General features: G+C 59.6%; 56 protein-coding genes (2 of these 56 only partly in view). 29 read left to right on the top strand and 27 right to left on the bottom strand.

Annotated features, from left to right (window positions below; all coding sequences use genetic code 11):
- Positions 1-86, bottom strand: the start of a protein-coding gene (locus tag J2X71_RS18755; RefSeq protein WP_310383773.1) for an N-acetyltransferase. The gene continues 505 nt to the left of window position 1, outside the view; 86 of the gene's 591 nt are visible here — the first part of the coding sequence; it begins with the start codon at positions 84-86; its stop codon lies beyond the left edge, outside the window.
- Positions 87-182: 96 nt separating this feature from the next.
- The gene (odc2, locus tag J2X71_RS18760; protein ID WP_113321906.1) at positions 183-1,316 is read right to left on the bottom strand and encodes an ornithine/lysine decarboxylase; all 1,134 of its coding nucleotides are present in this window, start codon (positions 1,314-1,316) and stop codon (positions 183-185) included.
- Between the two features lie 525 nt (positions 1,317-1,841).
- On the opposite strand from odc2, the gene J2X71_RS18765 reads away from it, so the two are divergent.
- The 3 genes from J2X71_RS18765 (at position 1,842) to J2X71_RS18775 (ending at position 4,540) form a co-directional block, all read left to right on the top strand.
- Positions 1,842-2,735, top strand: a complete 894-nt coding sequence (locus tag J2X71_RS18765; RefSeq protein WP_310383776.1) for a LysR family transcriptional regulator — start codon at positions 1,842-1,844, stop codon at positions 2,733-2,735.
- Positions 2,736-2,834: 99 nt separating this feature from the next.
- Positions 2,835-3,476 carry a DUF1007 family protein gene (locus J2X71_RS18770; RefSeq protein ID WP_310383778.1) on the top strand — a complete coding sequence of 214 codons (642 nt, stop codon included), beginning with the start codon at positions 2,835-2,837 and terminating at the stop codon, positions 3,474-3,476.
- Positions 3,470-4,540, top strand: coding sequence for a nickel/cobalt transporter (locus J2X71_RS18775; protein ID WP_310383780.1), 1,071 nt, complete (start codon positions 3,470-3,472; stop codon positions 4,538-4,540). Before J2X71_RS18770 ends, J2X71_RS18775 begins: the two co-directional genes overlap by 7 nt.
- 3 nt (positions 4,541-4,543) lie before the next feature.
- Here the strand turns inward: J2X71_RS18775 and J2X71_RS18780 are convergent, their stop codons facing one another.
- The 3 genes from J2X71_RS18780 to J2X71_RS18790 all read right to left on the bottom strand — a co-directional run bounded on the left by J2X71_RS18780 (position 4,544) and on the right by J2X71_RS18790 (position 6,309).
- Positions 4,544-4,750 carry a hypothetical protein gene (locus J2X71_RS18780; RefSeq protein WP_310383990.1) on the bottom strand — a complete coding sequence of 69 codons (207 nt, stop codon included), beginning with the start codon at positions 4,748-4,750 and terminating at the stop codon, positions 4,544-4,546.
- 69 nt (positions 4,751-4,819) lie between these two features.
- Positions 4,820-5,539: a tellurite resistance TerB family protein gene (locus J2X71_RS18785; protein ID WP_310383782.1), complete on the bottom strand. Its 720-nt coding sequence runs from the start codon at positions 5,537-5,539 to the stop codon at positions 4,820-4,822.
- 131 nt (positions 5,540-5,670) lie between these two features.
- Positions 5,671-6,309: a 2-dehydro-3-deoxy-phosphogluconate aldolase gene (locus J2X71_RS18790; protein WP_310383784.1), complete on the bottom strand. Its 639-nt coding sequence runs from the start codon at positions 6,307-6,309 to the stop codon at positions 5,671-5,673.
- A 151-nt stretch (positions 6,310-6,460) separates the two neighbouring features.
- Here J2X71_RS18790 and J2X71_RS18795 point away from each other — a divergent pair, with 151 nt between their 5' ends.
- From J2X71_RS18795 to J2X71_RS18810, 4 genes are all read left to right on the top strand, one after another.
- Entirely contained in the window at positions 6,461-6,949 is a 489-nt protein-coding gene (locus tag J2X71_RS18795) for a CYTH domain-containing protein (RefSeq protein WP_113321912.1), read from the top strand.
- Positions 6,927-7,835 (top strand): CHAD domain-containing protein, encoded by a 909-nt coding sequence (locus J2X71_RS18800; protein ID WP_310383786.1) that lies wholly within the window; start codon positions 6,927-6,929, stop codon positions 7,833-7,835. The genes J2X71_RS18795 and J2X71_RS18800 overlap by 23 nt, the downstream gene beginning before the upstream one ends.
- Before the next feature lie 75 nt (positions 7,836-7,910).
- Positions 7,911-8,387 carry a VOC family protein gene (locus J2X71_RS18805; protein ID WP_310383789.1) on the top strand — a complete coding sequence of 159 codons (477 nt, stop codon included), beginning with the start codon at positions 7,911-7,913 and terminating at the stop codon, positions 8,385-8,387.
- Positions 8,388-8,458: 71 nt separating this feature from the next.
- A complete protein-coding gene (locus J2X71_RS18810) occupies positions 8,459-9,388 on the top strand; it encodes a rhodanese-related sulfurtransferase (RefSeq protein WP_310383791.1) in 930 nt (309 codons plus the stop codon).
- 72 nt (positions 9,389-9,460) lie between these two features.
- Here the strand turns inward: J2X71_RS18810 and J2X71_RS18815 are convergent, their stop codons facing one another.
- Positions 9,461-11,665, bottom strand: coding sequence for an EAL domain-containing protein (locus J2X71_RS18815; protein WP_310383793.1), 2,205 nt, complete (start codon positions 11,663-11,665; stop codon positions 9,461-9,463).
- A 181-nt stretch (positions 11,666-11,846) separates the two neighbouring features.
- On the opposite strand from J2X71_RS18815, the gene J2X71_RS18820 reads away from it, so the two are divergent.
- Together J2X71_RS18820 and J2X71_RS18825 are read left to right on the top strand one after the other, a co-directional pair.
- Positions 11,847-12,317, top strand: a complete 471-nt coding sequence (locus tag J2X71_RS18820; protein WP_310383795.1) for a MarR family transcriptional regulator — start codon at positions 11,847-11,849, stop codon at positions 12,315-12,317.
- Positions 12,314-12,778, top strand: coding sequence for a hypothetical protein (locus tag J2X71_RS18825; RefSeq protein WP_310383797.1), 465 nt, complete (start codon positions 12,314-12,316; stop codon positions 12,776-12,778). Before J2X71_RS18820 ends, J2X71_RS18825 begins: the two co-directional genes overlap by 4 nt.
- 39 nt (positions 12,779-12,817) lie before the next feature.
- Here the strand turns inward: J2X71_RS18825 and J2X71_RS18830 are convergent, their stop codons facing one another.
- A complete protein-coding gene (locus J2X71_RS18830) occupies positions 12,818-14,191 on the bottom strand; it encodes a GH1 family beta-glucosidase (RefSeq protein ID WP_310383799.1) in 1,374 nt (457 codons plus the stop codon).
- Positions 14,192-14,429: 238 nt separating this feature from the next.
- Between J2X71_RS18830 and J2X71_RS18835 the strand changes: the two genes are divergently transcribed.
- A complete protein-coding gene (locus J2X71_RS18835) occupies positions 14,430-14,837 on the top strand; it encodes a DoxX family protein (RefSeq protein ID WP_310383801.1) in 408 nt (135 codons plus the stop codon).
- 80 nt (positions 14,838-14,917) lie between these two features.
- Here J2X71_RS18835 and J2X71_RS18840 read toward each other — a convergent pair whose 3' ends face one another.
- The 5 genes from J2X71_RS18840 to J2X71_RS18860 all read right to left on the bottom strand — a co-directional run bounded on the left by J2X71_RS18840 (position 14,918) and on the right by J2X71_RS18860 (position 21,083).
- Positions 14,918-16,105 carry a Gfo/Idh/MocA family protein gene (locus J2X71_RS18840; RefSeq protein WP_007817496.1) on the bottom strand — a complete coding sequence of 396 codons (1,188 nt, stop codon included), beginning with the start codon at positions 16,103-16,105 and terminating at the stop codon, positions 14,918-14,920.
- Positions 16,106-16,132: 27 nt separating this feature from the next.
- Positions 16,133-17,188, bottom strand: coding sequence for a sugar phosphate isomerase/epimerase (locus tag J2X71_RS18845; RefSeq protein WP_007817498.1), 1,056 nt, complete (start codon positions 17,186-17,188; stop codon positions 16,133-16,135).
- A 247-nt stretch (positions 17,189-17,435) separates the two neighbouring features.
- Positions 17,436-18,383, bottom strand: coding sequence for a substrate-binding domain-containing protein (locus J2X71_RS18850; RefSeq protein ID WP_007817501.1), 948 nt, complete (start codon positions 18,381-18,383; stop codon positions 17,436-17,438).
- An 85-nt stretch (positions 18,384-18,468) separates the two neighbouring features.
- Positions 18,469-19,473, bottom strand: coding sequence for an ABC transporter permease (locus J2X71_RS18855; RefSeq protein ID WP_310383805.1), 1,005 nt, complete (start codon positions 19,471-19,473; stop codon positions 18,469-18,471).
- An 83-nt stretch (positions 19,474-19,556) separates the two neighbouring features.
- Positions 19,557-21,083: a sugar ABC transporter ATP-binding protein gene (locus J2X71_RS18860; RefSeq protein ID WP_310383806.1), complete on the bottom strand. Its 1,527-nt coding sequence runs from the start codon at positions 21,081-21,083 to the stop codon at positions 19,557-19,559.
- A 167-nt stretch (positions 21,084-21,250) separates the two neighbouring features.
- Here J2X71_RS18860 and J2X71_RS18865 point away from each other — a divergent pair, with 167 nt between their 5' ends.
- Positions 21,251-22,282 (top strand): LacI family DNA-binding transcriptional regulator, encoded by a 1,032-nt coding sequence (locus J2X71_RS18865; RefSeq protein ID WP_113321922.1) that lies wholly within the window; start codon positions 21,251-21,253, stop codon positions 22,280-22,282.
- A gap of 92 nt (positions 22,283-22,374) precedes the next feature.
- On the top strand, positions 22,375-22,755 hold the full coding sequence (locus J2X71_RS18870) for an ester cyclase (protein ID WP_310383808.1): 381 nt from the start codon (positions 22,375-22,377) through the stop codon (positions 22,753-22,755).
- Between the two features lie 21 nt (positions 22,756-22,776).
- Here J2X71_RS18870 and J2X71_RS18875 read toward each other — a convergent pair whose 3' ends face one another.
- From J2X71_RS18875 to J2X71_RS18900, 6 genes are all read right to left on the bottom strand, one after another.
- Entirely contained in the window at positions 22,777-23,397 is a 621-nt protein-coding gene (locus J2X71_RS18875; RefSeq protein ID WP_310383810.1) for a class I SAM-dependent methyltransferase, read from the bottom strand.
- 150 nt (positions 23,398-23,547) lie between these two features.
- Positions 23,548-24,858 carry a xylose isomerase gene (xylA, locus tag J2X71_RS18880; RefSeq protein ID WP_310383812.1) on the bottom strand — a complete coding sequence of 437 codons (1,311 nt, stop codon included), beginning with the start codon at positions 24,856-24,858 and terminating at the stop codon, positions 23,548-23,550.
- Between the two features lie 35 nt (positions 24,859-24,893).
- The gene (xylB, locus tag J2X71_RS18885) at positions 24,894-26,348 is read right to left on the bottom strand and encodes a xylulokinase (protein WP_310383814.1); all 1,455 of its coding nucleotides are present in this window, start codon (positions 26,346-26,348) and stop codon (positions 24,894-24,896) included.
- A gap of 21 nt (positions 26,349-26,369) precedes the next feature.
- Entirely contained in the window at positions 26,370-27,395 is a 1,026-nt protein-coding gene (locus tag J2X71_RS18890) for a LacI family DNA-binding transcriptional regulator (RefSeq protein ID WP_310383816.1), read from the bottom strand.
- A gap of 159 nt (positions 27,396-27,554) precedes the next feature.
- Positions 27,555-29,156, bottom strand: a complete 1,602-nt coding sequence (locus tag J2X71_RS18895) for a DHA2 family efflux MFS transporter permease subunit (protein ID WP_113321927.1) — start codon at positions 29,154-29,156, stop codon at positions 27,555-27,557.
- Between the two features lie 22 nt (positions 29,157-29,178).
- Complete coding sequence (locus J2X71_RS18900) at positions 29,179-30,387, bottom strand: HlyD family secretion protein (protein ID WP_113321928.1); 1,209 nt, start codon at positions 30,385-30,387, stop codon at positions 29,179-29,181.
- Between the two features lie 152 nt (positions 30,388-30,539).
- On the opposite strand from J2X71_RS18900, the gene J2X71_RS18905 reads away from it, so the two are divergent.
- The 5 genes from J2X71_RS18905 (at position 30,540) to lysS (ending at position 36,353) form a co-directional block, all read left to right on the top strand.
- The gene (locus tag J2X71_RS18905; RefSeq protein ID WP_310383818.1) at positions 30,540-31,220 is read left to right on the top strand and encodes a TetR/AcrR family transcriptional regulator; all 681 of its coding nucleotides are present in this window, start codon (positions 30,540-30,542) and stop codon (positions 31,218-31,220) included.
- A gap of 105 nt (positions 31,221-31,325) precedes the next feature.
- Positions 31,326-32,165 carry an AraC family transcriptional regulator gene (locus J2X71_RS18910; RefSeq protein ID WP_310383820.1) on the top strand — a complete coding sequence of 280 codons (840 nt, stop codon included), beginning with the start codon at positions 31,326-31,328 and terminating at the stop codon, positions 32,163-32,165.
- A gap of 101 nt (positions 32,166-32,266) precedes the next feature.
- Positions 32,267-33,016 carry a TerC family protein gene (locus tag J2X71_RS18915; RefSeq protein WP_113321931.1) on the top strand — a complete coding sequence of 250 codons (750 nt, stop codon included), beginning with the start codon at positions 32,267-32,269 and terminating at the stop codon, positions 33,014-33,016.
- Between the two features lie 363 nt (positions 33,017-33,379).
- Positions 33,380-34,834 (top strand): glutamate--tRNA ligase, encoded by a 1,455-nt coding sequence (gltX, locus tag J2X71_RS18920; protein WP_310383823.1) that lies wholly within the window; start codon positions 33,380-33,382, stop codon positions 34,832-34,834.
- 22 nt (positions 34,835-34,856) lie between these two features.
- Positions 34,857-36,353, top strand: coding sequence for a lysine--tRNA ligase (gene lysS / locus J2X71_RS18925; RefSeq protein ID WP_310383825.1), 1,497 nt, complete (start codon positions 34,857-34,859; stop codon positions 36,351-36,353).
- Between the two features lie 74 nt (positions 36,354-36,427).
- Here lysS and J2X71_RS18930 read toward each other — a convergent pair whose 3' ends face one another.
- Positions 36,428-37,180, bottom strand: coding sequence for an SDR family oxidoreductase (locus J2X71_RS18930; RefSeq protein WP_310383827.1), 753 nt, complete (start codon positions 37,178-37,180; stop codon positions 36,428-36,430).
- Between the two features lie 132 nt (positions 37,181-37,312).
- Between J2X71_RS18930 and J2X71_RS18935 the strand changes: the two genes are divergently transcribed.
- Positions 37,313-38,203 carry an AraC family transcriptional regulator gene (locus tag J2X71_RS18935; protein ID WP_310383830.1) on the top strand — a complete coding sequence of 297 codons (891 nt, stop codon included), beginning with the start codon at positions 37,313-37,315 and terminating at the stop codon, positions 38,201-38,203.
- Positions 38,204-38,215: 12 nt separating this feature from the next.
- On the opposite strand, the gene J2X71_RS18940 is transcribed toward J2X71_RS18935, so the two are convergent.
- Positions 38,216-38,947 carry a hypothetical protein gene (locus tag J2X71_RS18940; RefSeq protein ID WP_310383832.1) on the bottom strand — a complete coding sequence of 244 codons (732 nt, stop codon included), beginning with the start codon at positions 38,945-38,947 and terminating at the stop codon, positions 38,216-38,218.
- A gap of 179 nt (positions 38,948-39,126) precedes the next feature.
- Between J2X71_RS18940 and J2X71_RS18945 the strand changes: the two genes are divergently transcribed.
- The 7 genes from J2X71_RS18945 (at position 39,127) to J2X71_RS18975 (ending at position 47,055) form a co-directional block, all read left to right on the top strand.
- Positions 39,127-40,035 carry a LysR family transcriptional regulator gene (locus J2X71_RS18945; RefSeq protein ID WP_310383834.1) on the top strand — a complete coding sequence of 303 codons (909 nt, stop codon included), beginning with the start codon at positions 39,127-39,129 and terminating at the stop codon, positions 40,033-40,035.
- Between the two features lie 120 nt (positions 40,036-40,155).
- Positions 40,156-41,313, top strand: coding sequence for an ABC transporter substrate-binding protein (locus J2X71_RS18950; protein WP_310383836.1), 1,158 nt, complete (start codon positions 40,156-40,158; stop codon positions 41,311-41,313).
- Positions 41,314-41,523: 210 nt separating this feature from the next.
- A complete protein-coding gene (locus tag J2X71_RS18955) occupies positions 41,524-42,510 on the top strand; it encodes an ABC transporter ATP-binding protein (RefSeq protein ID WP_310383838.1) in 987 nt (328 codons plus the stop codon).
- The gene (locus J2X71_RS18960) at positions 42,507-43,469 is read left to right on the top strand and encodes an ABC transporter permease (protein WP_113324696.1); all 963 of its coding nucleotides are present in this window, start codon (positions 42,507-42,509) and stop codon (positions 43,467-43,469) included. The genes J2X71_RS18955 and J2X71_RS18960 overlap by 4 nt, the downstream gene beginning before the upstream one ends.
- A complete protein-coding gene (locus J2X71_RS18965; protein ID WP_310383841.1) occupies positions 43,459-44,274 on the top strand; it encodes an ABC transporter permease in 816 nt (271 codons plus the stop codon). Before J2X71_RS18960 ends, J2X71_RS18965 begins: the two co-directional genes overlap by 11 nt.
- A gap of 61 nt (positions 44,275-44,335) precedes the next feature.
- Positions 44,336-45,763 carry a gamma-aminobutyraldehyde dehydrogenase gene (locus tag J2X71_RS18970; protein WP_310383843.1) on the top strand — a complete coding sequence of 476 codons (1,428 nt, stop codon included), beginning with the start codon at positions 44,336-44,338 and terminating at the stop codon, positions 45,761-45,763.
- Between the two features lie 185 nt (positions 45,764-45,948).
- Complete coding sequence (locus J2X71_RS18975) at positions 45,949-47,055, top strand: LuxR C-terminal-related transcriptional regulator (protein ID WP_310383845.1); 1,107 nt, start codon at positions 45,949-45,951, stop codon at positions 47,053-47,055.
- A 9-nt stretch (positions 47,056-47,064) separates the two neighbouring features.
- Here J2X71_RS18975 and J2X71_RS18980 read toward each other — a convergent pair whose 3' ends face one another.
- Complete coding sequence (locus J2X71_RS18980) at positions 47,065-47,685, bottom strand: TerC family protein (RefSeq protein ID WP_310383847.1); 621 nt, start codon at positions 47,683-47,685, stop codon at positions 47,065-47,067.
- A gap of 184 nt (positions 47,686-47,869) precedes the next feature.
- Between J2X71_RS18980 and J2X71_RS18985 the strand changes: the two genes are divergently transcribed.
- Entirely contained in the window at positions 47,870-48,043 is a 174-nt protein-coding gene (locus J2X71_RS18985; RefSeq protein ID WP_007817547.1) for a DUF1328 domain-containing protein, read from the top strand.
- Between the two features lie 52 nt (positions 48,044-48,095).
- Here the strand turns inward: J2X71_RS18985 and J2X71_RS18990 are convergent, their stop codons facing one another.
- The 3 genes from J2X71_RS18990 to J2X71_RS19000 are packed head-to-tail and all read right to left on the bottom strand — an operon-like array spanning position 48,096 to position 50,060.
- Entirely contained in the window at positions 48,096-48,542 is a 447-nt protein-coding gene (locus J2X71_RS18990) for a DoxX family protein (protein WP_310383992.1), read from the bottom strand.
- A 59-nt stretch (positions 48,543-48,601) separates the two neighbouring features.
- A complete protein-coding gene (locus J2X71_RS18995) occupies positions 48,602-49,066 on the bottom strand; it encodes a tetratricopeptide repeat protein (RefSeq protein WP_310383850.1) in 465 nt (154 codons plus the stop codon).
- Between the two features lie 19 nt (positions 49,067-49,085).
- Positions 49,086-50,060: an MBL fold metallo-hydrolase gene (locus J2X71_RS19000; RefSeq protein ID WP_310383852.1), complete on the bottom strand. Its 975-nt coding sequence runs from the start codon at positions 50,058-50,060 to the stop codon at positions 49,086-49,088.
- 298 nt (positions 50,061-50,358) lie between these two features.
- Between J2X71_RS19000 and J2X71_RS19005 the strand changes: the two genes are divergently transcribed.
- Together J2X71_RS19005 and J2X71_RS19010 are read left to right on the top strand one after the other, a co-directional pair.
- Positions 50,359-51,108, top strand: a complete 750-nt coding sequence (locus tag J2X71_RS19005) for a sigma-70 family RNA polymerase sigma factor (RefSeq protein WP_310383854.1) — start codon at positions 50,359-50,361, stop codon at positions 51,106-51,108.
- Positions 51,105-51,905 carry an anti-sigma factor gene (locus J2X71_RS19010; protein WP_310383856.1) on the top strand — a complete coding sequence of 267 codons (801 nt, stop codon included), beginning with the start codon at positions 51,105-51,107 and terminating at the stop codon, positions 51,903-51,905. The genes J2X71_RS19005 and J2X71_RS19010 overlap by 4 nt, the downstream gene beginning before the upstream one ends.
- Here the strand turns inward: J2X71_RS19010 and J2X71_RS19015 are convergent.
- Both J2X71_RS19015 and tal read right to left on the bottom strand, forming a co-directional pair.
- On the bottom strand, positions 51,902-52,570 hold the full coding sequence (locus tag J2X71_RS19015; protein WP_113325734.1) for a DUF1345 domain-containing protein: 669 nt from the start codon (positions 52,568-52,570) through the stop codon (positions 51,902-51,904). The two genes, J2X71_RS19010 and J2X71_RS19015, sit on opposite strands and share 4 nt — an antisense overlap.
- A 97-nt stretch (positions 52,571-52,667) precedes the next feature.
- The gene (gene tal, locus J2X71_RS19020; RefSeq protein ID WP_113325733.1) at positions 52,668-53,633 is read right to left on the bottom strand and encodes a transaldolase; all 966 of its coding nucleotides are present in this window, start codon (positions 53,631-53,633) and stop codon (positions 52,668-52,670) included.
- A gap of 446 nt (positions 53,634-54,079) precedes the next feature.
- Here tal and J2X71_RS19025 point away from each other — a divergent pair, with 446 nt between their 5' ends.
- The gene (locus J2X71_RS19025) at positions 54,080-55,063 is read left to right on the top strand and encodes a sugar-binding transcriptional regulator (protein ID WP_037103335.1); all 984 of its coding nucleotides are present in this window, start codon (positions 54,080-54,082) and stop codon (positions 55,061-55,063) included.
- A 24-nt stretch (positions 55,064-55,087) separates the two neighbouring features.
- Here the strand turns inward: J2X71_RS19025 and J2X71_RS19030 are convergent, their stop codons facing one another.
- On the bottom strand, positions 55,088-55,954 hold the 3' portion of the coding sequence (locus J2X71_RS19030; protein ID WP_310383860.1) for a bifunctional helix-turn-helix domain-containing protein/methylated-DNA--[protein]-cysteine S-methyltransferase. Its footprint extends 6 nt past the window's final position; only the last 867 of its 873 coding nucleotides appear in the window; its start codon lies beyond the right edge, outside the window; its stop codon occupies positions 55,088-55,090.

Genomic DNA, 55,954 nt, shown 5'->3' on the forward strand with positions numbered 1-55,954 from the left:
GCGACGACGTCGGACGGATTTTCCGCATCGATAGTGAAAGTAACAGGCGCAAAGAATGCGCGGACAGAATCAAGAACAGCGGCCATCTTGGCCTCCCGTACCCAATACCGTTATCAGCGGTGATGACTGGAAATTGTGAAGTTGCCGCCCCGGCTGGTTACGGGGCTGGCAGAAACAAGACCTTAGATGACGTAGGCCTTCAGCGGCTCGAAGCCATTGAAAGCGACTGCCGAGTAGGTCGTCGTGTAGGCGCCTGTACCTTCGATCAGAACCTCGTCGCCGATCGTCAGAGACATCGGCAGCGGATAGAGGTTCTTTTCGTACAGCACGTCGGCCGAGTCACAGGTCGGGCCGGCGATCACGCAGGGCTCCATCTCGTCGCCGTCGCGTTCGGTGCGGATCGGGTAGCGAATGGCTTCGTCCATCGTCTCGGCGAGACCGCCGAACTTGCCGATGTCGAGGAAGACCCAGCGGGCGTCGTCATTGTCCGACTTCTTGGAAATCAGCACGACTTCAGCCTTGATGACACCTGCATTGCCAACCATGCCGCGACCTGGCTCGATGATCGTCTGCGGGATCTGGTTGCCGAAATGCGTACGCAGCGCCTGGTAGATCGACTTGCCGTAAGCTTCTGCGGACGGAACATCGCGCAGATACTTGGTCGGGAAGCCGCCGCCCATATTGACCATCTGCAGGTGGATGCCCTGCTTGGCAAGCTGGACGAAGACGCGCTTGGCATCTGCAAGAGCCGAATCCCAGGCATCGACCTTGGTCATCTGCGAGCCGACATGGAACGAGACGCCATAGGACTGCAGGCCGAGCTGATGAGCATAGACGAGAACGTCGACGGCCATCTGCGGAACGCAGCCGAACTTGCGCGACAGCGGCCATTCGGCGCCTTCACCATCGGTCAGGACGCGGCAGAAAACGCGCGCACCCGGAGCTGCACGGGAAATCTTCTCGACTTCTTCGTGGCTGTCGACTGCAAAGAGGCTGACGCCGAGTGCATGCGCACGGGCGACGTCGCGTTCCTTCTTGATCGTGTTGCCGTAGGAGATACGGGCTGCGGTCGCACCGGCTTCCAGCGCCATTTCGATTTCTGCGACGGACGCGCAATCGAAGTTGGAACCGAGGCTGGCGAGCAGCTTCAGGACTTCCGGAGCTGGGTTGGCCTTGACGGCGTAATAGATCGCGCTGTCCGGCATCGCGTGACGGAAGGCGTGGAAATTGTCTCTGATGACATCGAGGTCAACCACGAGGCAGGGACCGTCGGGACGTCGGGTTGCGAGAAAGTCGCGGATGCGCTGGGTGGTCATATCGATTCCCTCTTCCAATTCCAGAGCTCCGGCACGAACCGGAGGACAAAGGGCATACAAGAACCGCTCAGGAACCAGCCGGTGGAGACCCCGGATCCTTGACGGCGCTTGATGCGCGAATAGTGAACCAACGCCGCGAATGCGGTATGGGTTCGGCTTTGTCTGCCATGGATTGGAGGGAGTATCCCTGCCGCACTTCCGGCAATGAAGGTGTGCCTCTTCAGTAACCCCCGCTGATGGAAAGCAGGGAGAGAACAAAAAGGCCCGCACCGTCGTTGCTTCAGGCGTCCTCGCATTTTCCGGTTGGCCGGAATAGCGACTGGAGGGGTTAATTCCAGGTACCTTACCGATTTCCTCACCAATTCGAGGGTTCGGCGGACACCCATGGGCACGTGCGACTTTGGGCTGGGTGGGAAATAAGAATATTCGCCGACATAATCAAGAGAATTTTTGATCGCGCCCCAAAAAATAAATTGAACAAAGCAGCCAGATTTGTTCAATATTCTGAAACAGATCGGAGGAATCATGGACACGCTGACCCGCATACGCGCCTTCATCGATGTGGTCGAAGCGGAAGGTTTTTCTGCTGCTGCGCGGCGCACCGGCCGCTCCAAGGCCCTGCTCTCGAAATACGTGCGCGAACTGGAAGACGAACTCGGCGCCTTGCTGCTCAATCGCACCACCCGTCAGTTCTCGATGACCGAGGCCGGACACACCTATTATCGCACGGCATCCGACATCCTGAAGGAGATCGATAACCTCGCCGACCTCGTGCGGGAGAACAATGCGCAACTGAAGGGCCGCCTGAAGGTTTCTGTGCCGCGCACCTTCGTCGATGCCGATGTCGGCCAGTCGTTGATCGACTTCGCCAAGGAAAATCCAAACCTGCAGCTGGAGATTGCCGCCGACGACCGATTCGTCGACCTGATCGAGGAAGGCTTCGACGTCGCGGTCCGCGTCACCAAACTCGAAGATTCCGGTATGATCGCCCGCAAGATCTCCGATTTCCGCGTCCATATCTGTGCCACGCCGGAATTCCTCGAACGCTACCCCAACATCGAGCACCCGAGCGATATCTCCAACGTGCCCTTCATCGTCGATACCAATTCCCGCAACCAGGCGAGCATCCGCTTCTACAATCCCGACAGCACCTCCTTTGCGGTCGCCGTTTCCGGCCCGATGGAAGTCAACAGCCCGCACGCGACACTGCGCGCCGCGCTCTCAGGGGTCGGGATTGCGCTGATTCCAGACTTTATCGCTCGCAAACCGATCGAAGACGGTCGGCTGGTGACGTTGTTCAACGACTATATTCCGACTGACCGCGGCATCTATGCCGTCTATCCGCACCGCCGCTATCTGCCGGCAAAGGTCAGGATCTTCGTGGACTACCTTTACAACTGGTTTAAGAAACATCCCTGAAGCGAGCGGGATGCGCGCCCAAGCGTCGCAGGGGCGGTCCCAATTCCGTCCCATTTTCTGGTGAGAAATCACCCCAACCGAACAGGGCAGCGGGTAAGCATGAAAAGTTCGACACTTCTGACGGCTGGGCTTCTTTCGCTCGCCCCCGCCACGGCCTTCGCCCATCCGCATATCTTCGTGGAAGCGCGGCTGGAAGTTGTCGCAGCACCCGACGGCAGCATTCAGGAACTGCGAAATGTCTGGCGCTTCGATGAGGTCTTCTCCTCTTCGGTCGTCATGGATTTCGACAAGAACACCGATCTGAAGTTGGAGCCGAACGAACTTGCCGAGGTCGGCAAGACGGTCCGAGATTCGCTTGCCGACTACGATTACTACATGAACTTGACGATCAACGGGAAGAACATCACCGTCCAGAAGCCCGACATCATCCACGTCGACTACAAGGAAGGTCAGCTTCTGATGTTTTTTGCGGTCAAACCGGTCGAAAAGATGCCGCTGAAGGGCAAGCTGACCTTCGGCGTCTATGATCCGACGCTCTACACCTCGATCGACTTCCCGACCGACAACGAACTCGCCACGGTCGGCGACGGCTTCAAGGCTTGCAAGCACGCAGTCGTGCGCCCAGACGCAGACGAGGTAATCTCGGAAAACAAGCAGTCGCTGACCGACGCTTTCTTCAACGATCCGACCGGCACCAATATGTCGAAGCTCTTTGCCACGCGGCTGGAGGTCACATGCTGATAAAGCGCCTGCCCCTCGCCCTGCTTGCGATCGCTGTCATGACCGTCGCTGCCCATGCGCAATCGCCGCTCGGCATCGGTACGGCCGAGCCGAGCTTCCAGCCGACGGGCGGGCCGCTGGCGCCACTCTTTCTCTACGTGAATTACGAGCAGCAGGCCTTCTATCGTGCGCTGACTGGCGCGCTGAAGGAGATGCGCCAGGATCCCTGGCAGCTTTCCTCGCTGATCGGCCTTTCCTTTGCCTATGGCGTCTTTCATGCCGCCGGCCCCGGCCACGGTAAGGCCGTCATCTCGTCCTACATGATCGCCAACGAAGTCGAGCTTCGACGTGGCATCGTCATCTCCTTCATCTCAGCCTTCGTCCAGGGCGCTATGGCCGTCGTGCTTGTCGGCGGCGCGTGGCTGGTGCTGCGCGGCACCGGTATCACGCTGACCATGGCAACACAGGCCATGGAAATCGCAAGCTTCGTGATGGTCATCCTCTTCGGTGGCTGGCTGCTCTTCCGAAAGCTGCGCTCGATGGCCGGCAGCCTGCCACGCCGTCGGCTCATGGCAACGCCGGCCGGGCCGGTCAGCATGATGCTGGACTGGAAGGAGAATGCCGCCGAACGCCAGCGCGCCAATTTCAGCTTCAACGGCAAGGCGCAGGCCGTGGACCCCGGCCATACCTATGTGCCCGGCATGGTCTGCGAGACCTGCGGCAATTCACACCTGCCCGATCCCTCGCTGGTCAGTGGCGACAAGTTTAACGCGCGTGAGGCATGGTCTGCAGTGATCGCTGTGGGCTTGCGCCCCTGCTCCGGCGCATTGCTGGTCATGACCTTCTCACTGCTGAACGGGCTTTATCTCGGCGGCGTGCTCTCGGTCGTCGCCATGTCGCTCGGCACCGCCATTACCGTTGCAATTCTTGCCACGCTCGCCGTCACGGCCAAGAGCACGGCGGTGCGCCTCTCCGGCCGCGGTTCGTCTGCCTCCGTCTGGATCGGCAATGCGATCGAGATATCAGGTGCAATTCTTGTAATATTGATGGGTGTATTGCTGCTCGGAGCCTCCCTGCAGGGATAGTCTTCAGGGCTTTCTGCTACGCTGATAGCGCGCTCGCAGCCAGAATATGCCGAAGAAACACATCAGCAGGCAGACGCCGACGATGACCGCCAATGTCGGCGAGAAACTGCCGATCCACAGCACGATGGTCGGCAGGAAGTAGATCACCAGCCCGGCAGAAAACAGAATGATTGCGGCGGCGGTCGCCTGCGAACGGCTTTCCGGGCTCATGGACATGCTCACTCCTCTTGTCCGGGAGTGGATAGGCCAGCCGCTTCGCAAAGGCAACTGGCCCTGATGCTACTGAGACAGAGTGACCTTGGCGGAGGAAACCGTTGCCTCGATATGATCGACAAGCTGATCGGGAAGACCGAGCCTGCCGGCGAGCAGATCGAGATAGCCGCGTTCGGCACGCGAATCCGGCTCGATCGTCAGGCGCGAGGCTGTGTAGAGCTCGACCTTCTGTTCCTCGGTAACGGCTGCGGCGATAAGTGCATCGATATCCGTCGGCTCCGAAAGCTCGCGTTCGATGAAGCTCGCTGCCTCGCCGCTGACATCGGCAGCCTTGACCTTGTCCATGATGAGGGCGCGCTCTGCATCGTCGATATGACCGTCGGCCTTGGCGGCAGCGATCATGGCACGGATGAGGATGAGCACGAATTCATTGCTGGTCGCCGGCGAGGCCGGACCGAAGCCGGATTCCGCGGGCGGAGGCAGGAGAACGGGATTGTTCGCCGTCGGCGCATCAGAGGGTGCCGCAGGCGCTTGCCCGGCCTGATAATTCTTCCAGGCCTGATATCCGAGACCTGCGATTGCTGCGAGACCGCCGATGGCGACGGCATTGCCGGCAATGTCGCGGCCGGTCTTGGTGCCGAGAAGGACGGCGGCAAGACCGGCGGTCTTCAACGGATTGTCCTTCGCCATCTGGATCGCGTCGCCCGCCCGGTCGCGCACGCTGCCGCCCACACCCGGCACTTGTGATCCCAGAAACTGGTCGAGTAGTTTCTTCGCGTCGAACATGTCCTCATCTTCTCCCTGTTTCAAAGGCTGGAGGAGAACATAGGTTTGCGACTGCCGAAATACAAACGAGGGCGGCACGGCCACCCTCGTTCAAAACCTGTCAGCTTTCAAAACCCGGCGGCTTCGACAGATCAGGCCTTCAGCGCGAAAGCTTCGGAGGCGAGCTTGGTGATACCTGCCCAGTCGCCCGCAGCCACCAGCTCCTTCGGTGCGACCCACGAACCGCCGACGCAGATGACGTTCGGCAGCGAGAGATAGTCGTTGGCATTCTTCAGCGAGATGCCGCCCGTCGGGCAGAAGAGCGTGCCAGCAAGCGGGGAGGAAAGCGCCTTGAGATAGGCGGCACCGCCGGCCTGCTCGGCCGGGAAGAACTTCAGCACCTGGTAGCCTTCTTCGCGTAGCGCCATGACTTCGCTTGCGGTGGCGGCGCCCGGAAGCAGCGGCACCGGAGAATCGGCGGCGGCATCCAGAAGCTCCTGGGTTGTGCCGGGGCTGACGATGAACTTGGAGCCTGCCTGCACGGCGGCTTCCCAGTGGGCTGCGTTGAGGATCGTGCCGGCGCCGACTTCAGCACCCTCTACCTCAGCAGCAACCGCGCGCACAGCCTCGAGAGCTGCCGGGGTGCGCATCGTGATCTCGATGGCCTTCAGACCGCCGGCAACGAGCGCTCGAGCGAGAGATACGGCCGACTTCGCGTCCTCGACGATCAGGACCGGAACGACGGGCTGGAGTTTCAGGATGGAAAGGAGTTTTTCTGTCTTCTCGCCCATGGCCACGGTTCCCTTAAACGATTGAAATCGGCTTTCGAATAGCGCCCCCACAGAGGCTTGTCGAGATAAAACCAGCCCGTGCGACAAGCCGGGTATTAAATCATTATAAATTGGGGTACCGTGCGACGATCGTCACAAAAGGTTCATTCGTATGGCGAAAGAGATCGAACGAAAGTTCCTCGTACGCGGCGAAGCATGGCGCTCTGCCGTAGAGTCCAAGTCGGTCCTGAAACAGGGCTATGTCGCCTCGATGGATGATCGCTCTGTGCGGATTCGCATCCTTGATGAAAAGACCGCGCGGCTGACGATGAAAATCGGCCGCGGCACCCTCACCCGCGATGAATTCGAATACGAGATCCCTGTCTCCGACGCCGAAGAACTGCTGGAAAACGCCATCGGTATCGTCATCGAAAAGACGCGTTACCGCGTCCCCTATGAAGGTTTCGTCTGGGAAGTTGATGTCTTTGCCGGCGCCCATCGCGGCCTCGTCATAGCCGAAGTCGAGATGCAAGCCGAAACTGACAATCCTCCCTTGCCCGCCTGGCTCGGCCGCGAGGTCACGGGCGATTTCCGCTATTCCAATCAGGCGCTGGCCACAGAATTTGAGCACGACAGGCATGGGCTATCGCATACGGCCTGAGGCCGACTTTACCGACGAGTTCCGAAGCGCCGCTGAGGAGCAGTTGAAGCGCGCCATCACCGTTCTCGACAAGCGGCCGGAAGGCGCCCATGAGGCGATCCACGCCTTCCGCAAGAACATCAAGCGGCTGCGTTCACTTTATCGTCTTGTGTCTCGCGAAGTGCCGGAATTCCAGAAGCGGGAAAATGCCCGGCTGAGAGAAACGGCACGGTCGCTGTCTGCCATCCGCGATGCCGCGGCAATCGTTGGTACTGCCCGCTACCTGCAGGACAATGCTCGCAATCTGGAAGAGGCCGAGGCGCTCGGCCGTATCGTTTCCATTCTGGAAGCCCGGCGCGACTGGATGGCGGAAGCCGAAAGCGGCCTTGAGGAAAGGCTGCATTATGCTGCCGGCAAGTTGCGGGAAGCGATCGCGGCACTTGACGATGTCGCCTTCGACAAGAGCCACCGCAAGAATGCCCGTATGCTGGCAAAAAGCTGGCGCAGGACAGCATCGCGCGCCAGGGAAGCGCTCGATGCCTGCCAAGAGGACACAGCGGCCGGAGATTTCCACGAGCTGCGCAAGCGCACCTACGATTATCGCCTTTATCACGCGCTTCTGCGCGATCTCTGGCCAAGCGCCATGAAGGCCAAGCGCGACTTCGCCAAGGATCTTGTTGAACGTCTCGGCCATATCAACGATCTCGCCGTGCTTTCAGGCCTCGTGGAGGCAGAACCACAACTCTTCACCCGCAACGACGATCTCGCCCATCTGCTGGATGCCATCATCTTCCGCCAACAGGAGGATCGGCGCGAAGCGTTACGCGACGCCGAAACGCTCTATGGCGATGATCCTGACGATGAAGCGCAGCGTCTGGAATTGCTTTGGGTGTCTATCGGCAATTGACGTATTTGATCTGTTGACCTCAACTTTACTTGAGGTCTTAGCCTCGGCCCGGTCAATGAACCGATCGAGGAAAATATGTCTGCAGATAATGCCACGACGCCCCAGATCCTGGGCATCTACGAAACCCATCTCACCGTCGCCGATCTGAAGACCTCCATTCCTTTCTACCGCGATATTCTCGGCCTGGAGCTCGCCGCCGAATTTCCCGAGCGCCGCATTGCCTTCTTCTGGGTGAACGGCAAGAAGAACGCCATGCTCGGCCTTTGGGAAACCGGCACCGGCCCCTTGAAGATGCGCCTGCACATGGCCTTCCGCCTGTCGCAGGAAGAAATGATGAGGGCACCGGCGCTGCTGATCCACAAGGGCCTGAAGCTGCATGGCTTTCACGGCGAGCCGATCACCGAACCGATCGTCATCGGCTGGGTGCCGGCACTGTCGCTCTATTTCAACGATCCCGACGGACATTCGATCGAATTCCTGAGCGTGCTCGACGAAGAGCCGGATGCTGCGTTTGGCATGCGGTCCTACGCCGAATGGAAGGCGCGCGGATAGGCACAATCCCACAATGCCGTCCTTGCGTAATGTCATTGCGCAGGGACGGCATATTCTGTATTTCCACGCGCATGACCGACAATGCGACCCAAACAAGCCCCTTCCTGGTGGCAGCGCTCTATCATTTCGTATCCCTGCCACGCTTCGAGAGCCTGCAGGCGCCATTGCAGGCGCTCTGCGAGGAGAATGGCGTGAAGGGTACGCTTCTGCTTGCCCATGAAGGCATCAATGGCACGATTGCAGGACCGGATGCCGGCATCCATGCCGTCCTCTCCTTCCTGCGTGCACAGCCGGAATTTGCTGCCCTGGAGCACAAGGAAAGCCGCGCATCCAAAATGCCTTTCCTGCGCATGAAGGCAAAGCTGAAGAAAGAAATTGTCACCATGGGCGTCGAGAATATCGACCCCAACAAGGTGGTTGGGACCTATATCGATCCAAGCAACTGGAATGCCCTGATCTCCGATCCCGATACGATCGTCATCGACACCCGCAACGACTACGAGACGGCAATCGGCACCTTCCGCGGCGCGGTTGACCCCAAGACCAAGACCTTCCGTGAGTTTCCGGATTGGGTGCGCAACAATCCCGGCCTGCACAACAAGCCGAAGATCGCCATGTACTGCACCGGCGGCATCCGCTGCGAGAAGGCGACGGCCTTCATGAAGGAACAGGGCTTCGAAGAGGTTTATCACCTCAAGGGCGGCATCCTGAAATATCTGGAGGAAGTGCCGCAGGAGGAAAGTCTTTGGGACGGGGCATGCTTCGTCTTCGACGAGCGCGTTTCAGTGGAGCATGGCCTGAAGGAAGGCGAGCACAAGCTCTGCCACGCCTGCCGCAGCCCGATCACAGCAGAAGAGGTCACCTCGCCCTATTTCGAGGAAGGCGTTTCCTGCAGCAACTGCTACCATACGCGCAGTGAAGAAGATCGACTGCGCTATCGTCAGCGCCAGCACCAGATCGCGCTCGCCAAGAAGCGCGGCCAGAAGCATATCGGCACGTAAAGCAATTCCAGCAAAACTGCGCAGCTGTTTTGCGTCTGAAATTGCATGAAAACAAAGAGATAGGGCGACGTTTTAGCCAGCGATCCGACGCAGGACCCGGGCTTCGCGGCGCGCCTGCAACAGGCCATTGATCTGGTCGGTCGCCATCGGCTTGCCGAAGAAATAGCCTTGCAGACTGTCGCAGCCAAAGAGGCGGAGCGCGACCGCCTGCTCTTCCGTCTCGATGCCCTCGGCGGTGACGGGGATATCCAGCGCGCGGGCAAGTGCGACCGTCGCCTGCAGCATTTCCCGCTGCCGGCTGTCGCCGGTAATATCGGTCACGAGCGAGCGGTCGATCTTGATGCGGTCGAAGCCGAACTGCCGCAGGTAGCCGATCGAAGAGAAGCCGGAGCCGAAGTCGTCGAGCGCCACCTTGACGCCGAGCGACTTCAGTCGCTCGATCGATTGGCGCGTGCGCTGCGGATTTTGGATCATGTAGCCTTCGGTGATTTCCAGCGTGACGCGGCTCGCCTCGATCTCCGTCTGCTTCAGCACATAGCGAACATAATCGGTGAAGGCCGGATTGCGAAACTGGCCCGGTGAAACGTTGACCGAGATCTTCAGCTCCGGCCACTGCTTTGCCGTTTCGCAGGCCTTGCGCAATACGAAAAGGCCGAGGGATTCGATGAGTCCGCTGGTCTCTGCGATCGGAATGAAAACCTCAGGCGAAACCGGACCGTGGCCCGGCCGGTTCCAGCGCACCAGCGCCTCCACGCCATTCATCTCATGCGTCGCGGCATCGACGAGCGGCTGATAGGCAAGCGTGAGATCGCCGCTTTCGATCGCTATGCGCAGATCGAGCTCCAGCGCGTTGCGCTGCGCGCGATCGGTATCCATGGCCGGATCGTAGAGCGTCATGCGGGCGCGGCCGGCTTCCTTGGCCTTATACATGGCAAGGTCGGCGCGGCGCACCAGTTCCTCCCGGCCGATCGAACCGAGCGACGACATGGCGATGCCGATGCTGGCGCCGACCACGACGATACGCCGGCCGACTTCGAGCGGTTCGGCAAGGAAATCGAGGATCTGCTCCGCAAGCTGCAGCGCGGCCGCATTCTCCGCATCCGAAAGGAAAGCGATCGCGAATTCATCACCGCCGATGCGCGCGAGCACGGCATCCTCAGGGATCAGCACGTCCAGTCCCGCCGCAACAGCGCGGATCAACTGGTCGCCGGTGCCATGACCATAACTGTCGTTGACCTCCTTGAAGCCGTCGAGATCGAGATATAGCAGCAGGACGTTCCGCTTCGTCTGCCGTGCTTCTGCAACGAAGCTGTCGACGGCAAGCCCCAGGCCATCGCGATTGGAAAGGCCGCTCAGGCGGTCACGAAGTGTTTCTTCCCACGCACTGTTTTCCTCCGCCTTCAGCCGCCGCCCGGCCAGCCAGCCGATGATGAGCAGGACGACGAAGAACAGGCCGACCAGACCAAGCGCCTGGATGACCATAGGCCTTACCTGCGCATAGCCGATATCGCCGGGCGAACGCGACACCCAGACAAGTTTGCCGAGAACCGCTCGAGCAGGATCTGCAATTTCCACCGAATAGGCCGAGGCAAAGTCCGCAGGCACCAGCCGCAATCCATTCAGTACATAAGTGGTGCCGAGAGCAGATATTTTTGCATCATCAAGATGCCGGGCAAAAATCAGATAGCGATGCTGACGGGCAGGCATATCAAGCTCACCTGACTTCTCTCGCACCAGCGCGATACCAACGGCGGCAATGCCTCTTGCTGTCTTGATGAAACCGATGGCTTCCGGCTTCTCGCCGGCATCAGGTGCACGAACCTTGTCCAGAAGCCGCCAAAGCGAGGGGGAGAAGAAATCACTGACCAACATCTGCATTGGCAATCCGTCCTGATAGGCCATGACGGTTTTCTCCTGGTCGTCAATGACGATGGCCATATCGAAGAGAGGGCTATTGAGGGACATCTCGCCGTAGTTGCTGATCGTCCACGCCATGCCCCCCGGCTCATAGACATTAGCAGCCGCATCATCCCAAGCGGCATAGTCGTCAAGCGTGGCGGCAAGCTGATCTTCGAAGGTCTTGAGCGCCCCGACGGTCGTTTCACGCGAGCGCTCGTCATCGAGCACATTGGCATTTTCCGAGAGGCGCTCCAGCGCTGTCAGAACCATGATGGTGACAACTGCGACAATGACCGCAAAGGAAAAGAGCACGCCAGTAACCGTGGTGTGGCGGCCTAAACCCGATCCGCTGCTTTTAGACCTCAAGACTGCCGGCAATTCATACAACTCCCCGTTCAAGAAATCTTCGCAGTCAAGGGTCAAGAAACGCTTAAGATCATGGGAACTATCGAGAATCCGGCTCAGGATTTACCTAAATACCGCATGTCTTCGCAAGTTGACAACTAGTTTCCAATAATGGTAACTAGTTTCCATTACTGGAAACGGAGAATCGCGAATTTTGAAGCGCACGATCGAAGCCGATCTGCTGACGGACATCATGCTGATGGTCTTCCGCATCAACGGACGACTGTTGGACGGCGGCGACCGGCTGGGCGCATCGCTGAACCTCACCAGCGCCCGCTGGCAGGTGCTCGGAGCAATTTCGCTGTCCCCAGGTCATATCACGGTGCCGGGAATTGCGGAGATGATGGGCATGACCCGGCAGGGCGCCCAAAAGCAGGTGAACAAGCTCGAGGAAGATGGCTTTATCGAAAAGCGGCCCAACCCGCGCCATCAGCGCTCGCCCTTCTATGTGCTGACACCGCAAGGCACTGAGAGCTATGCGCGGATATCAGCGCTTCATACCGGCTGGGCCAATGCGCTGGCCGGCGGACTAAATGCACCGGAATTGCGGGCGGCGCTCGATCTCCTGCACAGGTTCGACCAACGCCTGGCGCTGGACGCCACGGAAAGCGAGGAGCAGAGATGAAAACGATCGTTCATGCCGGCGCAGGCACTCTTGCCATGGTCCTGATTGCGGGTTTTCTAACCGCAACGCTGATTTCCGAATTTCTTCTGGATACGACTGCTATTCTTACCGTCAAGAAAGCGATCCTTGCCGGTCTCTGTCTGCTGATCCCGATGCTCGCAATGTCAGGCGGCAGCGGATTTTCGCTTGCCAGCGGTCGTCATTCGCCGGCTATCGAAAAGAAACGCAGACGCATGAAGATTATTGCCGCAAACGGGCTGCTGATCCTGCTGCCCCTGGCAATCCTGCTTTACCTTCGCGCGGCGGCAGGCCTGTTTGACGGTGTTTTCTATGCCATGCAGACGCTCGAAGTTCTGGCTGGCTGCGTGCAGCTGACGCTACTTGCCCTCAATTTCCGCGACGGGCGGAAAATGACGAGAGGAAAACGTCTCGCCGCGGCAAAGACGTTGAACGCGATCTGAAGTGGCAGGGCATCGATGCCCTGCCGCAAATACCTGACCTCAAACGACCTTGTGGTTGCCCTTCGGGAACTGGCTGGCCAATTCGCGATACCACTTGCCGCTCTTCTTGACCGTGCGAACCTGTGTTTCGTAATCGACGTGAACGAGGCCGAAGCGCATGCGATAGCCTTCCGCCCATTCGAAATTGTCCATCAGGCTCCAGGCGAAGTAGCCGCGCATCGGATAACCATCCTTGATGAGGTCGGCGACGACATTGAGATGGGCGCTGACATAATCGAGGCGCATCACGTCATCCACCGCGCCGTTGACCACATCGGTATTGTCGCAGGCGCCGTTCTCGGTGATGTAGCATTCCGGCAGCTCGTAGCGGCGATAGAGATCTTCGACGAGCAGCTTGAGGCCCGGCGAATAGACTTCCCAGCCGATATCCGTCTTCACGTCGCTTGCGGGAGGCGCTTCCACCGTCCAGGGGAAATCGCCCTTACGGCTGGCATCATCGGCAACGCGCTCCGGCTTGTAATAGTTGAGACCCCACCAATCGAGCTTCTGGTTAATGATCTTGAGATCGCCGTCTTCGATGATGGGCATACGATCGCCGAGCGCTTCGACGAATTCCTTGGGATACTCGCCCTTGAAGACGGGATCGAAGAAAGCGCCGTTATGGAACTGGTGCGCGCGTTCGCCGGCAGCAAGATCAGCCGCGCTATCAGAGCCCGGAATGATCGAGGAGGCATTGAGCACCAGACCAACAGGCACGTTCGGCGCTTCCGAACGGATCGCCTCGACGCCAAGGCCATGCGCCAGGTTCATGTAGTGCATGGCGTGAAGGGCTGCCTGCATGTTGCGCTCGCCCGGTGCATGAATGCCATAGAGGTGGCTGAGCCAGACGATGCACCACGGCTCGTTGAAGGTTGCGACGCTGTCGAGGCGATCTCCGAGGCGGTTCATGACCGTCTTGGCGTAACGCTGATAGGCATAGGCCGTCGAACGCGCCGTCCAGCCGCCGTCACCGGCGAGCAGCAGCGGCAGGTCCCAGTGATAGAGCGTCGCGAAGGTCTTGATGCCGCGCGCCTTGCAGCCATCGACGAGACGATCGTAGAAATCGAGGCCGGCCTCGTTTACCGGGCCTGTGCCGTCGGGGATGACGCGCGGCCAGGCGATCGAGAAGCGATAGGCCTCGACACCCATGTCCTTGATGAGATCGAGATCCTGTTCCAGCCGGTTGTAGTGGTCGCAAGCAACATCGCCGTTGTCGCGATTATAGACGCGACCGGGCATGTTGCAGAAGGCGTCCCAGATGGACGGCTTGCGGCCATCTGCCTTGCTGGCGCCTTCGATCTGGAAGGCAGCGGTGGCAACGCCGAAGGTGAAATCACCGGGGAAGCGGTCTGCAAGCTTTTTCGGATCGATCATCTGTAAATCCCATCTCTCAGTTGTGGACTGACCGTCTGCGCGGGGTTTAGCCAAGCCTGATGGCAAAGTACAGGCCGGCGGAAAGAAAACTGCAACGTTGCAGGAAGAAAAACAAGACAGCTGCAAGCCCGCCAGACGCCCTCTTCCCAATCTCATAACGCCAATGTCAGCAGTCGTGATTTGCTGTTGCGACCGCGATCCTTACACGGAAAGAGCATCACAATATGAAAGGAAACGAATGTTCTCTTCGATCCATTTGCTGCAGCCGCATCTCCTGAGCCTGCTGCGCATCATCTCGTCCCTCGTACTTTTCAGCTACGGAACGCAGAAGATCCTGCTTTTCCCGGCCGCAGCAAGCGTGCCGCCCGTCGGCTCGCTGTCCTGGGTTGCCGGCCTTATCGAACTCACGCTCGGCTTCCTAGTGCTCATCGGTTTCCAGACCCGCATCGCAGCCTTCGTGCTTTCGGGCCTGATGGCCTTTGCCTATTTCATCGGCCACGCATCGAAGGGCTTCTTCCCGGCACAGAATGGTGGCGTCGCGGCGATCCTCTTCTGCTTCGTTTTCCTTTATCTGGTCGCCGCCGGTGCAGGTCCGTTCAGCGTCGATAACCTGCTGAAGCGCGGCCGCACGACGGTTGCCGCCTGATCATCACAAAAGAAAAAAGCCGAGGCGATATCGAACCGCCCCGGCTTTTCTAATGACATGCGCCTTATCGGCTCAGAAGCTCAGACCTTGACCCAGGCCCCGTTGCGCTTGGACGACGCCACGCAGGCTTCCACGAAGGCGACACCCTTCACACCATCATCGACGGTCGGGTAGACGACGGCCTTGTCGACCGCTTTACCCTTCTTGTGAGCGTTGATGGCATGCGCGGCTTCCGTATAGATCGTCGCAAAGGCTTCGAGATAACCTTCAGGGTGACCCGACGGAACACGGGAAACGCGGGCGGCGGCAGCGCCGGAACCGGCGCCGTTGCGGGTGATCAGCCGCTTGGATTCGCCGAACGGCGTGTACCAGAGATAGTTCGGATCGGCCTGAACCCATTCGATCCCGCCCTTGGTGCCGTAAACGCGCACCTTGAGGCCGTTCTCATGACCCGGCGCCACCTGGCTGCACCAGAGCATGCCCTTCGCCGGCTTTTCCGAACCCTTGGCCTTGAAGCGCAGCATCACATGGGCGTTGTCGTCGAGACGGCGGCCCGGCACGAAGCTGTCGAGATCGGCAGCAAGGCTGTCGAGCTCCAGCCCGGTGATGAACGAAGCGAGGTTATAGGCATGCGTGCCGATATCACCTGTCGAACCGCCGACGCCTGATTGTGCCGGGTCGGTGCGCCATGCAGCCTGCTTCTGGCCGGACTGCTCGATCGCTTCCGTCAGCCAGTCCTGCGGATATTCGGCCTGGACGATACGGATATCACCAAGCTCGCCATTGGCGACCATTTCGCGCGCCTGACGAACCATCGGATAACCGGTATAATTATGCGTCAGGATGAACAGTGCACCGCTCTCGTCGGCAACCTTCTTCAGCTTCTTGGCATCGGCAAGGTTGGAGGTCAGCGGCTTGTCGCAGATGACATGGATGCCGCGGCGCAAGAATTCCTTGGCGGCGTCATAATGCACATGGTTCGGCGTGACGATGGAGACGGCTTCGATGCCGTTCTTCAGCTTCGCTTCGCGGATCGCCATTTCCCGGTAGCTGGAATAGGTGCGCGACGGATCGAGACCGAGATCGCGACCGGACTGGGCAGCCTTTTCCGGCGTCGACGACAGTGCGCCGGCGATCAGGTCATACTGATCGTCGATACGCGCTGCGATACGGTGGACGGCGCCGATGAAGGCCCCTGCGCCGCCGCCGACCATGCCGAGCCGGATGCGCGGCTCGCGGGTCTGTTCGGATGATGCTTCGATTGCCATAATATTCTCCTCGAAATCCCGATCCGCTTACGACAGACCCAGCATGCGCCGGTTGGCCGCCTGATCGGTGCCGCCGGCAGCGAAGTCGTCGAATGCCTTTTCAGTGACGCGGATGATATGTGCCGCAACGAATTCAGCGCCTTCACGCGCACCGTCTTCCGGATGCTTCAGCGCGCATTCCCACTCGACCACGGCCCAGCCATCGAAATTATTGGCGGTCATCTTCGAGAAGACGGCGCCGAAATCGACCTGGCCATCGCCCAGCGAACGGAAGCGGCCGGCACGCTCGACCCAGCCCTGATAGCCGCCGTAGACGCCCTGGCGTCCGGTCGGATTGAACTCGGCATCCTTGACGTGGAACATCTTGATCCGGTCTTTGTAGATGTCGATGTTGTCGAGGTAATCGAGGCACTGCAGAACATAGTGCGACGGGTCGTAGAGCATGTTGGCGCGCGGATGATTGCCGACGCGCTCCAGGAACATCTCGTAGGTGATGCCGTCATGCAGGTCTTCGCCCGGATGGATTTCGTAGCAGACGTCGATGCCGTTTTCGTCTGCATGATCGAGGATTGGCTTCCAGCGACGGGCAAGCTCGTCGAAAGCGGTCTCGACGAGACCGGCGGGGCGCTGCGGCCACGGATAGATGAAGGGCCAGGCAAGCGCGCCGGAGAAGGTCGCATGCGCCTTGAGGCCGAGATGCTTGGAAGCCGTCAGCGCGTACTTGACCTGCTGGACGGCCCATTCCTGACGCGCCTTCGGATTGCCGCGCACTTCCGGCGCCGCAAAGCCGTCGAAGGCTTCGTCATAGGCCGGATGGACGGCAACGAGCTGGCCCTGCAAATGGGTGGAAAGCTCGGTGACTTCGACGCCGTTTTCACGCGCCTTGCCAGCGAATTCATCGCAGTAGTCCTTGGAGGTCGCCGCCTTCTTGAGGTCAATGAGCTGGCTTGCCCAGGTCGGAACCTGCACGCCCTTGTAGCCGATATCGGCCGCCCATTTGGTGATCGCGTCCCAGGAATTGAAAGGAGCGGTATCACCCGCGAACTGTCCGAGGAACAGGCCCGGTCCCTTGATCGTCTTCATGTCAGTTTCCTCCCTGAATATCGATCGTAAACGTTTCCGATAAATCTTAGTGCGCCGTTCGATAAAGAAAAGGCGCCTCCCCGCCAGTGCGAAAGATTTAGCGGGTGGGCCAAAATCAACGCGGTCTGGACCTAATCACGCTCACCGCTGATCGGCAAGAGGTACGTGCCGCATTTTGGCTTCAACTTGTCTGAAGGCATGAAAAATGCGCCCATCCTTTCGAATGGGCGCATGCATGAAAGTATTATCAGAACGGAGAATCCGGGAAGTAGAAGTTCTTGGCATTCTCCTTGGTGACGAGCGTTGCGTCGAGGATGTAGTTACCGTGAACCGGAACCTGATCGTAGAGCGCAGCAGCCGTCAGCTCCATGGCCGTACCGACCATTGCCGGCGGATACAGAACGTCGACCGGGATCAGCTTGTCACCGTCCATGACCTTCTTGACCATGTCCTTGGAGCCGGCGCCGGCAACGACATATTGGATGTCGGTGCGCTTGGCCTGCTCGATGGCCTGGAGGACGCCGACTGCCATGTCGTCATCCTGGCACCATACGACGTCAATCTTCGGATACTTCGTCAGATAGTCCTGCATAACCTTGAAGGCGTCGTCGCGGTTCCAGTTGCCGTACTGGCGGTCGAGAACCTTGACCTTGGAGCCGGCAATACCCTTGTCGAAACCGTCCTGACGCTGCTGGTCGATCGGGATCGGCAGGCCGCGGATGATAACGACCTCAGCTTCCGGGGTCTTTTCGGCAATGTACTTGCCCGCGACTTCACCGAGCGCCGGATTGTTGCCGGCGACATAAAGGTCACGCACGGAATTGTCGTTGTTCGACGGCGCGCGGTCAACGAGCGCGACGAACTTGCCCTTGCCCTTGACTTCCTTGATGGCATTGACGAGCGGATCCGGATCCGACGGCAGGATGACGAGTGCGTCGATGCCCTGCGTATCAAGGTCCTGCACGGCGTTTGCCTGCGTTGCGGCATCCGGCGAGGTCTTGACGATGACGTTCAGGCCCGGATGTTCGGCCATCAGCTTCTTGGCAACGCGCTCGGCGTGAAACACGACGCCCGACGTCCAGCCATGGTCGGCGGCCGGAATGGACACACCGATCGTGTAATTCTTGTCCTGGGCGTAGGCTGCGCCGGCAAAAGCCACCCCCGCAACCGCCAGACCCAACATGAGCTTGCGCATACTATTTCCTCCCAAAAATATCAGGGACTTATTCAATCCGGGCCGGGTGCCCTGGATAGCCCGGCCAATCCGAGAAGCACTTGTCTTACGATTTGCGCACCAGCGACCGCTGCACCAGCATGGCGATGATGATGATCGCACCCTGGATTGCGCCGATCAGGTATTCGCTGATGAAATTCGAAAGCAGCATGATGTTGCCGACGAGCTCGAGAATGAAGGCGCCGCAGATCGTGCCCCATACCCGGCCGGCACCACCCTTCAGCGCGGTACCACCCACGACGACAGCCGTGATGGCCTGCAGTTCCCACAGGATGCCGGTCGTTGCCGAGGTCGAGCCGAGGCGCGGCACGTAGAGCAGCACGGCGATCGCCACGCAGAAGCCCTGGATGACGAAGGCAATTGTGCGCACGCGGTTGACCGCAATGCCGGAATAACGCGCGACATCGCTGTTCGAACCGACAGCCACGACATGCCGGCCGTAACGCGTACGATAGAGGATGAAGGCCGCGACGGCAGTGACCGCCAGGATGACGACGATCGGCACCGGCATGCCGAGAATGCTGCCGAAATAAGCCGGCCGATAGAGCGTCTGGATATCTGCCGAACGCAGCGTAATCGCGCCACCCTGCGAGAGCCATGTCGTCAGACCGCGATAGATGCCCATCGTACCGAGCGTCGCGATAAAGGGTTCGATCTTGCCGACTGTCGTGATGAGGCCGTTTGCGAGACCGCAAAGCGCACCGGCGACCACGGCGAAGACGACGGCAGCGGTCAGCATCAGCACCGGATCGGCAATGACGCCGGAATTGATAAGCAGGATCATCAGGCTGGCGACGAAGGCCACCATCGAGCCGACGGAAAGGTCGAGGTCGCCGGCCGAGATCACGAAGGTTGCACCGACAGCGATGATGGCAATGAAGGCGCAGCGCGTTGCGACATTCGTAAGGTTGGTGATGCCGATGAAATTCGGGTTGACCAGTGCGCCCACGATGAGGAGCAGGGCCAGTGCGGCAAAGGGCGCAACCGCGCGCAGATCGACGTCACGCCAGGATCTGCGCCGGATTTCCCTGGTCTCCTCGTTAACACTCATGTCCAAAACCAACCTCCCGTCCCATGACTGCTGGGCACTTTGTTTGTCCCGCGCGCAGCACGCCCGTGCCGCGCCATGCCGGCTCAGGCAGCCGCCTGACGCTTCAGCCCCGCGGCGTAACGCATGATTTCCTGTTCGGAAATTTCATCCCCCTCGAGCATGCCGACGATCCGGCCTTCACGCATGACAGCCACGCGTGTGCAGAGACCGATAATCTCGGGCATTTCCGAGGACACGACGATGATCGACCGCCCGTCGCGGGCAAGCGCCGAGATGAAATGGTAGATCTGTTGCTTGGTACCGACATCGATGCCGCGCGTCGGCTCGTCGATGATGATGATCTGCGGCTCTGTTTCCATGACCTTGGCGAGCAGCAGCTTCTGCTGGTTACCACCAGACATGCGACCGGCAACGATATTGCCGTCGCGTACGCGGATGTCGAAGCGCCGCTTGGCCTTTGCAAGCGCTGCCGCTTCGCTGTTCGGGCTCAGATAACCATGGCTGACATGGCGTTCGAGCGATTGCAGTGTCAGGTTGGCGATCATGCCCGAACCGAGCAGCAGCCCCTTCGACTTGCGGTCCTTGGTCATATAGGCAAGGCCGGCGCGATTGGCGGCGCGCGCATCACCCGAAGACGCGCTTTCGCCGTGGATGACGACCTCGCCCGACAGGCGCGAGCGCAAGCCGGCAATCGCTTCCATCAGCTCGGTACGACCTGAACCGATAAGTCCGGAAAACCCGATCACCTCGCCCTTGCGCATTTCGAAGCTCGCATCCTGCACGTAGCCGGTCGAAACCGAACTGACGCGAAGCACAACTTCCTCGTCGACATTGGGCTCGACTTTGGCGGGATAGAGGCTGGAAAGCTCGCGGCCGACCATGAGCTGCGCGATGGATTCGCCATCCAGCATGGAGGTCGGCGCCGTCTTCACCCATTGGCCGTCCCGCAGGACCGTGACCCTGTCGGTCAGTTCCATGACTTCGTCGAGCTTGTGGGAAACGAAGACGAAACTGGTGCCCTTATCGCGAAGCTTGCGCACCTGCTTGAAGAGCATATTGATCTCCTCGCGCGACAGAACCGCCGTCGGCTCGTCCATGAAGACCACGCGCGCATCGCGGCTGATCGCCTTGGCAATCTCGACCATCTGCTTGTCGGCGATGGAAAGCGAACTGATCATCGCATTCTCGTCGACATGCGAACCGAGCATGTCGAGCACCCGGCGCGTCTCACCGCGCATGTACTTGCGATCGAGCACGCCGAAATGCGTGACCTCGCAGCCGAGAAACAGACTCTCCGTCACGGTCAAATGTTCAGCGAGATTGAATTCCTGATGGATGATGACGATGCCCAGCGCCTCGGCAGCACCATTCGGCGGCAGCACTATGGGTTTGCCATCGAGCAGGATCTCACCCGATGTTGGCTGCTCGAAGCCGGAGAGAATCTTGACAAGGGTGGATTTTCCGGCGCCGTTTTCACCCATCAGCGCATGGATTTCACCGGCGCGAAGATCGAAGTTGACGCTGAAAAGAACCTGCACGCCGCTGAAAGACTTGCAAATGCGCCTGGCGGACAACACCACTGGTGCAGCCTCTGCGGTATCCACGGTCATGATTTCCTCCTGCGGCTCCCATCCGCTTATATTGGGCATATGTAAACCTTTACATCAGGCATGTAAAGGTTTACATCGTGGATTTACACAGACTTGTTGGCAGTCGCCTTTGACCTCCCGACAAGTCTGTGTAGTGTGCGGCGAAGACAGCCCAAGGCAGAGCCCCCGTGTCGAATTCCACGCCCGCAACAATCGAAGACGTCGCCCGGATCGCCGAGGTTTCCATCGCGACGGTTTCGCGGGCAATTCACATGCCCGAAAAGGTGGCCAATTCCACGCGCCTGAAGGTCAACCAGGCGATCGCCATCACCGGCTATACGACCAATGCCATGGCGCGCAGCCTGAGGCTTGGACGCTCCAACATGATCCTGGTCGTGGCGCCCGATATCGGCGACCCCAACTTTTCCAATATCTTGATCGGCCTGGAAAACGAGGCACGGGCCCATGGCTACGGCGTGCTGATCGGCCACACGCAGAATGATGCGCAGCGCGGCCTGGAATATCTGAAATTCTTCAATTCCAACCAGGCGGCCGGCTTGATCCTTTTTACCGGCATCCTGCCCTTCGGCCATCAGATGGTGACGGCGCAGCTGCCGCCGAGCGTCGGCGTCTTTGAACCCGTCTTCAATGGCGGCATTCCCTATGTTGGCGTCGACGATATGGAAGGCGCGAGGAAGGCTGTCGACCTGCTTCTGGCCGAGGGACACCGCAAGATCGCCTTTATCGGCGATTCCCGCACCCGCCTCGCCTACAGCCGCCGCCGGCAGGGTTATGACGCCGGCCTCGACGCAGCCGGTGTCCCCAAGGACATGCGTATCGTGCTGGAGGGCGACGGCACAATCGAGAGCGGCCGACATGCTGTGGAGCAGCTCTTCATGCGCGACACGCTGCCCACCGCCTTCATGTGCGTCAACGACCAGACTGCAATCGGCGTCATGATCGGCCTCAACGCCCGCGGCTACAACATCCCGCAGGATTTCTCCGTCACCGGCTTCGATGACGTGCCACAAGCCGTCTTCATGAGCCCGTCGCTGACGACCATTCGCCAGCCGCGCACGGCAATCGGCAAGCAGGCCATGGCGCTGCTTCTGGAGCTCCTCTCCGATGGCCGTCCTGCCGAGACGGAAATCCTGCTGCGGCCGGATCTTGTGGTGCGCAATTCGGTCTCCGCACCGCCGCGTAACTGGCAGAAGCGGTAGCCTCGAAACCTCGACCAACCATTTGCCATTGCCTGATCTCCGCCCCGTTCTAGTTTGCCGACAGACTCCTTTGCGAAGACGAGGCAACCGAAATGACACAGCTGGCCGATAGATACCGAGGCTACGTCGCTTGCTTGAACGAACAGGACTGGGCAAACCTGGGAAATTTCGTCCACGAAGAGGTTCGCTACAATGGCAAGCACATCGGCCTGTCCGGCTATCGGGAAATGCTGGAAGGTGATTTTCGCGCCATCCCCGATCTCTTCTTCGACATCCAGCTCCTGATCTGCGAGCCGCCACGTGTAGCGAGCCGTTTGCAGTTCGACTGCATACCGAAGGGCGAACTTTTCGGTCTTCCCGTCAACGGCAGGAGAGTGCAGTTCGCCGAAAACGTCTTCTACGAGTTTCTGGATGGAAAGATCGAGAGCGTCTGGTCGGTCATAGACAGGGCAGCTATCGAAGCCCAGCTTTGAAACGCGGAGCTTCCCCTCCGATTACGCGATCCGCTTGAACGTACTGAACTGAAACCTCTGCACGCTGCCCGAGGGTGTCGAATGATCGTGGCGGCGGCTGTCGATCAGCTCGAAATCTGGTCCGATTAGCTCTCCCAGACTGTCGGAACTATGACGCGCCACAGGCAGGCCGCTGCACTTTTCCGGCCCATCGAGGGCAAAAGTCCCCATGACTAGATGTCCGCCCATTTTCAACGCGCGTTTCAGCCGCTCGATATAGGCTGCTTGCTGGGCGGCATCGGTCAAGAAATGAAAGGCTGCTCGGTCGTGCCAGATATCATAGGTCCGCGGCGGCTCCCAAAGGGTCGCGTCAGCGGCAATCCACATCACCTCGTTGCCTTTGGCACCAAGGCGCTTTCGCACCGTATCGAGGGCTGCCGCCGAGAGATCGAGCACCGTCACATCGCCGAACCCGTCGGCAAGAAGGCTGTCGACCAGCCTTGAAGCTCCGCCGCCCACATCGACGACGGCGTCCGATTGTTTTGCTTGCGCGAGATGGATCAGTTCGAGGGAAGGTGCGGGGTTTTCCTGAAACCAGCTGACATCAGTCTCGCCCTTGGTCGAATAGACATTTTCCCAGTGCAGCTTGCAATCGTCAGTCATGAAACGCTCCAAACGTTTTCTCCACCGTTAGTGATGGCATGCCAGATTTCCGACGGCCCGACCAGCACAACTCCCCATCCTCCGGCTTCGCAAACAAAAAAGCCGGGAAGCTTTCGCTCCCCGGCTCCTCCAGTAAAATCAAACCGGCAATCAGACGTAGCGGTTGACAATGTTTTCGAGCAGTTCCTGCTTACCGGATTTCGGCTGCGGGTTGACGTCCTTGCTCTCGACCCAATGGGTGATCTCTTCCAGCGAATATTCGCCGCGGAAGAGCTTCTGTCCCTCAGCCGAATTCCAGCCGGCATAGCGGTCGGCGAGCGGCTGGGAGAGCGCCTTGTCCTCGATCATCTTGGCAGCGGCCTTCAGGCCGCGGGCGCAGCAATCCATGCCGCCGATATGGCCGATCAGCAGGTCTGCCGGGTCGAGCGACTGACGGCGCAGCTTCGAATCGAAGTTGGTGCCGCCGGTCTTGAAGCCGCCGCCTGCCAGAACGTGGTAATAGGCAAGCGCCATTTCCGGAACATTGTTCGGGAACTGGTCGGTATCCCAGCCGGACTGGTAGTCGTTGCGGTTCATGTCGATCGAGCCGAAGATGCCGAGAGCGTTGGCGAGTGCCAGCTCATGCTCGAAGGAGTGGCCGGCGAGAATCGCGTGGCCCTGCTCGATGTTGAGCTTCACTTCGTTTTCGAGGCCATGCTTCTTCAGGAAGCCATAGACGGTCGCAACGTCGTAGTCGTACTGGTGCTTGGTCGGCTCCTGCGGCTTCGGCTCGATGAGGATCGTGCCCTTGAAGCCGATCTTGTGCTTGTACTCGACAACAAGGTTGAGGAAGCGGCCGAGCTGGTCGAGCTCGCGGCCGATATCGGTGTTGAGCAGGGTTTCATAGCCTTCGCGGCCACCCCACAGAACATAGTTTTCTCCGCCGAGCTTCTGCGTGGCGTCTATGCAGGTCTTGACCGTCGCAGCGGCGAAAGCGAAGACATCCGGATCCGGGTTGGTCGCAGCACCCGACATGTAGCGGCGGTTCGAGAAAAGGTTCGCCGTGCCCCAGAGCAGTTTCGTGCCGGAGGCAGCCTGCTTTTCGGCGAAGTAGTCGACGATCTCGTTCAGATTCTTGGTGTTTTCGGCAAAGTTCTTGCCTTCCGGGCGCACGTCGGCGTCGTGGAAGCAGTAATAGGGCGCGCCGAGCAGCGAGAAGAATTCGAAGGCTACGTCAGCCTTGAGCTTGGCAGCCTTCATCGTGTCTTCAAACCACGGACGCAGGAAGGTCTGACCGCCGAAGGGGTCGCCGCCAGGCCAGGTAAACGTGTGCCAGTAGGCGACTGCGAAGCGCAGATGATCTTCCATCCGCTTGCCGAGAACGATTTCGTCCGGCTGGTAGTAACGGAAGGCCAGCGGGTTGGTGCTGTCAGGGCCTTCGTACTTCACTTTCTGGATGTCGCCGAAAAATCCGGTGCTCATTTGGGTTCTCCTTGGGTTCAGTTCTTATGGATGGATCAATGGGCCAGCGACTTGATCGCCGGGTAGACGGAGCGGTAGCGCTTGTAGGCATCTTCATAGGCGCCGCTGAGCGCGGCGACCGGCTCGATCGTGCCGGCCGTGACCGGCGGTGTGCAGACGGCAACCGGATCGGCGCCCGTTGCCGCAATCAGGCCGAGGCGGGCAGCACCGAAGGCAGCACCGAAATCGCCGTCCGCAGGCAAGTCGACGGGAACGCCGAGCGCGGTGGCGATAGAGGCCAGCCAGTAGCGTGAACGCGAGCCACCGCCGATCGCTGTGACACGGGAAATATCCGTGCCGGCAGAACGCAGCGCTTCCAGATTGTCTCGAATCGCGAAGGAGACGCCTTCGAGCACTGCCTGCGTCAGCACGACACGGCTGCTTTCATGTTCGAGGCCGATGAAGGCGCCGCGGATGACCGCATCATTATGCGGCGTGCGCTCGCCCGAGAGATAAGGAAGGAAGGTGACGCCGGTCGGCGCCTTCAGGCTTTCGCCGAGTTCGCCGGTGAGATCAGCGGCCGACTTGCCGGTAACCGACGAATGCCAGTTCAGGGCATCGGTCGCCGAGAGGATGACGCCCATCTGGTGCCAGGTATTCGGCAGCGCATGGCAGAAGGCATGAACAGCACTTTCGGGCTTCGGCAGATAGGCAGCGTTGGCGGCAAAGAGAACGCCCGACGTGCCGAGCGAAACGAAAGCAGCCCCATCGCTGACCGTACCCATGCCGCAGGCCGAAGCCGCATTGTCCCCTGCTCCGCCGGCAACGACGACGTCGCCGGAAATGCCCCAGGCCGACGCGAGCTCGGCGCGCAGCTTGCCGCCTTGCTCGGTGCCTTCGACAAGCGTCGGCATCTGCTTCTCGTCGAGATTGGTCGCAGCCAGCAGTTCGGGCGACCAGGCGCGCTTGCCGGTATCGAGCCAGGACGTACCGGCCGAGTCGGACATCTCAGAGATATGTTCACCCGTCAGCCAGAGGCGCAGATAGTCCTTCGGCAACAGAACCTTAGCGACCTTGGCGAAGATCTCAGGCTCGTTCTTGGCGACCCAGGCAAGCTTCGGTGCGGTGAAGCCCGGAAAAACGATATTGCCGGTCAGCTTGCGGAAGCGCGGATCGGCGTCGAGGGCCGCAGCCTCAATATAGGAACGCGTATCGTTCCAGAGGATGCAGGGACGCAGGACCTTATCGGAGGCGTCGAGCAGAGTGGCGCCGTGCATCTGACCGGAGAGGCCGATACCCTTGACGGCTGCAAGCTCCTTCGAATGTTTGGCCTTGAGGCCGGCAACAGCCTCTTCCGTGGCGCGTACCCAATGGGCCGGCTCCTGTTCGGACCAGCCGGAATGCGGACGCGAGACGTCGAGCGAACCATTGGCGGAGCCGATGATCTTCTGATCGCCGTCGATCAGCATCGCCTTGACGCCCGAAGTTCCGAGATCGAGACCCAGATACATGTGGTATTTCTCCCTTTGCCGTTACGGCAGATTGTCTTTCAGGAATATGTCGAGGCGAATGCGCTCCTGCGCGTCGATGACCGAAAGCCCGTCCGCCTTTGCCTTGAGAACACGGATCGCGCTGCGCACCTCATGGCCGGCATCCTGATTGAGGATTGCGTCGATAGTGCCGTCGAGAAGGGCAGCGCGCGTATGCGCCGTCAATTCATGGGCAATCACCGTCAACGACCTGTCCGCCGCCTTTTCCTTGAGCGCCCGGATCAGACCGCGATTACCGGCACCGAGGCTGTAAATGCCGATGATGCCGTCGTTCTTCCCAAGCGCATCGGCAATCAGCATGTGTGCAACTTCAGGGTCGTCCCGGCCTTCGAGAACCGATAGTAGATGCAGCGCCGGAAACTCCTGAGCCATGACGGCGGCGAAGCCCTCCAGGCGTTCGCGATGGTCGCGTACCAGCATGGAGCCGGCGAGAATGGCAATCTCACCCTTGGCGCCGCCAAGGAAACGTCCGAGCAGACGCGCAGCGGTGCGCCCTGCCGCAATATTGTCGACGCCGGCATAGTGGTGGCGCAGCGAACCCGTCAGATCGGAAACGAGCGTGACGACCGGAATGCCATCTTTCACCAGCCGGTCGACAGCGGCGCGCACATCGGGTGCGTCGGTGGCCACGAGCGCGACGCCGGAGGGCTTTTCGGCCGCGAGCATTTCCAACTCACGCACCAGTGCCTGCGGATCGAAGGCGGGCACCTCGACGATGCGGATATCCGTACGCTCGGCGACCGAGCGCGCGATCGCTGTGCGGATTTCGGCATTCAGACCATGCATGAAGGAGTTGTCGCTGGCGGGCAGGATGAAGGTCAGCGGATAGACGCGACCTTTGGCGAGGTTTGCAGCGGCCACGTCGCGCACATAGCCGAGATCGCGGATCGCGGTTTCGACCTTCTCCCGCGTCACATGGCGCACACCCGGCCGCTGGTTCAGAACCCGGTCTACGGTCGCAAGACTGACGCCCGCCGCAGCGGCGATATCATGAACGGTTGGCCTCATCACTCCTCCTGGACGAGACCATTAGCGCCAAATTTGATGTACGTAAATCAAAAAGTGCGCGAGGTGGCAAACACCCTGTTGAAGGGGAACTGAAACCACCCGTGCAGAAAAACAAAAAGGCCCTCCGAAGAGGGCCTTTCTCGCAATGACGGCCGGAGGTCAGTGGCCGCCACCGCCTCCCCCGCCGCCTTGCGGCGCGGGTTTCTTGATCATGAAGACGCCAAGGACCATCGCCAGGAAAAGCACAGTCAGCATCAGGAAAATGTCGCCGAACGAAAGGATCATCGCCTGTTTGGTGGCCAAGCCGACCATCTGCTTGACTGCAACATTCGCACCATCCAGACCCCAATTATTGAAGTTGTTGGTCATGTTGTTCATCTGGTCGATCGCAGCCGTGTTGCCCCAGTGCACGTTTTCACGCAGGCGTTCGTAGTGCACGTCCTGTCGGGTGGTCAGCACCGTGTTGATAACAGCAAGGCCAACGGCGCCGCCGAGGTTACGCGTCAGGTTGAAGAGGCCGGATGCGCCACGGATACGCTGCGGCGGCAGGGTGCCGAGCGCAATGTTGTTGATCGGCACCATGCACATCATCAGGCCGAAACCGCGCAGGATCTGCGGGATGAAGAGCTCGTAGAAGTCCCAGTCCTGCGTCAAATGCGTCATGATATACGTGCCGGCCGCAAAGCTCACGAAACCGATCGCCATCATGAAACGCAGGTCGAGTTTCGTCGACAGCCGGCCAGCAATCGGCGCGGTGAAGAACATCGCAAGGCCCGACACGAACATCGTCTCGCCGATCATCTGCGAATCGTAACCGCGGATGCGGCCGAGATAGACCGGATAGATATAAGTGAGCCCGTAAAGGCCGATGCCCATGACGAAGGAGAACACCGAACCAAAGGAGAAATTGCGGTTGGCAAAGGCCGTGAGATCGACGACCGGAAATTCCACCGTGAAGGCCCGGTAGAAAAAGACGACACAGGCGACGGCGGAGGCAACGGCGCCGATGACGATGTAGCTGTCGTTGAACCAGTCGTTCGAATTGCCTTCTTCCAGCACATATTCCAGTGCGCCAAGGAAAACACCCATAGACAGCAGGCCGTACCAGTCGAACTTCTTGAAGAGCGACAGTTCCGGCTTGTCGAAATCGATGAAATTCCAGGTGACGATCGTGACGATGATACCGGGCACGATATTTACCAGGAACAGCCAGTGCCAGGAGAAGGCATGGCTCAGGTAACCGCCGACCGTCGGGCCTATGGTCGGCGCCAGCGTCGCGATGAGGCCAATGATCGGCGAGACGATCGCACGCTTCGACGGCGGGAAGATCGTGAAGGCGGCCGCGAAGACCGAGGGGATCATGCCGCCGCCGATGAAGCCCTGAATGACACGGTAGACGATCATCTGGTCGATATTCGTCGCCGTTGCGGCGAGCGCGCTCGCCATGGTGAAACCGGCAGCCGAGATTGCGAAGAGATACCGTGTCGAGATGATACGAGCCAGCGTGCCCGACAGCGGGATCATGATGACTTCGGCGATCAGATAAGCAGTTTGCACCCAGCCGATTTCGTCCGTGCCGGCAGATAGGCCTGCCTGGATTTCGGCGAGCGAAGCGGAGACGATCTGAATGTCGAGGATCGACATGAACATGCCAAGCACCATCGCGAAGAAAGCGATGAGCCTTTTGGGATCCATGCGATCGGCGGCATGCGCAGGCGCTGCCGGGATCGAACCTGCCGTTGCTGTCGCGCTCCCGGCCATGGGATTACCTCCGCCCTGGCGCTTACTTCACCGGCGCCGTGCGGGTATCGACGTCGACGACGACGCTGAGACCGGCGCGCAGGCGGCCGCTATCAAGCGCATCCTGCGGCAAGGCGATGCGAACCGGCACGCGCTGGATGATCTTGGTGAAATTACCAGTCGCATTTTCCGGCGGTAGCATCGAGAAGACCGAGCCGGAGGCCGGCGCGATCGATTCAACGGTGCCGACAACAGGATAATCGCTATAGGCATCGACATGCACGTTCACCTTCGAGCCGGCAACGAGATGTTGGATCTGCGTTTCCTTGAAGTTGGCGTCGATATAGAGCTGGCGGGTCGGCACGAGCGCCATCAGCCGCTGGCCGGGCGAGACGAGATCGCCTTCCTGAACCGCACGATTGCCGACGACGCCATCATAGGGTGCCTTCAGCACCGTGAAGGAAAGGTCGCGGGCGGCTTTGTCGCGCTGGATTTCCAGCGTACGGACGGAACCCTCCGCTTCCTTGCGCTGGGCTTCGAGGATGGCAATATTGGCCTGGGCAGCAACGATATTGGCATCGCCGCCGGCAAGATTTGCCTTCGCCTGATCAAGAGCCGTATTCGCATCATCGAGATCTGCGGTGGTGCCGACCGACTTCGCCTGCAGGTCGCTCTGACGCTTCTGCTTGATCTCCGCGCCGCGCACGGTGGCCTCGAGGGCAGTCTTCTGGGCCTGGGCTTGCACGAGGCTCGCCTTGGCGCCTTCGATCTGCGCATCGATGCGGCTGAGCGACAGCTGCTCGGTTTCGATCTGAGCGTTGGCCTGGTCGAGGGCGTTCTGGTAGTCGCCGTTATCAAGGGTAGCGAGAACGTCGCCTGCCTTGACTTCCTGGTTGGCGACAACATTCACCTTCGCGACATAGCCGGTGACCTTCGGCGATATCGTCGCGATATCGCCCTCGATGTATGCGTCGTCGGTCGACACCATGAAGCGGCCATTGGTCCACCAGTCGTAGCCATACCAGCCGGCACCGGCGAGAAAAGCGAGCACGATGACGGGCAGTACGAGGCTACGGCGCTTCTTCGGGGCAGACGGAGCCGGTGCGACAGCAGGCGCGGACTGCGCGGGAGCCGTCTGCGGTGCCTCGGCCTTCGGGGCTTCAACGGGAACTGCGGTTTCCGCTTTTGCCTCTTCGGCGTCGGCATTTTCGCTGACGATGCGCGCGACGTTGCTTTTCTGGTTTGTCGACATAGACAGGCTACCGATCTGGAGTAAAATAATCGAACTGAACGGTTCGGTTCAGTTGACATAAATGGTTTTTGACTTCATATCAAGATGCATAGAACCAATCGGTTCGATTTCTTTAAAAGAAAACACGAATTCGCCAAGACGGTTAAGGAGACATGACACTGAAGCCCGAGGAGACCGCCGTATTCAGCCCACCCGTTCCGGGAGGCCGCTTTGCTGCGGGTGAGGATCCTGCCAAGCGCCAGCAGATCCTTGATGGTGCCAGGCGCGTATTCCTGAAGATGGGCTTCGACGCGGCCAGCATGAATGACGTGACCCGCGAGGCCGGCGTTTCCAAAGGAACGCTTTATGTCTACTTCGCCAACAAGGAAGAACTCTTCCACGCCATGGTCGAGACCGAGCGCGCCGCCTTCGTCGCAGCCGTGCGCATGGTCCTTGCGGAGCACGACGATGTCGAGGCCGGTCTATACGAATTCGGGATAACCTTCGTCACCCATATGACCGAAGACAAGGTCATCGACGCCATGCGCACCGTGCTCGGTGTGCGTGAGCGCATGCCCCTTCTCTGTCAGCGCTTCTTCAAGGGGCCGCAGAACCTGCGCACCATCATGCACGACTTCCTGGAGCGGCATGTGCAAGCCGGCACCCTGAAGATCGACGATATCGATCTCGCCGCCGGCCAGTTTCTCGACCTTGCAAGCGGCAGCTTCTTCAAGCTGCGCCTCTTCGGCAACATGGAAGGCCCGCCGCCGCGCAACGAGATTGAGCGCGTCATCCGCGGCGCGATCTTTGTCTTCATGGCCGCCTATGGCGTGCGCAAGCACGAGCCCGCCTGATCCCCATCCCGACCCTGATTGGTTTTCTGCCGGATTTGCGCAATAGCGATCAAATCCGGCCGCCGCATTTCATCTAGGAATGAAGCGGCAACCAGGGGAGAAGAGATGAGCGCCATCGGACGGGCGATATGGTTCATCGAGAGCCATTTCGAAACCGATATAAGCCTCGATGAGATCGCAGAAGCCGCCGGATTGTCGCGCTACCATCTTTCGCGCGTCTTTGGTCTGGTAACCGGCCATTCGATCAGCGGCTATATCCGCGCACGGCGTCTGAGCGGCGCCGCGCTGTCTCTCATCTCAGGCTCATCCAGCATTCTCGAGGTTGCCCTCGACGCAGGCTACGGCTCGCACGAGGCTTTCACCCGTGCCTTCCGCGACCAATTCGGCATGACACCGGAAGCGGTGCGCCGACAGGGGCACATTCGCAATCTCGCTTTGATGGAGCCTATCAGGATGAAAACCGCAAGCCTTACCGATCTGGAACCGCCGCGTTTCGAAACCCTTCAGCCGATGCTTTTTGCCGGCCTGCAGGAAACCTACGCCTATGGCGGTAATGCCGCGATCCCCTCGCTCTGGCAGAAGTTCAACCAGCATTTCGGCCATATCCCCAACCAGAAGGGTAATGTCGCCTACGGGATCTGCACCCATATCGATGGAGAAGTAGAGAAATTCCGTTACATGGCGGCCGTCGAGGTATCCGATGCGGACGATCTGCCGGATGGCTTTGCCACACTGAAGCTGCCGACCCAGCGCTACGCCGTCTTCTCTCACCGCGGTCATGTTTCCGGTATACCGGCCACGATGGACCTGATCTTCGGCAACTGGTGGCCGACTTCAGGCCTCGAACACGGCAGCATGCCCGACATGTTCGAACGCTACGATGAGCGCTTCGATCCCCACACGGGGATGGGCGGAACGGAAATCTGGCTGCCGATCAAGGAATAAAAGCCTGACCGTTTTCGTATACCCCCTTGCGGCGCTTGCCCGGCAGGGCCGCAACGATACATTGTCCGCGTCCATATGCGACGCAAGGGGGAAATACGCCGATGCAGGATATCATGACGCTCATTCAGGACCCGGCTGCCTGGGTGGCGCTTGTCACGCTCGTGGTGATGGAAGTGGTTCTCGGGATCGACAACCTCATCTTCATCTCCATCCTCACCAACAAACTGCCGCCCGAGCATCGGGAAAGAGCCCGCAAGACTGGTATCGCCCTTGCTCTCGTCATGCGTCTTGCCCTGCTCGGCACCATCGCCTGGATCGTCCAGCTCACCGAACCTCTTTTCGAGCTTTTCGGCCACGGCTTCTCCTGGAAGGATCTCATCCTGATCGCCGGCGGTCTCTTCCTCGTCTGGAAGGCCACCAAGGAAATCCATCACAATGTCGATCCGGAGGATCAGCACGAGAATTTCATTGCAGGCGCGACAGGTACAAGCTTCGCCTCGGCGATCGGCCAGATCCTGCTGCTCGATCTCGTCTTCTCAGTGGACAGCATCATCACCGCCGTCGGCATGACCCCGCATCTGCCGATCATGATCATCGCCGTCATCGCTGCCGTCACGGTCATGCTCGTCGCCGCAACGCCGCTGGCCAATTTCATCGAGCGCAATCCGACGATCGTCATGCTGGCGCTCGCCTTCCTGCTGATGATCGGCACGACGCTGATTGCCGATGGCATGGGCTTCCACGTGCCGAAGGGCTACGTCTACGCCGCCATGGCCTTCTCGGCCCTCGTGGAGATGCTGAACATGCTGGCGAGGAACGCGCGCCGGCGAAAGCGTGAGGGCGGCCACTAAGGCGGTCCATCCATCTGAGACCCAATTGTTGCCTCCGCCTTACTCGGTAAGGCGGAGGTTCCTCTGTGCATGGTGGCCGTGGTGAAAAGCACAGACATCGCCTGTTTCATGTCGTCGCCGGGTTTCACCTCGAAGAACAGATCATTCGAAACGGTCGCCCGGAGGGGCCGGAAGAGGCCCGCTGGAAGCGGTTTTTCTTGACGCGCCCTTTTGAATATGGCCTAAGCGCAGCCACACGGATAATCGGCGGATTATGCGGGCAGACGCCTTGCTCCAGCCGATTTCTGGTTGATATCTGCATTCTCCAGGCCGGACGTCGCTTTCAGTGAAAAGCCGCTCGGCATTCATTGACGGGCACATAAAATGACAGCTTCCGGCGTCCGCGTCCGCATCGCTCCCTCGCCGACCGGCGAGCCGCATGTCGGCACCGCTTACATCGCTCTCTTCAACTATCTCTTTGCCAAGAAGCACGGCGGCGAGTTCATCTTGCGCATCGAGGATACCGATGCGACGCGCTCGACCCCGGAATTCGAGACCAAAGTGCTGGATGCGCTGAGATGGTGCGGGCTGGAATGGAAGGAAGGCCCCGATATCGGCGGCCCCTACGGCCCCTATCGCCAGTCCGACCGCAAGGACATGTATCAGCCCTACGCCCAGGAACTGCTCGACAAGGGCCATGCCTTCCGCTGTTTCTGCACGCCCGAGCGGCTGGAGCAGATGCGCGAAAGCCAGCGCGCCGCCGGCAAGCCGCCGAAATATGATGGTCTCTGCCTGACGCTCAAGGCCGAGGAAGTCACCTCGCGCATGGCAGCCGGTGAAACCACCGTCATCCGCATGAAGATCCCGACCGAAGGCTCGTGCGACTTTACCGACGGCGTCTATGGCGATGTGTCGATCCCGTGGGATTCCGTCGACATGCAGGTGTTGATCAAGGCCGACGGCATGCCGACCTATCATATGGCAAACGTCATCGACGACCATCTGATGAAGATCACCCACGTCGCGCGTGGCGAAGAGTGGCTGGCATCCGTGCCAAAGCACATTCTGCTCTATCGCTATTTCGGCTGGGACCAGCCAGTGTTCATGCATCTGTCGTTGATGCGCAACGCCGACAAGTCGAAGCTGTCGAAGCGCAAGAACCCGACCTCGATCTCCTATTATTCCGCCCTCGGCTACATCCCCGAAGCGCTGATGAACTTCCTCGGCCTGTTCTTCATCCAGATTTCCGAAGGCGAAGAACTTCTGACCATGGAAGAGCTGTCCGAAAAGTTCGATCCGGAAAACCTCTCCAAGGCCGGCGCGATCTTCGACATCCAGAAGCTCGACTGGCTGAATGGACGCTGGATCCGCGAAAAGCTGTCCGAAGAGGACTTCCGCGACCGCGTGCTCAACTGGGCGATGGAAAACGATCGCCTGATGGCGGGCATGCGCCTGTCGCAGACGCGCATCTCCAAGCTCGGCGAACTGCCCGATCTCGCAGGCTTTCTGCTGAAGTCCGATCTCGGCCTGCAGCCGTCCGACTTCGCCAAGATCAAGTCGCCGCCGGAAGAGATCCTGGAAATCCTCAACACCGTCCAGCCCGATCTCGAAAAGATTCTGGAATGGAATGTCGAGACGATCGAAGCCGAACTGCGTGCCATCGCCGACCGCATGGGCAAGAAACTGAAGGTCGTGGTAGCGCCGCTCTTCGTTGCCGTTTCCGGCTCGTCGCGCTCGCTTCCGCTCTTCGATTCCATGGCGATCCTCGGCCGCTCGGTCGTTCGCCAGCGCCTGAAGCTCGCATCGCAGGCCGTCGCCGCCCTCGTTGGCTCAAAGTAAGAACAGTCAGAGGATTTCGACAATGGCTGACAACAAGACCGAAAACACCCTTTCTTCCGACGCAACGGAAGTGCGCGCCCAGAAGCTGAAGCTGCTGCGCGAGCAGATCGGCGACGTCTATCCGGCGCATTTCCACCGCACGCTGACCAATGCCGAATTGGCCGCGAAATACGAGGGCCTGGAACCTGACGTCGAGACACAGGATGTCGTGACCGTCGCCGGCCGCGTTTACTCGTCGCGCAACTCCGGCATGTTCATGGATATCCACGACGCCGGCGGCAAGATCCAGATTTTCAGTCACAAGGACACGACCCCGGAAGAAGCTCGTGCGCTTCTGCCGATGATCGACATCGGCGACATCATCGGCGTCACCGGTGTCGTGCGCCGCACCAAGCGCGGCGAGCTGACGATCAACGCTCAGAAGATCGAGATGCTCACCAAGTCGCTGCTTCCGATGCCCGAAAAGTGGCACGGCCTCTCCGACATCGAGCTGCGTTACCGCAAGCGCCATCTCGACATCATGACCAATGAGGAATCGAAGCTGCGCTTCCAGCAGCGCTCGAAGATCCTCTCCGGCATCCGCCGCTTCATGGAAAATGACGGCTTTATGGAAGTCGAAACGCCGATGCTGCATTCGGTCTATGGCGGCGCCACCGCCGAGCCGTTCAAGACGCATCACAACACGCTGAAGCTCGACATGTACCTGCGCATCGCGCCGGAACTGTTCCTGAAGCGCACGCTGGTGTCGGGCCTCACCGACAAGGTCTTCGAGATCAACCGCAATTTCCGCAACGAAGGCGTCTCCACCCGGCACAATCCGGAATTCACCATGATGGAGTGCTACTGGGCCTATGCAGACTACGAGGACATCATGGACCTCGTCGAGCGGCTGTTCGAGAGCCTGGCGCTCGCCATCCACGACACGACGGAATTCCCCTTCGGCGACAAGACCATGTCCTTCAAGGGGCCGTTCAAGCGCGTCCCAATGCCTGATGCCGTCAAGGAAGCGACCGGTATCGACTTCCTGGCGATCAAGACCGACGAGGAAGCCCGCGCTGCCGCCAAGGCAGCCGGCTTCGAGGTTGAGAAGGACTGGACCTGGGGCGAATGCCTCGCCTTCATCTTCGAAGAGAAGGTCGAGCAAACGCTGATCCAGCCTTCGCACGTTACCCATTTCCCGAAGGACATATCACCCTTCGCCAAGGAAGTGCCGGGCGAACCGCGCCTCGTCGAACGTTTCGAGACCTATTGCAACGCCTGGGAACTCGGCAACGCCTTCTCCGAACTCAACGATCCGGAAGAGCAGCGCCGCCGCATGGTCGAGCAGCTCGAGCAGGCCCATGCCCGTGGCGAGAAGGAAAAGCAGCTCGACGAGGAATTCCTCGATGCGATCGACCAGGGCATGCCGCCCGCAGGCGGTCTCGGCATCGGCGTCGACCGCCTGATCATGCTGCTCACCAACGCGCCGTCGATCCGCGACGTGATCCTCTTCCCGGCCCGCCGCAACAAGGCCGACTAAGAAACGGATTGTTTGAATGAAAAACGGAGCGCCCGAAAGGACGCTCCGTTTTCTTTTGTCCGAGAGACCATGCCTCAGATCATGTAACCGCCGGCGACCTCGATCGTCTGCGCATTGATCCAGGCGCCGTCCTCAGAGGCGAGCATGGCGATGACACGGCCGACATCCTCGGCTTCGCCGATGCGGCCAAGCGCTGTTTGTGAAGCAAGCAGTGCGGCAAATTCCGGGTTCTTATCCAGCGCAGCATCGGCAAGATTGGTGCGGATGGGACCCGGCGAGATAGCATTTGCGCGGATCTTACGATTGCCGAATTCCTTCGCCTGATAGCGGGTCAAGGTCTCAAGTCCGGACTTGAGAGCCGCGTAAGGCGCAACGCCGGCCGTTGCGACACGCACCGAGGCGCTCGTCACATTGAGGATCACACCACCATCCGCCATCAGCGGCAACAGCGCCTGTGTCAGGAAGAACGGGCCCTTCAGGTGCACGTTCATGAGCGCGTCGAACTGGTCCATCGTTACCGTTTCCATCAGATTGAACATGCCGAACCCGGCATTATTGACCAGGCAATCGAAATCGCTACGGCCCCAATAGGTGGAGAGCAACCGCTTGACCTCGTCCACGAAGGACGGAAAACCTGCGGCATCGCCGACATCAAGAGCGAGCGCAACCGCGTGACCGCCTGCCGCTTTGATCTCAGCCACGGCTTCATCGGCGCCTGGCTTATGGCTGTTGTAGGTGATGATGACTCCCATGCCCCGCCTTGCGCATTCCTGTGCGGCCGATTGACCAATGCCCCGGCTGCCACCAGTAATGATTGCGATTTTCATTTCTGTCTCCTTGCTTTCGATGGCCGGAAGCTATGGGAAACAGCGGGCCGCTACTCCGCCGGAAACTGCCTCGTTCTTGCCTATTCCTGCTTTTGTCTTGCGCGCGATGACGAGCTGGGTCAGGATTTCCTTATGCAGACAATGCTCGAAGAAATGCGCCGCCTGACGGCCCACGCAGAAAACCGCCCGACGGAAACCGGCATACCCGGCATATTGATGGTCAAGGGAGAGATTCCCGAACACAGGCTCGGGGCCGTCTACGAACCCATGATCAACCTGATCCTCGATGGCAGCAAGACGCTGACGATCGCCGGTCAGGACTACTATTACGATCCCACGACCTATTTCGTGATCTCCATCGACATACCCGCAACCGGAATGGTCCAGCAGGCCGGTCCCGACAGACCCTATATCGGTGTCAGCCTGTCACTCGATCCGGCAAGGGTCGCAGCCTTGCTCATGGACCTTCCGCCACAGGCCTATCAGGAAGGGCAAGGCAGTGGCTATTCGGTCTGCCGCATGACACCGGAGCTTCTGAGCGCATGGTTAAGAATGCTGCAGCTCATGGAGAGGCCTCAGGATATCCCTGCCCTTGCCCCGGCCTATGAGCGCGAAATTCTCTATCGCGTGCTGCAGGGGCCACAGGGCTGGATATTACGCGACATTGCAGCACCCGACAGTGCCCTGTCGCGGATAAGGCTCGCCATTCGCTGGGTGCGTGAACACTATGCCGAGGCGATCGAGGTCGAGAAATTAGCCGGTCTCGCCTCCATGAGCCTGTCAGCATTTCATCGGCATTTCAAGGCCGTGACGGCGATGAGCCCAATCCAGTTCCAGAAGCATATCAGGCTGCTGCAGGCCCGCCAGCTTCTGATTGCCCGATCCGGAAATGCATCCTCGGTCGCCTATGCCGTGGGCTATGAAAGCGCCTCGCAATTCACCAGGGAATATGCGCGCTTCTTCGGTCAGCCGCCAGCGCGCGACGTCTCATTGATAAGGGAAATTATCAAGCCCGCCGCCTGATCATTTTCGGAATTAGTGCCCGCTCTTGACAGGCGGCTCCTCTGCGGGAGCGTCTCCTGCAGGGGTGGCAGCATCCTTGGCAGCCTGCTCTTCAGCAGACGGTTCCTCGGCATCCTTGGGCGCGGCGCCCTTTTCGCCGGTTGCCGGCTTGCTCTCCTTCTTGGTGGAGGCAACGGCAACGGGATCGATGCAATCGGCAGGATCCTTGAGGCTCGCATTCAGCGCCGCGATCCGATCGTCCGGCAATTCGATGCGTTCGCCATAAAAGAGGCCCTGCTCGCTCGCCTTGCCGTCATAATAGCGGGCCGTATAGGGCTTGTCGTCGAGCCCTTCGACCATCTTGTCGGGATGCGCAATATAGACCACATCGGCACCGATCGCCCGGCCGCGAATATCCGAGCGCAAGGTCGGGCCATTCTCGTCGAGGACGACGACCTGCACGAGGTCGGGCTTCTGTGCTTCATAGACCGCCTGAGCGACACGCAATGCCGTCTTGATGCGCGTCATGCCGTCAACAGGTTCGGTCTTGATGTATTTGCGTACCCAGACGTGATCCTGCTTCTTGATCGTCACCAGATTGACGTCGGTGCAGGCCACGCCATCGGCCGATTCCTCATCACCGAGCAGCCTGTCTTTACCGACATAAACCGCAGCACCGCCGGAAACGCCCGCTAACAGGGCGCTACCACCGATGATCAAAGCCAATTTCCGGGAAGGCCGGAATATGCGCAGTAAGGCCTTCACGCCAACTGCTCCGCCATCTGAAAACTCCAACGCAATACAAGTGACTGTGAAGCTAAGGAAATGACGTTTCCGAATCTTTAAGTGGACCGTCCGACTTTGTCTCGAATTGAATAAATACCAAAAAAGGTCCAGCCATTCCCAAGCTTGCCAGATCGCTCAAGCACATGCTCTAAATTGCCATGGCCTTCACGCTTCGCCAGATTCAATATTTCGTCGCCGTTGCCGAACAGGGCTCGGTCACGCGCGCCGCGCAGAACCTGTCGATCTCCCAATCCTCGATAACGGAGGCGCTGAAGGAACTCGAAAACGACCTTGGCGTCGTGCTGTTCGAGCGTCACCCGCGGGGGCTGTCAGTCACCCACAACGGCCATCAGTTCCTGCGGCACGCCACGAAGATCCTGGCAACGGTCTCCGACGCCCGCACCAGCTTTTCCGGCCAGGAGAACATACCCTCCGGCACGCTCAATATCGGCGTCACCTCGCTCGTTGCGGGCTATGTGCTCTCGGACCTGCTGGCACGCTATCGCCGCGCCTGTCCAGGTGTGGAGGTCAGCGCCATCGAGGACAATGGCAGCTACGTTGAGCATCTGCTGGTCGGTGGCGAACTGGATGTCGCCGTCATGGTGATTTCAAATCTGCGTGATCGCATGGCCCTGCAGGCGGAAATCCTTGAAACCTCACCCTATCGCCTCTGGTTGCCGATGGGGCATCCGCTGGTTTCGGCGGATATAATTTCCATCGCCGATATCGCCCGCGAGCCTCTGATCATGCTGACGGTGGATGAAATCGAGGAGAATACCGGCAAGCTGCTGACCGCACTCGGCGCCCGCCCGCATGTCGCCTTCCGCACCCGCTCGGTCGAAGCCGTGCGCAGCCTGGTTGCGACCGGCGCCGGGGTCGCGCTGCTGCCCGATCTCGTCTACCGCCCCTGGTCGCTGGAAGGCGACCGTATCGAGAGCCGCGATGTCTCCGGCGCTCTGCCCGTTGTGCAGGTCGGCATGGTCTGGCGCAAGGGCTCCAGCCTGCCGCAGGCCGCACGCGATTTCGTGGCCATCGCCGAGAACATGCGATCGGGAAGATCCCGCTAGATATCGGAATTTCCGATATCGCCTTTCTGATAAATGAATTTGCGAAACCGGCCTTTCCGCGTCACCCTTTCTTCTGGGAACAAAACGCCGCAAAAGCGGCACCGAACCGGGAGACAGACGATGAATCTTCTGAAATCGTGCACTGCTGCGCTCGCGAGCCTGAGTTTCGCGACACAGGTTGTCGCTGCCGAACCGCTGAAGACACTGGGCAAGGGGGAAGGCGCCGTCAGCATCGTCGCCTGGGCCGGTTATATCGAGCGCGGCGAGACCGACAAGAATTACGACTGGGTCACCGACTTCGAGAAGGAAACCGGCTGCAAGGTTTCCGTAAAGACCGCCGCCACCTCGGATGAGATGGTGGCGCTGATGAACGAAGGCGGCTTCGACCTCGTCACCGCATCAGGCGATGCGTCATTGCGCCTCGTCGCCGGAAAACGCGTCCAGCCGATCAACACCGATCTCATCCCGAGCTTCAAGACTGTCGATGAGCGCCTGCAGAATGCGCCCTGGAATACGGTGGGCGACGTCCACTATGGCGTGCCCTATCTCTGGGGGCCGAACGTGCTGATGTACAATACCGACGCCTTCAAGGATAAGGCGCCGACGAGCTGGAATATCGTCTTCGACGAACAGAAGCTGCCGGATGGTAAGTCCAATAAGGGCCGCGTGCAGGCCTATGACGGCCCGATCTACATCGCCGATGCCGCTCTATATCTGATGGCGCACAAGCCCGATCTCGGCATCAAGGACCCCTACGAGCTCAACGAGGACCAGTACAAGGCTGCTCTCGACCTGCTGCGCGGCCAGCGCAAGATCGTCTCGCGCTACTGGCACGATGCGATGATCCAGGTCGACGACTTCAAGAATGAAGGTGTTGTCGCCTCCGGTTCCTGGCCGTTCCAGGTCAACCTGCTGCAGGCCGACAAACAGAAGATCGCCTCCACCTTCCCTGAGGAGGGTGTGACCGGTTGGGCCGACACGACCATGCTGCACGCCGACAGCGAACATCCAAACTGCGCATATATGTGGATGGAACATTCGCTGAAGGCCAAGGTCCAGGGTGATGCCGCCGCCTGGTTCGGCGCCGTGCCATCCGTTCCGGCTGCCTGCAAGGGCAATGAACTTCTGACCGATGCCGGCTGCAACACCAACGGCTATGATCACTTCGACAAGATCAAGTTCTGGAAGACGCCGGTCGCCAAATGCGCAAGCGAGAGCGAATGCGTACCCTATCATCGCTGGGTATCGGATTATATCGGTGTGATCGGCGGGCGGTAACGCCAAGCCGGTTCACGTAAACAAAGTCCCCTTCCCAACCCCTCCCCGCAAGGGAGGGCCCAGAGTGGCGCCGCCGCATTCCTGCCGAAACGCCGAAAGGTTTGAGCGTGGGCGCGGCAGATTAAGCCCCTCCCCCTCGTGGGGAGGGGTTTGGGGCGGGGTCTTTTGAAGATCAAAGCCTCTCTCAGATAATACAGCTCCGGAGCCCCCATGACGTCCGCCGTCCGTTTCCAGAAGGTCTCTCGCCATTTCGGCGCGGTGCGCGCCGTCGATGGCGTCGATCTCGAAATCGTACCCGGCGAGTTCTTCGCCATGCTCGGCCCGTCCGGTTCCGGCAAGACCACCTGCCTGCGGCTGGTTGCAGGCTTCGAACAGCCTACATCAGGACATATCGAAATCTTCGGCGAAACCGCCGAAGGCATCCCGCCCTATCGCCGAAACGTGAACACCGTCTTTCAGGATTACGCGCTCTTTCCGCATCTCGATATCCTCGACAACGTCGCCTACGGACTGATGGTCAAAGGCGTCGGCAAGGCGGAGCGGATCAAAGAGGCTGAAAAGACGCTGGAACTGGTGAAACTGCCGGGCTATGGCAGCCGCCGCCCCGGCCAGCTTTCCGGCGGCCAGCGGCAGCGCGTAGCGCTCGCCCGCGCACTCGTCAACAAGCCCCAGGTGCTCCTGCTCGATGAGCCCCTAGGCGCTCTGGATCTGAAGCTGCGCGAGCAGATGCAGGAAGAGCTGAAGAGCCTGCAGCGCGCCCTCGGCATCACCTTCATCTTCGTCACCCACGATCAGGGGGAGGCGCTCTCCATGGCTGACCGTGTTGCGGTCTTCAACAATGGCGGCATCGTCCAGCAGGGCACGCCGCAGGATATCTACCGCCGTCCGAAGACCCGCTTCGTCGCCGATTTCGTCGGCTCGTCGAATGTCATTTCCCCTGACGTCATGACGGCTCTTGGCGGCGAGAAGCGCTGGGCGAGCCTGCGTCCCGAGGCAATTCACCTCGCCACTGACGGCGTCGAAGCCAGGGTCGAGAATGCCAGCTTCCTCGGCGCGGCGACCCGGCTTACCGTCGATATCAGGGGAACGTGCCTGCATGTCATGCTGCCGGCCGGCAGCGACATCCCCGATATCGGCACCGCCATCCGCCTCGTGTGGCAGCAGGGCGACGTGCATTACATGGATGATGCGGCATGACGGCTCTGGCGATGATCAAGGCGGAAACCTCGATCCTGCCGCGCCGCGGCGGTTTCTTCGGCGGCCTGTCGGATAGCTTCTGGCGTCACCCGAAACTGCTTCTCTTCCTGATGCTGACGCCGCCGTTGCTCTGGCTCGGCATCATCTATATCGGCTCGTTGATCGCGCTGCTGTTGCAGAGTTTCTTCTCGATCGATGATTTCTCGGGGATGGTGAACCACGAATTCACCCTCGATACCTATGCCCAGCTCCTGAACCCCGGCAATTTCGACATCATCGTCAGAACCATCCTGATGGCGGCGCTGGTGACGGTGGCCTCCGCCGTCATCGCCTTCCCGATCGCCTATTACGCCGCCCGCTATGCGCAAGGAAAATGGAAGGCCCTATTTTACCTTGGTGTCATGCTGCCGCTCTGGTCGAGCTATCTCGTCAAGATCTACGCCTGGAAGCTGATCCTCGCCAAGGAAGGCATCCTCACCTGGCTCTTCGACAAGCTCTATCTCTCCTGGCTGCTCGACGGCGTCCTCGCTTTGCCTGTTGTCGGCGGTAATTCGCTCTCCGTCAGCTATCTCGGCACTTTCATCGTCTTCGTCTATATCTGGCTGCCCTATATGATACTGCCGACGCAGGCAGCACTCGAACGTGTGCCCGGCAATCTGATCGAAGCGTCCGCCGATCTCGGCGCCACCCCGCGCCAGACATTCCGCACTGTGCTTTTCCCGCTGGCGCTGCCCGGCATCGTCGCCGGTTCGATCTTCACATTCTCGCTGACCCTGGGTGACTACATCATCCCGCAGATCATCGGCTCCTCACGCCTCTTCATCGGTCAGGCCGTCTACACACAGCAGGGAACGGCCGGCAACGTCCCGCTCGCCGCCGCCTTCTCCGTCGTACCCATCGTCATCATGGCGATCTATCTCTGGCTCGCTAAACGCATGGGGGCCTTCGATGCGCTCTGACCGCGGACAGAAATCACCCCTCGTCCTGAAGATCGCCGCGGCCGGCGGCCTGCTCTTCCTGCATCTGCCGATCCTGCTCATCTTCGTCTATGCCTTCACGACCGAGGAGAAGAGCTATCAGTGGCCGCCACCCGGCCTGACGCTGCAATGGTTCGGCATCGCCTGGAACCGGCCGGATGTCTGGTCGGCACTTGGCCTCTCCCTGCAGGTTGCCTGCATTGCAACGGCAATCGCGCTGGTCCTCGGTACGCTTTGCGCGGCCGCCGTCAGCCAGACGAAATTCTTCGGCCGCGAGGCGATCTCACTGCTCGTCATCCTGCCGATCGCCCTTCCCGGCATCATCACCGGCATCGCGCTGCGCTCCGCCTTCAGCCTGTTCGACATACCCTTCTCGGTTTGGACGATCGTGCTTGGCCATGCCACCTTCTGCGTGGTTGTCGTCTACAACAACGCCGTCGCCCGCTTCCGGCGCACGTCAGGCTCGCTGATCGAAGCCTCCATGGATCTCGGCGCCGACGGCTTCCAGACCTTCCGCCATGTCATCCTGCCGAATATCGGCACGGCGCTTCTGGCCGGCGGCATGCTCGCCTTTGCTCTGTCCTTCGACGAAGTCATCGTCACCACCTTCACCGGTGGCCAGCAATCCACCCTGCCGATCTGGATGCTCGAAGAGCTGATCCGCCCGCGCCAGCGCCCGGTCACCAATGTGGTCGCGATGGTCGTCGTGCTGGTCACCTTCCTGCCGATCCTGGCAGCCCATTACCTTACGCGCGACGGCGACCAGATCGCCGGCGCCGGCAAATAACCGGAATGGGACGCGGAGCCCCTTCCGCATTCCACTCGATCAACCACAAGGGAGAACGCCCATGGACACTCAAATGCTGATCGGTTCCCGCTTCGAGACCGGCACGGAAACGGAAGAGCACATCCTGAACCCGAAGACGGGCGAAACCGTGCTGAACCTTGCCGAAGCCTCGCTCGGCCAGATCGATGCCGCCGTGGATGCGGCGGAGAAGGCCTTTGTCGCCTGGTCGCAGACGACACCATCCGAACGCTCCGCCTATCTATTGAAAATCGCCGATGCCATCGAAAAGGACGCGCAGGGCTTTGCCACGCTCGAAGCGCTGAACTGCGGCAAACCGATCAATGCCGTGCTGAATGACGAGATCCCAGCCATTGTCGATTGCTACCGCTTCTTTGCCGGTGCGGTGCGTAATCTGCACGGACCGGTCGCCGGCGAATATCTTCCCGGACACACCTCGATGATCCGCCGTGACCCGATCGGCATCGTCGGCTCGATTGCGCCGTGGAACTATCCATTGATGATGATGGCCTGGAAGTTGGCGCCCGCAATCGCCGGCGGCAACACCGTCGTCTTCAAGCCGTCTGAACAAACACCGCTGACGGCGCTCAAGATGGCAAAGCTGCTTTCCGATATTCTCCCCGAGGGCGTGGTCAATGTCATCCTCGGGCGCGGCGAGAGCGTCGGCAACACGCTGATCAACCATCCGAAAATCAACATGGTGTCGATCACCGGCGACATCGCGACCGGCAAGAAAGTGCTGCAGGCTGCCGCCAAGACCGTCAAGCGCACCCATCTGGAACTTGGCGGCAAGGCGCCGGTCATTGTCTTCGACGACGCCGATATCGATGCCGTCGTCGCGGGTATCCGCACCTTCGGCTACTACAATGCCGGCCAGGACTGCACGGCCGCCTGCCGCATTTATGCCGACGCGAAGGTCTACGACAATTTCGTCGCCGACCTGACATCTGCCGTCTCCAGCATCCGCTTCAACCAGGCCGACGACACCGAGAACGAAATCGGCCCGCTGATTTCCAAGCGCCAGCGTGATCGCGTCGAAAGCTTCGTCACCCGCGCCTCCGAACACAAGCACATGGAAATTACCACCGGCGGCAAGGTCTCTGGCGACAAGGGCTTCTTCTTCGCGCCGACGGTCGTTGCAGGCGCCACGCAGGAAGATGAAATCGTCCGCCGAGAAGTTTTCGGCCCCGTCGTCTCGGTCACCCGCTTCACCAATGTCGACGATGCGGTGAGCTGGGCAAACGACAGCGATTACGGCCTCGCCTCCTCCGTCTGGACTAAGGATATCGGCCGCGGCATGAAGACGGCCGCCCGCCTGCAATATGGCTGCACCTGGATCAACACGCATTTCATGCTGGTCAATGAGATGCCGCACGGTGGCCTGAAACAATCAGGCTATGGCAAAGACATGTCTGTCTACGCCCTGGAAGACTATACGGCTGTCCGCCATGTGATGATCAATCACGGATAGTTGAACAAAAGCTTCTTGATCTCTTTCAAAAGTCACTGCCGCCGTCAGTGACTTTTGTCACTTTGTCATAATACAACTGCAGATACTATTTCTAAACGCGGAATTGCCGGTTCACCCCATATGGCGCTTCGCGATAAGTGTGATTCTTCATCGGATCAAAGAAATCGGTTGGGCATTACTTACTCATGGCGACGCGCATCGATATCTCCGAGCTCGAAACGGCCCTGGACGGATTGATGGAATCCGCTCTGGTGCCGGCAAGCTGGGAGCGCACGCTGGAACAGATCAGCCGCGCCACCGGTTCTACCGGTACGCATATCATGCCGGTGCGCGGTAAATTCCCCTCCGGCTTCCTGAGCACACCGAATCTGCTGGAGGCCTTCCAGGTCTATTTTGACGAAGAATGGTACAAGCGCGACTTCCGCGAACGCGGCCTGGCGGTTGTGATGGCCAAGGGGGTCATCATCGAACACGACATCGCCGGCGATGAGGAGTTCAACCATCATATCTTCTATACGGAGTTCCTGGCCCGCTTCAGCTTCCGTTATTCCGCCATGGTGGGCTTCACCTCCGGCGATACGATGCTGAGCCTCAACCTGCAGCGCCGCATTCAAGACCAGCCTTTCGATCGCGATGACGAGCGCTTGCTCGTAAAGATGCAGTCGAAACTGACCGCCGCAGCCGAGATCATACGCGCGCTGCATGTCGCCAAGATCGACAGCATGAGCGAGGCATTTGAGCTCGCCGGCACTGCCGTGGTCTTCTTCGATCGTTTTGGCCGCATCACCCGGCTGAACCAGCGCGCGGAGATGCTGCTCGATGGCAATATCCGGGTTCTCGATCGGGAGCTCGTTGCTCTCAGTCAGGAGGAGACGGGGCTCCTGCGCCGCCATCTGCAGGCAATCCTTTCGAAGGAGCCTTTCACCAATCCGGCCGTCTCCACGCCGGTTCTGTTTTCCCGCCCGGGAAAGGCGCCGCTGATAATCCGTGCCCAGCGGCTGAACGGAGTACCGGCCGAACTCTTCTCGCATTCCGCCGCCGTCGCCATCATCACGGATCTCTCCGAACGCGCGGCCCCGAGCCGCGATCTGCTGCGCCGGCTCTTTTCGCTCACTCCTCAGGAAACGACGGTAGCGCGCCTGCTGATGGATGGTTCGTCGCCGCGCCAGATCGCCGAAATATCCGGCCTGACTTATGAGACAACGCGCGGCTACGTGAAGAAGGTTCTCGCCAAGACTGGCACACAGCGCCAGTCCCAGCTTATCTCCCTGCTCTCAAGCCTGAAAATCTAGACCCGGTTATTAGGCCTGACCGTAGAGCGCAAGCAGCTCAATGCCGCCTTCCCATATCATGTCGAACGCCACATAGACGATGATGGCAAGGCCGATCCAGCCGATCCAGCGGAAGCGGTTGAGCAGCTTTGCCACGAAATTGGATGCGACACCCATGAGGATGACGGAAAGGATGAGGCCGAAGATCAAGGCATTCATGTTCGACTTCGCAGCACCGGCAACGGCCAGGACGTTGTCGAGCGACATGGAAAGATCCGCAAAAATGATCTGGCCGATCGCCTGTCGGAAAAGTTTCGGCTTGTGAGCGTGGTGACCGGCTTCCTGCCCGGCCTCCTCTTCATCCGCCTCACGCAACTCCCTAAACATCGTCCAGCAGATCCACAGAAGTAGCAGACCGCCGACGAGATTGATGCCTTTGATGACGAGCAACTGCGCGGCGATGACGGCGAAAACGATGCGGATGACGGCGGCTGCGGCAATGCCGGTGACGATCGCCTTGCCGCGCAGCTCGGTGGAAAGGCCTGCAGCTGCCATACCGATAACGACCACATTATCCCCTGACAGGATGATGTTGATCATGATGACTTCGAGGTAGGCGGAAATGACCTGGGGGTCCAGAAAAGCGCGCATGGAGGGTGGCTTTCGTCGATGGGGCAAATCGATGATGATCCCTTCAAACAGATCGAGACACCTTTGAAAAGCCCTTGCAGGCCGGAGCAGCACGCCTTTAAGGAATGCCGTTCCATTCTAACCGATCTGGAACAAAATCAGTTTTGGCGCGTCTTCTTCCGGCAATCACGGAAGGAAGATATCCATGTTAAAATGGGCTCTTATATTTCTGGTAATTTCTATAGTCGCCGGCTTTTTCGGCTTCTCCGGCATCTCCGCGGCGACCGCGACGATCGCCCGCGTGCTCTTCGGCATATTCCTCGTCGTCTTCCTGATCTTCCTCATCCTGGCCTTGATGGCAGGACAGGCGATCTTCTAGCCACGGGGCTATGAACGACGACAACGACGGCAGCAGCTTCAAGACAAGTTCGCTACAGCACCGCCGTCAGCCAGGGATGCATTCCCTTCATCCGCCTTTTCATGAAATTGTCGATAGACACCGATCCTGCACCCGAAACCGCAAGCACGAACATGCCGCCGGCAATAGCGAGATCCTTCTCGAAATGCAGCAGCTCGTTCTGGTTCGCGAAGTTGGTGTGGAACATAAAAGCCGTCGCGAGGCAGAACAGCCCCAGGGCCACCGCACCGAGCCGGCTAAGGAAACCGGCAGCAATAGAAAGGCCGGCACCGAGCTGCAGAGCAATGACGGCAAACGTCACCAGCGCCGGCAGGCCAAGCTTTTCGAAGGTAGCAAGCGTCGCGGTGATGTCGGCGATGAGCGACGAACCCTCATGCAGGAAGATCAGGGATAAGAGAAGCCTACCCAGAAGAAGAATGAGATCGGCCAGCCGAGGCCGGCTTGCAACGTTTTCCATCATATCCTCCACTTTATCAGGAGCAGGCGGCGAACCACCTGCTCCTGCCGTTGATGTGTCGGTCACTTATCGCCCTTTGCGGAGATGGCTTCCTGAAGGTCTTCGAGTTCCTCGCAGCCAACGGGGCAAAGCTGTTTAAGGACCGACACCTGCTCCTCAGCCTTCGCCATATCGCCGGTCTCGACGTAGAGTTCACCGAGATATTCGCGTGCCGCCTTATGATCGGGCTGAAGCTCCAGCGCCTTGGTATAATAGGTCAGCGACGTCAGGTAATCGCCTGTCTTGCGCAGCGTGAACCCCATCAGATTGTAAACGTCCGCCTGCTGATTGTCTTCGGCAAGATCGCGAAGCTCTGCAAGCGCGCCGGCATAGTCCTTCGCGTCGATCTTGGCCCGCACCGAAGTCAGGTCCGGAGCGTCAGTCGATTCCATGTTGTCGACGGCAAAGGCTGGAAATGCGGTAACCGCGGAAAAGCCGGCGGAAATGGCGCAAACCCAGATGAATCCCAGAATTGCATATTTCATCATTGTAACGTCCTTCGGCCTTTCAGGCCTGTATTGTTGGGGTGAAGGCATAGGCGCTTCCGTCCTTGAGGAAGGTGCCTGAGCCGGGGAACGGGAAGTGCGAGCCGCAGATCGCGATATTGTCGGCAATGACGCGATCGATGAGACGGCGGCGTGTGTCGATTGCCGTCGGCCCGTCCTGGTCATAGCTGCCCTGCCATTCGGGATGCGGGGCGAGCAGCGCCGGCACATACATGATGTCGGCGGAAACGAGCAGTTGCTTGTTGCCCGAGGTCACGAGATAGGTTGAATGACCGGGCGTATGGCCAGGCGCTGAAAGCAGCCTGATGCCGGGTGCAACTTCGGCCCCGTCATCCACCAGCTTCCAGTTCTTCCATGTCGGGAAAACGGCGGCGATGCGCTTGCCGGCCGGCTTGCGGCCTTCGGCAAGCTTCTCGACACGACCCGGTGCCGTCCACCAGTTATATTCGGCAGCATTAACGATGAGCTCGGCATTCGGGAAGACCGGGTTATTTGTCCCCTTTTCCATCAGACCCCAAACGTGGTCCGGATGGAAATGCGAGATCATGATCGTATCGATCTTCTTATAATCGATACCGGCTGCCGCCATATTCGCCGGCAGATGCGTGGCATTTTCCTGCCATTGACCGACGCCGGAACCTGCGTCCATCATGATCAGCCGACTACCGACTTTCAAAACGACCACCGTCAGCGGGATCGGCATGAATTCGGTCGTCAGCCCTGCCTTGGAAAGCGCCTCTTTGGTATCCTCGATCGAAGCGTTCTTGATGAAGGTGGGATCATGCGGCTTCTTCCAGATGCCGTCATAGATCGCCGTAACCTCGATATCGCCGACCTTGTATTTATAAAAGCCGACCGTCGGCTCCAACGGCGTCGCGGCAAGTGCCGGCATGACGAATTCGAGCTTCGATGACAGGCCGAATGCAGCCGCAGCAGTGGCCGATCCCAGGACAGCGCGACGTGACATGGTAAACATGAATATGCCTCCTCTTGTTGATGGCATTTCGACTGGCGAAGGCCGCAATTCATCTGAAGCCCTCGCTGACGAACTAGATCGTCGGCGGCACGCCGTTATTCCCAGCTCGAACGAGATTTTCGACAAGCCATTGAAAATGATTGATTATTTTAACGGCACTCATCTTTCGTACCACTGCGCGCAAATAAACCGGCGCTATTTGGAATAAAATCGTGCGCCGATCGGTCTAGACTGCAGGAGACCGCATCTGATGCCCGCGGATCTCACGTCCAAATCGGCTGCTGTTGAGGCAGGGAGGATGATGACAAACGCTCAGATCACCTATCCGGTCGGATCGATCGACTGGATGCTGCTGCTCGTCGGGCAAGCGCCGCGAGCCCGTATTCGACCATCACCGCTGATGATGCTTCTCGCCGGAGCGAGGCGGCTGTTCCATCTTATGGTCAAGAAATCCGGCAGCGAACGGATCGCCCCAACGACCGACGCCGCGCAGCATGAGTTCATGCAGCATTTTCAGGACGTGATTATTCCGCACCTGGATGCGGCCTATAATTTTGCCCGCTTCCTCAGCCGCGACGCCGAGGCTGCGCAGGATATCGTCCAGGAAGCATTCCTGCGCGCCTACCGCAATTTCGAAACCTATCGCGGTGGCGATCCGCGCTCCTGGCTCTTTGCCATCGTCAGGAACTGCTGCCACGTCTGGCGCCAGCAGGATCGCCGAAAGGCACATTTCGAGCGGCATCTGGACGATAACGGCAGCACCGATCCCGATGAAGATGAGGGCTACCAGATCGCCTCGGAGGAGGATTCTCCTGAGACGGCGATAATCCGGGCAAGCGAGCAACAGCGCGTGCGATCCGTCATCAACAAACTTCCGGAAACGATGCGGGAAATCCTCGTCCTTCGTGAACTCGAAGACCTCTCCTACCGGCAGATCGCCGAAATCATCGATGCACCGATCGGCACCGTCATGTCACGCCTTGCGAGAGCACGGCGCGAATTCGCCGACATCTGGGATGCATGCAGTAAAAGCGAGGCGGCAGGATGAGTGACGCCCATCAGAAAGGCTGCCCCGAATGGCGCATCATGCTGCACGGTTTTGTCGACCGCGAACTCGACTCCGTCCATGCAGCGCAGTTCGAGGATCATCTGGCGACCTGCGAAAATTGCCGGGCGGAGATGGAAAGGGTCGCTGCTGTGAGAAAGATCATCGATCAGGATGGCGTGCGATGGAGGCCGCCGGAGGCTCTGCGTTCACAGGTACTTTCCATGCTGTCTTTCGAACAGACGGCGGCGAGCTCCAGCCTGCCGGTGCCACGCCAAGCGCCTTTCTGGCGCCGCACTTTCGACTTCATCCGGCAATGGAGCTTCGTACCGTCCTTGGCGGTGCTCGCGGCAAGTGCTTTTCTGTTCGTCAATGCGCCGTCGCAGACCCTGATCCTGCAGGACGAGATCATGGCAAGCCATGTTCGATCCATGATGGCGGATCATCTGACCGACGTCCTGACCTCGGATCAGCACACGGTAAAGCCCTGGTTCAATGGCAGGATCGATTTTTCGCCGCCCGTCAGCGATCTCGCCAAGGATGGTTTCCCGCTGGTCGGCGGACGTGTCGATTATATCGGCGGCCGTGCCGTCGCCGCTCTCGTGTACAGACGCCATGGCCATGTCATCAACCTGTTCATTTGGCCCGCGGCTTCAGGTGCCCAAACGACAACGGAGCACGACGGCTACAACATGGTGCAATGGTCGGATGGCGGACTGACGTTCTGGGCGATTTCGGATGTCGCCTCTGGTGACCTTGCGGAGTTCGAGAGCTTCTTCCGGTCTGCAGCAAGGCTCTAAAGCAGGCTTGCGCCAACATTGATCGCAAGTGCCAGAATGGTGGTGTTGAACAGGAACGACAGAAGCGCATGCAGCAGGGTGAACTTGCGCATCCTCGTCGAGGTCACTGCTACATCGGCCGTCTGCGCCGCGACACCGATTGTGAAGGAGAAATAGAGGAAGTCCCAATAAGCGGGCTCCTCGATTCCATCAGGGAATTTAAGCCCTTCGCACTTATCCGAGCCGCCATAGAAATAATGGGCATAATGGATCGTGAAAAGCGTGTGCAGGAAAAACCAGGAGATCAGGATAGTCAGGATCGCCGCAGCCGCACGCCACAGCGCGACATCTGCCGGTGCATCCTTGATCGAATGGAGCTCGATACCGATTCCGGCAATACTGGCGAGAGCCGCTGCGATTGATAGGAAGAGCAGGAAAGTATCGGAAAAATCGAGATCTTCCGATCGCTTCTTGATGCTCTCAACGGTCGCGCGAAGCATCTTGCGCCAGCTCAGCCCGATGAAGAAGATCGCCGAGGCATTCCAGCCGAACAGGATGTTGCTGGCGCTGACCTCCCGCGAGGTCAGCAGTAGAAACACGATGAAACCGCCGAGCACCGAAAGGAAGAAGCTTGCATGCTTGTAGACAATCGAGACCAGCGAATTTCCGTCATCCTCGTCAGCCACCACGATACTCCTGCCTCTATGCCCTTGATATCAAAATGAAAAAGGCGCGGATGCCAGCGGCACCCGCGCCTTTCATCAAAGTGCGGCTTGCGCGGCCTTACGCAGCAGCGAGCTGCAGCTCCTTGCGGACCTGACTGCGCAGCGTGCCGAGATCCTTTGCGAATGCGCGAATGCCTTCTGCGAGCTTTTCGGTCGCCATGGCATCTTCGTTCATCATCCAGCGGAAGGTCTTCTCGTCGACCGTGATCTTTGGCTCGGCCTTCTTGGTTTCCGGCGACAGCTTGCGCTCAAGCTTGCCCTGATCGTTGGAGAGTTCGTCGAGCAGGTTCGGAGCGATCGTCAGGCGATCGCAACCGGCCAGCGCTTCGATTTCGCCGGTGTTGCGGAAAGAGGCGCCCATGACGACCGTCTTGATGTCATTGGCCTTGTAGTAGTTGTAGATGTCGCGGACGGACAGAACGCCCGGATCTTCCTCGGCGGTGAAATCCTTGCCGGTCGACTTCTTGTACCAGTCGAGGATACGGCCGACGAAGGGCGAGATCAGGAATACGCCGGCGTCAGCGCAGGCAATTGCCTGAGCCTTCGAGAAGAGCAGCGTCAGATTGCAATCAATGCCTTCCTTCTGCAGGACTTCCGCTGCGCGAATGCCTTCCCAGGTGGAAGCGAGCTTGATGAGGATGCGGTCCTTCTCGATACCGCGCTCCTTGTAGGCCGCGATGATGCTGCGTGCCTTCTTCAGCGACGCTTCCGTATCGAAGGAGAGATCGGCATCGACTTCGGTCGAAACGCGACCGGGGACGAGCTTTACGAGGGCTGCGCCAACGGAGATCGCGAGGCGATCGGCAACGGCTGCGGCCGCAGCATCGGCATTACCGCCGAGCTTCTTGCCCCAGGCGATCGCTTCCTTCATGTCGTCGGCAAACATGTCGGTGCCGAGCGCCTTGAGAACGATGGAAGGGTTGGTCGTGCAATCAACCGGCTTCAGGCGAGCGACAGCCTGGATATCGCCGGTGTCGGCGACGACGGTTGTGATCTCGCGGAGTTGGTCAAGCTTGGATGTCATGGTCAAATTCCTTTGTGAACTTGGGCTGCGGACCGGCGCGAGTTCCGCCCGGCAAAGAGGTGATCTAAGGACAGATGGTTTGCATACAGCAGGCGAATAGTCGCGCGTCCGTCACGGGTGAGTCGTAAACGTGAGAGACACTGGCGGTGTTCCCGGGGGCGGGGCTCCCAACGCCGGAATACGACAAGCACATCGCAAGCGATGCCGCCTGCGGCTTAAAGGCCGGTCGAGACTTTCCGCATGCCCGCACATTGTCCTCCTCGGACGGACAAGAACGATGTTGTCGACCCTGACTATCGCCGCTCCGGCAACGAAAAGTCAAGGACATTTGTGCATTTCAATTGACATAAGTGTCACACCCGGCATTATCGCGGGAACAAAGCCGATGCCACAACCTTATGCTATCGATAGCAAAGATCTAGGGCGAAATCGGCGCGGGAGGAGATGTGGTCAAGCTGAAACGCGGCACGCATACTGCTTATTCCGAAGCCTCCTCGCTTCGGCTGCGGGCTGCATGGCTCTATTACAATGAAGGCCTGACCCAGAAAGATGTTGCCGAACAGCTCGGCATCAGCCGCACGACCGTCATCCGCCTACTCGACGAGGCGATGAAGCGCAGCGAAGTTCAGATATGGATCAACGACTCGATCGGCGACTGCGTGGAGCTTTCGGTCAAGCTGGAACGCGCCTATGGCCTCGATGAGGCGATCGTCGTGCCGGAACCCGCCAATTGTGACGTGAATTCACTGGCAAAGAATGTCGGTCTGGCGCTCGGCCAGTTCCTGTCGGAAGCCATTCCGGACGATTATACGATCGGCGTCGGCTGGGGCCGCACCATGACGGCCTCTCTCGCAAGCTTCCGGCCGCCACGACGCGACAACTGCAAGATCGTCTCCCTGCTCGGCGGCATCGTCGCCGTCCACCAGACAAACCCAATCGACTACACCTGGCGCCTTGCCAATCAGCTCGGAGCGGAATGTTACATGTTCCTGGCCCCGCTGCTCGTCGATTCCACCGAGACCAAGCGCAACCTCATCGAAAAATGCGGGCTCGATACGATCTATCGGCTGGCGGAAAACCTTGATCTCGCGATCGTCAGCTGCGGCGATATCGGCCCGCATTCGACGTCGCTGTCCGAGGGATGGATTTCGAAGGCCGAACTGCAGCAGCTGATCGATGCCGGCTGTGTCTGCGACACCATGTTCAACTTTCTGGACAAGGACGGCAATTCCGTCGACCACTCGATCAATCAGCGGGTGATGTCGGTGGATCTCGATACGCTGAAGGAGGCGAAACACATCGTACTGTCCTCCGGCGGCGCGCATCGTGCGGTCGCGATCCGCGCAACGATAAAGCGCATCGGCTGTAATACGTTGATCACCGACGAGAGCGCGGCAAAGGCATTGCTGGAACTCGCCGAAGCCGCCTGAACGGTTTCGGCTGATCCCAATCGCTCAGGCGTGCGCCGATTCCCAGCCAAGCATGGCCCGTTTGCGGGTCAGACCCCAATGGTAACCGGTCAATACTCCGTTTTTCCCGAGCGCGCGGTGGCAGGGCACGACGAAGGAAATCGGATTGGCTCCGACTGCCGCACCGACCGCGCGCATGGCAGTCGGCCGGCCGATGTCCTTGGCAATATCGCTGTAGGTCACGGCTTTGCCGAAGGGGATTTTCAGAAGGCTCTGCCAGACACTGACCTGGAAATCCGTTCCGATCAGCACGACCCGCAACGGCTGGTCCGACGTCCAACGGCCCGGCTGGAAGATACGCTCGGCATAAGGCGCCGTCGCTTGACGGTCTTCCACATATTCCGCATTCGGCCAACGGCAGGTCATATCCTCAAGGCAGGCCTTCTCATCACCGGAATCGCTGAAGGCGAGGCCTGCGAGGCCGCGGTCCGTCACCATGACGAGGGCCGTCCCGAAGGGGCAGGTGTGGAACCCGTAGCGGATCGTCAGCCCGCCGCCCTTCGCCTTCCATTCGCCCGGAGACATTGCCTCATGTGTCACGAACAGGTCGTGCAGGCGGCTGGGACCGGAAAGACCCACCTCGATGGAGGTTTCGAGCAGCGGCATTTCTTCCTTGCGCAGCAGCCGCTTGGCGTGGTCGAGCGTCACGGCTTGCAGGAAGGCTTTCGGCGAAAGGCCGGCCCAGCGGGTAAAGGTCTTCTGGAGCTGCGTCGGCGACTGGTGCAGCCGAGCGGCAATCGCTTCCAGCGACGGCTGGTCGCGATATTCCTCGCTGATGAGTTCGATGACCTGACGGACGATATCGTAATCAGGGCCATCAGGAGTGATATCTGTGTCGAGCTTCGCGATCAT

The organism is Rhizobium sp. 1399 (assembly GCF_031455475.1).
Classification (GTDB): Bacteria; Pseudomonadota; Alphaproteobacteria; order Rhizobiales; family Rhizobiaceae; genus Rhizobium.

What these genes read in the sequence shown, in the direction of transcription:
- J2X71_RS18780 (WP_310383990.1), bottom strand. Translation starts at nt 4,750, where the DNA reads ATGAGCCCGGAAAGCCGTTCGCAGGCGACCGCCGCCGCAATCATTCTG.
- J2X71_RS18775 (WP_310383780.1), top strand. Translation starts at nt 3,470, where the DNA reads ATGCTGATAAAGCGCCTGCCCCTCGCCCTGCTTGCGATCGCTGTCATG.
- J2X71_RS18980 (WP_310383847.1), bottom strand. Translation starts at nt 47,685, where the DNA reads ATGCGCGCTTTTCTGGACCCCCAGGTCATTTCCGCCTACCTCGAAGTC.
- J2X71_RS18995 (WP_310383850.1), bottom strand. Translation starts at nt 49,066, where the DNA reads ATGATGAAATATGCAATTCTGGGATTCATCTGGGTTTGCGCCATTTCC.
- J2X71_RS19005 (WP_310383854.1), top strand. Translation starts at nt 50,359, where the DNA reads ATGATGACAAACGCTCAGATCACCTATCCGGTCGGATCGATCGACTGG.
- J2X71_RS18950 (WP_310383836.1), top strand. Translation starts at nt 40,156, where the DNA reads ATGAATCTTCTGAAATCGTGCACTGCTGCGCTCGCGAGCCTGAGTTTC.
- gltX (WP_310383823.1), top strand. Translation starts at nt 33,380, where the DNA reads ATGACAGCTTCCGGCGTCCGCGTCCGCATCGCTCCCTCGCCGACCGGC.
- odc2 (WP_113321906.1), bottom strand. Translation starts at nt 1,316, where the DNA reads ATGACCACCCAGCGCATCCGCGACTTTCTCGCAACCCGACGTCCCGAC.
- J2X71_RS18965 (WP_310383841.1), top strand. Translation starts at nt 43,459, where the DNA reads ATGCGCTCTGACCGCGGACAGAAATCACCCCTCGTCCTGAAGATCGCC.
- J2X71_RS18895 (WP_113321927.1), bottom strand. Translation starts at nt 29,156, where the DNA reads ATGGCCGGGAGCGCGACAGCAACGGCAGGTTCGATCCCGGCAGCGCCT.
- J2X71_RS18830 (WP_310383799.1), bottom strand. Translation starts at nt 14,191, where the DNA reads ATGATCGATCCGAAAAAGCTTGCAGACCGCTTCCCCGGTGATTTCACC.
- J2X71_RS18970 (WP_310383843.1), top strand. Translation starts at nt 44,336, where the DNA reads ATGGACACTCAAATGCTGATCGGTTCCCGCTTCGAGACCGGCACGGAA.
- J2X71_RS18855 (WP_310383805.1), bottom strand. Translation starts at nt 19,473, where the DNA reads ATGAGTGTTAACGAGGAGACCAGGGAAATCCGGCGCAGATCCTGGCGT.
- J2X71_RS18890 (WP_310383816.1), bottom strand. Translation starts at nt 27,395, where the DNA reads ATGAGGCCAACCGTTCATGATATCGCCGCTGCGGCGGGCGTCAGTCTT.
- J2X71_RS18845 (WP_007817498.1), bottom strand. Translation starts at nt 17,188, where the DNA reads ATGAAGACGATCAAGGGACCGGGCCTGTTCCTCGGACAGTTCGCGGGT.
- J2X71_RS18850 (WP_007817501.1), bottom strand. Translation starts at nt 18,383, where the DNA reads ATGCGCAAGCTCATGTTGGGTCTGGCGGTTGCGGGGGTGGCTTTTGCC.
- J2X71_RS18905 (WP_310383818.1), top strand. Translation starts at nt 30,540, where the DNA reads ATGACACTGAAGCCCGAGGAGACCGCCGTATTCAGCCCACCCGTTCCG.
- J2X71_RS18875 (WP_310383810.1), bottom strand. Translation starts at nt 23,397, where the DNA reads ATGACTGACGATTGCAAGCTGCACTGGGAAAATGTCTATTCGACCAAG.
- J2X71_RS18900 (WP_113321928.1), bottom strand. Translation starts at nt 30,387, where the DNA reads ATGTCGACAAACCAGAAAAGCAACGTCGCGCGCATCGTCAGCGAAAAT.
- J2X71_RS18835 (WP_310383801.1), top strand. Translation starts at nt 14,430, where the DNA reads ATGTTCTCTTCGATCCATTTGCTGCAGCCGCATCTCCTGAGCCTGCTG.
- J2X71_RS18810 (WP_310383791.1), top strand. Translation starts at nt 8,459, where the DNA reads ATGACCGACAATGCGACCCAAACAAGCCCCTTCCTGGTGGCAGCGCTC.
- lysS (WP_310383825.1), top strand. Translation starts at nt 34,857, where the DNA reads ATGGCTGACAACAAGACCGAAAACACCCTTTCTTCCGACGCAACGGAA.
- J2X71_RS18765 (WP_310383776.1), top strand. Translation starts at nt 1,842, where the DNA reads ATGGACACGCTGACCCGCATACGCGCCTTCATCGATGTGGTCGAAGCG.
- J2X71_RS18770 (WP_310383778.1), top strand. Translation starts at nt 2,835, where the DNA reads ATGAAAAGTTCGACACTTCTGACGGCTGGGCTTCTTTCGCTCGCCCCC.
- J2X71_RS18860 (WP_310383806.1), bottom strand. Translation starts at nt 21,083, where the DNA reads ATGACCGTGGATACCGCAGAGGCTGCACCAGTGGTGTTGTCCGCCAGG.
- J2X71_RS18975 (WP_310383845.1), top strand. Translation starts at nt 45,949, where the DNA reads ATGGCGACGCGCATCGATATCTCCGAGCTCGAAACGGCCCTGGACGGA.
- J2X71_RS18985 (WP_007817547.1), top strand. Translation starts at nt 47,870, where the DNA reads ATGTTAAAATGGGCTCTTATATTTCTGGTAATTTCTATAGTCGCCGGC.
- J2X71_RS18935 (WP_310383830.1), top strand. Translation starts at nt 37,313, where the DNA reads ATGCAGACAATGCTCGAAGAAATGCGCCGCCTGACGGCCCACGCAGAA.
- J2X71_RS18945 (WP_310383834.1), top strand. Translation starts at nt 39,127, where the DNA reads ATGGCCTTCACGCTTCGCCAGATTCAATATTTCGTCGCCGTTGCCGAA.
- J2X71_RS18825 (WP_310383797.1), top strand. Translation starts at nt 12,314, where the DNA reads ATGAAAACGATCGTTCATGCCGGCGCAGGCACTCTTGCCATGGTCCTG.
- J2X71_RS18955 (WP_310383838.1), top strand. Translation starts at nt 41,524, where the DNA reads ATGACGTCCGCCGTCCGTTTCCAGAAGGTCTCTCGCCATTTCGGCGCG.
- xylB (WP_310383814.1), bottom strand. Translation starts at nt 26,348, where the DNA reads ATGTATCTGGGTCTCGATCTCGGAACTTCGGGCGTCAAGGCGATGCTG.
- J2X71_RS18795 (WP_113321912.1), top strand. Translation starts at nt 6,461, where the DNA reads ATGGCGAAAGAGATCGAACGAAAGTTCCTCGTACGCGGCGAAGCATGG.
- tal (WP_113325733.1), bottom strand. Translation starts at nt 53,633, where the DNA reads ATGACATCCAAGCTTGACCAACTCCGCGAGATCACAACCGTCGTCGCC.
- J2X71_RS18930 (WP_310383827.1), bottom strand. Translation starts at nt 37,180, where the DNA reads ATGAAAATCGCAATCATTACTGGTGGCAGCCGGGGCATTGGTCAATCG.
- J2X71_RS19010 (WP_310383856.1), top strand. Translation starts at nt 51,105, where the DNA reads ATGAGTGACGCCCATCAGAAAGGCTGCCCCGAATGGCGCATCATGCTG.
- J2X71_RS18805 (WP_310383789.1), top strand. Translation starts at nt 7,911, where the DNA reads ATGTCTGCAGATAATGCCACGACGCCCCAGATCCTGGGCATCTACGAA.
- J2X71_RS18790 (WP_310383784.1), bottom strand. Translation starts at nt 6,309, where the DNA reads ATGGGCGAGAAGACAGAAAAACTCCTTTCCATCCTGAAACTCCAGCCC.
- J2X71_RS19000 (WP_310383852.1), bottom strand. Translation starts at nt 50,060, where the DNA reads ATGTTTACCATGTCACGTCGCGCTGTCCTGGGATCGGCCACTGCTGCG.
- J2X71_RS18840 (WP_007817496.1), bottom strand. Translation starts at nt 16,105, where the DNA reads ATGGCAATCGAAGCATCATCCGAACAGACCCGCGAGCCGCGCATCCGG.
- J2X71_RS18785 (WP_310383782.1), bottom strand. Translation starts at nt 5,539, where the DNA reads ATGTTCGACGCGAAGAAACTACTCGACCAGTTTCTGGGATCACAAGTG.
- J2X71_RS18960 (WP_113324696.1), top strand. Translation starts at nt 42,507, where the DNA reads ATGACGGCTCTGGCGATGATCAAGGCGGAAACCTCGATCCTGCCGCGC.
- J2X71_RS18800 (WP_310383786.1), top strand. Translation starts at nt 6,927, where the DNA reads ATGGGCTATCGCATACGGCCTGAGGCCGACTTTACCGACGAGTTCCGA.
- J2X71_RS18915 (WP_113321931.1), top strand. Translation starts at nt 32,267, where the DNA reads ATGCAGGATATCATGACGCTCATTCAGGACCCGGCTGCCTGGGTGGCG.
- J2X71_RS18990 (WP_310383992.1), bottom strand. Translation starts at nt 48,542, where the DNA reads ATGATGGAAAACGTTGCAAGCCGGCCTCGGCTGGCCGATCTCATTCTT.
- J2X71_RS18910 (WP_310383820.1), top strand. Translation starts at nt 31,326, where the DNA reads ATGAGCGCCATCGGACGGGCGATATGGTTCATCGAGAGCCATTTCGAA.
- J2X71_RS18870 (WP_310383808.1), top strand. Translation starts at nt 22,375, where the DNA reads ATGACACAGCTGGCCGATAGATACCGAGGCTACGTCGCTTGCTTGAAC.
- xylA (WP_310383812.1), bottom strand. Translation starts at nt 24,858, where the DNA reads ATGAGCACCGGATTTTTCGGCGACATCCAGAAAGTGAAGTACGAAGGC.